The 57671-nt window shown below is 51.5% G+C and carries 50 protein-coding genes (2 of these 50 running past the window's edge); 30 read left to right on the top strand and 20 right to left on the bottom strand.

What is annotated here, in order from left to right:
- Both ACTJI9_RS02825 and mmsB read left to right on the top strand, forming a co-directional pair.
- Nucleotides 1-505, top strand: the 3' end of a protein-coding gene (locus ACTJI9_RS02825) for an isobutyryl-CoA dehydrogenase (RefSeq protein WP_115052670.1). Its footprint begins 662 nt before the window's first position; 505 of the gene's 1167 nt are visible here — the last part of the coding sequence; the start codon falls outside the window, past its left edge; its stop codon occupies nt 503-505.
- A gap of 27 nt (nt 506-532) precedes the next feature.
- Complete coding sequence (gene mmsB / locus ACTJI9_RS02820; protein ID WP_115052669.1) at nt 533-1423, top strand: 3-hydroxyisobutyrate dehydrogenase; 891 nt, start codon at nt 533-535, stop codon at nt 1421-1423.
- 311 nt (nt 1424-1734) lie between these two features.
- Here mmsB and ACTJI9_RS02815 read toward each other — a convergent pair whose 3' ends face one another.
- Entirely contained in the window at nt 1735-1872 is a 138-nt protein-coding gene (locus ACTJI9_RS02815; protein ID WP_163025467.1) for a hypothetical protein, read from the bottom strand.
- A gap of 572 nt (nt 1873-2444) precedes the next feature.
- Between ACTJI9_RS02815 and ACTJI9_RS02810 the strand changes: the two genes are divergently transcribed.
- From ACTJI9_RS02810 to ACTJI9_RS02790, 5 genes are all read left to right on the top strand, one after another.
- Nucleotides 2445-3449: an ABC transporter substrate-binding protein gene (locus ACTJI9_RS02810; protein ID WP_115052666.1), complete on the top strand. Its 1005-nt coding sequence runs from the start codon at nt 2445-2447 to the stop codon at nt 3447-3449.
- 124 nt (nt 3450-3573) lie between these two features.
- Entirely contained in the window at nt 3574-4461 is an 888-nt protein-coding gene (locus ACTJI9_RS02805; protein ID WP_115052665.1) for an ABC transporter permease, read from the top strand.
- 7 nt (nt 4462-4468) lie between these two features.
- Nucleotides 4469-5524: a quaternary amine ABC transporter ATP-binding protein gene (locus ACTJI9_RS02800; protein ID WP_370878870.1), complete on the top strand. Its 1056-nt coding sequence runs from the start codon at nt 4469-4471 to the stop codon at nt 5522-5524.
- A 159-nt stretch (nt 5525-5683) separates the two neighbouring features.
- Nucleotides 5684-7264 (top strand): trimethylamine methyltransferase family protein, encoded by a 1581-nt coding sequence (locus tag ACTJI9_RS02795; protein ID WP_440805851.1) that lies wholly within the window; start codon nt 5684-5686, stop codon nt 7262-7264.
- 59 nt (nt 7265-7323) lie between these two features.
- The gene (locus tag ACTJI9_RS02790; protein WP_440805849.1) at nt 7324-9900 is read left to right on the top strand and encodes a GcvT family protein; all 2577 of its coding nucleotides are present in this window, start codon (nt 7324-7326) and stop codon (nt 9898-9900) included.
- On the opposite strand, the gene ACTJI9_RS02785 is transcribed toward ACTJI9_RS02790, so the two are convergent.
- The gene (locus tag ACTJI9_RS02785; RefSeq protein WP_440805846.1) at nt 9877-10644 is read right to left on the bottom strand and encodes a phosphate/phosphite/phosphonate ABC transporter substrate-binding protein; all 768 of its coding nucleotides are present in this window, start codon (nt 10642-10644) and stop codon (nt 9877-9879) included. The genes ACTJI9_RS02790 and ACTJI9_RS02785 overlap by 24 nt on opposite strands.
- A gap of 9 nt (nt 10645-10653) precedes the next feature.
- Nucleotides 10654-11679 carry a fatty acid desaturase gene (locus ACTJI9_RS02780; RefSeq protein ID WP_115052660.1) on the bottom strand — a complete coding sequence of 342 codons (1026 nt, stop codon included), beginning with the start codon at nt 11677-11679 and terminating at the stop codon, nt 10654-10656.
- Between the two features lie 117 nt (nt 11680-11796).
- Here ACTJI9_RS02780 and ACTJI9_RS02775 point away from each other — a divergent pair, with 117 nt between their 5' ends.
- Together ACTJI9_RS02775 and bmt are read left to right on the top strand one after the other, a co-directional pair.
- The gene (locus tag ACTJI9_RS02775) at nt 11797-12633 is read left to right on the top strand and encodes a helix-turn-helix domain-containing protein (RefSeq protein ID WP_115052659.1); all 837 of its coding nucleotides are present in this window, start codon (nt 11797-11799) and stop codon (nt 12631-12633) included.
- A 90-nt stretch (nt 12634-12723) separates the two neighbouring features.
- Nucleotides 12724-13737 (top strand): betaine--homocysteine S-methyltransferase, encoded by a 1014-nt coding sequence (bmt, locus tag ACTJI9_RS02770; protein ID WP_115052658.1) that lies wholly within the window; start codon nt 12724-12726, stop codon nt 13735-13737.
- A gap of 3 nt (nt 13738-13740) precedes the next feature.
- Here bmt and ACTJI9_RS02765 read toward each other — a convergent pair whose 3' ends face one another.
- Together ACTJI9_RS02765 and ACTJI9_RS02760 are read right to left on the bottom strand one after the other, a co-directional pair.
- Nucleotides 13741-14340 (bottom strand): hypothetical protein, encoded by a 600-nt coding sequence (locus ACTJI9_RS02765; protein WP_440805842.1) that lies wholly within the window; start codon nt 14338-14340, stop codon nt 13741-13743.
- 164 nt (nt 14341-14504) lie between these two features.
- Entirely contained in the window at nt 14505-16094 is a 1590-nt protein-coding gene (locus ACTJI9_RS02760) for a trimethylamine methyltransferase family protein (protein ID WP_440805839.1), read from the bottom strand.
- 245 nt (nt 16095-16339) lie between these two features.
- On the opposite strand from ACTJI9_RS02760, the gene ACTJI9_RS02755 reads away from it, so the two are divergent.
- On the top strand, nt 16340-17038 hold the full coding sequence (locus ACTJI9_RS02755; RefSeq protein ID WP_336439836.1) for a corrinoid protein: 699 nt from the start codon (nt 16340-16342) through the stop codon (nt 17036-17038).
- A gap of 75 nt (nt 17039-17113) precedes the next feature.
- Here ACTJI9_RS02755 and ACTJI9_RS02750 read toward each other — a convergent pair whose 3' ends face one another.
- Nucleotides 17114-17269, bottom strand: coding sequence for an entericidin (locus ACTJI9_RS02750; RefSeq protein ID WP_115052654.1), 156 nt, complete (start codon nt 17267-17269; stop codon nt 17114-17116).
- A gap of 68 nt (nt 17270-17337) precedes the next feature.
- Between ACTJI9_RS02750 and ACTJI9_RS02745 the strand changes: the two genes are divergently transcribed.
- From ACTJI9_RS02745 to ACTJI9_RS02705, 9 genes are all read left to right on the top strand, one after another.
- Nucleotides 17338-17961, top strand: a complete 624-nt coding sequence (locus tag ACTJI9_RS02745) for a DUF1638 domain-containing protein (protein ID WP_440805836.1) — start codon at nt 17338-17340, stop codon at nt 17959-17961.
- Nucleotides 17962-18030: 69 nt separating this feature from the next.
- On the top strand, nt 18031-18606 hold the full coding sequence (locus ACTJI9_RS02740; protein WP_307285970.1) for a DUF4893 domain-containing protein: 576 nt from the start codon (nt 18031-18033) through the stop codon (nt 18604-18606).
- A 68-nt stretch (nt 18607-18674) separates the two neighbouring features.
- A complete protein-coding gene (locus ACTJI9_RS02735) occupies nt 18675-19346 on the top strand; it encodes an exopolysaccharide biosynthesis protein (RefSeq protein ID WP_307285973.1) in 672 nt (223 codons plus the stop codon).
- A gap of 119 nt (nt 19347-19465) precedes the next feature.
- Nucleotides 19466-19768, top strand: a complete 303-nt coding sequence (locus tag ACTJI9_RS02730; RefSeq protein WP_115052651.1) for a virulence factor — start codon at nt 19466-19468, stop codon at nt 19766-19768.
- Nucleotides 19769-19784: 16 nt separating this feature from the next.
- On the top strand, nt 19785-20657 hold the full coding sequence (locus ACTJI9_RS02725) for a methylenetetrahydrofolate reductase (protein ID WP_440805832.1): 873 nt from the start codon (nt 19785-19787) through the stop codon (nt 20655-20657).
- 10 nt (nt 20658-20667) lie between these two features.
- Complete coding sequence (locus ACTJI9_RS02720) at nt 20668-21630, top strand: methyltetrahydrofolate cobalamin methyltransferase (RefSeq protein WP_337354567.1); 963 nt, start codon at nt 20668-20670, stop codon at nt 21628-21630.
- A 141-nt stretch (nt 21631-21771) separates the two neighbouring features.
- Nucleotides 21772-23799, top strand: coding sequence for an ASKHA domain-containing protein (locus ACTJI9_RS02715; RefSeq protein WP_440806213.1), 2028 nt, complete (start codon nt 21772-21774; stop codon nt 23797-23799).
- Nucleotides 23800-23865: 66 nt separating this feature from the next.
- On the top strand, nt 23866-24780 hold the full coding sequence (locus tag ACTJI9_RS02710) for an ROK family protein (protein ID WP_440805829.1): 915 nt from the start codon (nt 23866-23868) through the stop codon (nt 24778-24780).
- Nucleotides 24777-25499: a copper homeostasis protein CutC gene (locus ACTJI9_RS02705; RefSeq protein ID WP_440805826.1), complete on the top strand. Its 723-nt coding sequence runs from the start codon at nt 24777-24779 to the stop codon at nt 25497-25499. The genes ACTJI9_RS02710 and ACTJI9_RS02705 overlap by 4 nt, the downstream gene beginning before the upstream one ends.
- On the opposite strand, the gene ACTJI9_RS02700 is transcribed toward ACTJI9_RS02705, so the two are convergent.
- Nucleotides 25489-26397, bottom strand: coding sequence for a LysR family transcriptional regulator (locus ACTJI9_RS02700; RefSeq protein WP_115052646.1), 909 nt, complete (start codon nt 26395-26397; stop codon nt 25489-25491). The genes ACTJI9_RS02705 and ACTJI9_RS02700 overlap by 11 nt on opposite strands.
- Nucleotides 26398-26534: 137 nt before the next feature.
- Here ACTJI9_RS02700 and ACTJI9_RS02695 point away from each other — a divergent pair, with 137 nt between their 5' ends.
- Nucleotides 26535-26795 carry a hypothetical protein gene (locus ACTJI9_RS02695; protein WP_115052645.1) on the top strand — a complete coding sequence of 87 codons (261 nt, stop codon included), beginning with the start codon at nt 26535-26537 and terminating at the stop codon, nt 26793-26795.
- A gap of 218 nt (nt 26796-27013) precedes the next feature.
- The gene (locus ACTJI9_RS02690; protein ID WP_115052644.1) at nt 27014-28012 is read left to right on the top strand and encodes a GlxA family transcriptional regulator; all 999 of its coding nucleotides are present in this window, start codon (nt 27014-27016) and stop codon (nt 28010-28012) included.
- Nucleotides 28013-28017: 5 nt separating this feature from the next.
- Here ACTJI9_RS02690 and ACTJI9_RS02685 read toward each other — a convergent pair whose 3' ends face one another.
- Nucleotides 28018-28869 carry a DUF1194 domain-containing protein gene (locus tag ACTJI9_RS02685; protein WP_115053258.1) on the bottom strand — a complete coding sequence of 284 codons (852 nt, stop codon included), beginning with the start codon at nt 28867-28869 and terminating at the stop codon, nt 28018-28020.
- Between the two features lie 123 nt (nt 28870-28992).
- Entirely contained in the window at nt 28993-31506 is a 2514-nt protein-coding gene (locus ACTJI9_RS02680; protein ID WP_440805822.1) for a GcvT family protein, read from the bottom strand.
- A 378-nt stretch (nt 31507-31884) separates the two neighbouring features.
- Between ACTJI9_RS02680 and ACTJI9_RS02675 the strand changes: the two genes are divergently transcribed.
- Nucleotides 31885-33588 carry a hypothetical protein gene (locus ACTJI9_RS02675; protein WP_440805819.1) on the top strand — a complete coding sequence of 568 codons (1704 nt, stop codon included), beginning with the start codon at nt 31885-31887 and terminating at the stop codon, nt 33586-33588.
- 45 nt (nt 33589-33633) lie between these two features.
- On the opposite strand, the gene ACTJI9_RS02670 is transcribed toward ACTJI9_RS02675, so the two are convergent.
- From ACTJI9_RS02670 to ACTJI9_RS02640, 7 genes are all read right to left on the bottom strand, one after another.
- Nucleotides 33634-35070, bottom strand: a complete 1437-nt coding sequence (locus ACTJI9_RS02670) for an aspartate aminotransferase family protein (RefSeq protein WP_336439832.1) — start codon at nt 35068-35070, stop codon at nt 33634-33636.
- A gap of 12 nt (nt 35071-35082) precedes the next feature.
- Entirely contained in the window at nt 35083-36078 is a 996-nt protein-coding gene (locus ACTJI9_RS02665; protein WP_337354561.1) for an NAD-dependent epimerase/dehydratase family protein, read from the bottom strand.
- Nucleotides 36079-36091: 13 nt separating this feature from the next.
- Nucleotides 36092-36520, bottom strand: coding sequence for an EamA family transporter (locus tag ACTJI9_RS02660; RefSeq protein WP_115052641.1), 429 nt, complete (start codon nt 36518-36520; stop codon nt 36092-36094).
- Nucleotides 36521-36604: 84 nt separating this feature from the next.
- The gene (locus ACTJI9_RS02655; protein WP_440805815.1) at nt 36605-37927 is read right to left on the bottom strand and encodes an FAD-binding protein; all 1323 of its coding nucleotides are present in this window, start codon (nt 37925-37927) and stop codon (nt 36605-36607) included.
- Nucleotides 37924-39360 carry a UbiA family prenyltransferase gene (locus ACTJI9_RS02650; RefSeq protein WP_440806210.1) on the bottom strand — a complete coding sequence of 479 codons (1437 nt, stop codon included), beginning with the start codon at nt 39358-39360 and terminating at the stop codon, nt 37924-37926. Before ACTJI9_RS02650 ends, ACTJI9_RS02655 begins: the two co-directional genes overlap by 4 nt.
- A gap of 206 nt (nt 39361-39566) precedes the next feature.
- Nucleotides 39567-39830 (bottom strand): hypothetical protein, encoded by a 264-nt coding sequence (locus tag ACTJI9_RS02645; RefSeq protein WP_115052638.1) that lies wholly within the window; start codon nt 39828-39830, stop codon nt 39567-39569.
- A gap of 127 nt (nt 39831-39957) precedes the next feature.
- Nucleotides 39958-42447, bottom strand: coding sequence for a mechanosensitive ion channel family protein (locus ACTJI9_RS02640; RefSeq protein WP_440805812.1), 2490 nt, complete (start codon nt 42445-42447; stop codon nt 39958-39960).
- A gap of 234 nt (nt 42448-42681) precedes the next feature.
- Between ACTJI9_RS02640 and ACTJI9_RS02635 the strand changes: the two genes are divergently transcribed.
- Genes ACTJI9_RS02635 through ACTJI9_RS02625 form a run of 3 tightly spaced genes read left to right on the top strand, consistent with a single transcriptional unit; the run spans nt 42682 to nt 46524 of the window.
- Nucleotides 42682-42957 (top strand): sarcosine oxidase subunit delta, encoded by a 276-nt coding sequence (locus ACTJI9_RS02635; RefSeq protein WP_115052637.1) that lies wholly within the window; start codon nt 42682-42684, stop codon nt 42955-42957.
- Nucleotides 42957-45944, top strand: a complete 2988-nt coding sequence (locus tag ACTJI9_RS02630) for a sarcosine oxidase subunit alpha family protein (protein WP_440805808.1) — start codon at nt 42957-42959, stop codon at nt 45942-45944. The genes ACTJI9_RS02635 and ACTJI9_RS02630 overlap by 1 nt, the downstream gene beginning before the upstream one ends.
- Nucleotides 45937-46524: a sarcosine oxidase subunit gamma gene (locus ACTJI9_RS02625; protein WP_440805806.1), complete on the top strand. Its 588-nt coding sequence runs from the start codon at nt 45937-45939 to the stop codon at nt 46522-46524. The genes ACTJI9_RS02630 and ACTJI9_RS02625 overlap by 8 nt, the downstream gene beginning before the upstream one ends.
- Nucleotides 46525-46526: 2 nt before the next feature.
- Here ACTJI9_RS02625 and ACTJI9_RS02620 read toward each other — a convergent pair whose 3' ends face one another.
- The 4 genes from ACTJI9_RS02620 to ACTJI9_RS02605 form a co-directional block, all read right to left on the bottom strand.
- A complete protein-coding gene (locus ACTJI9_RS02620) occupies nt 46527-47738 on the bottom strand; it encodes an NAD(P)/FAD-dependent oxidoreductase (RefSeq protein ID WP_440805803.1) in 1212 nt (403 codons plus the stop codon).
- 56 nt (nt 47739-47794) lie between these two features.
- Nucleotides 47795-49102, bottom strand: a complete 1308-nt coding sequence (guaD, locus tag ACTJI9_RS02615) for a guanine deaminase (RefSeq protein ID WP_337354554.1) — start codon at nt 49100-49102, stop codon at nt 47795-47797.
- Complete coding sequence (locus ACTJI9_RS02610; RefSeq protein ID WP_440805800.1) at nt 49095-50327, bottom strand: urate hydroxylase PuuD; 1233 nt, start codon at nt 50325-50327, stop codon at nt 49095-49097. Before ACTJI9_RS02610 ends, guaD begins: the two co-directional genes overlap by 8 nt.
- Before the next feature lie 66 nt (nt 50328-50393).
- Complete coding sequence (locus tag ACTJI9_RS02605) at nt 50394-51089, bottom strand: 2OG-Fe(II) oxygenase (protein ID WP_354344065.1); 696 nt, start codon at nt 51087-51089, stop codon at nt 50394-50396.
- Between the two features lie 207 nt (nt 51090-51296).
- Between ACTJI9_RS02605 and ACTJI9_RS02600 the strand changes: the two genes are divergently transcribed.
- From ACTJI9_RS02600 to ACTJI9_RS02580, 5 genes are all read left to right on the top strand, one after another.
- Nucleotides 51297-51722, top strand: coding sequence for a hypothetical protein (locus tag ACTJI9_RS02600; RefSeq protein ID WP_307286033.1), 426 nt, complete (start codon nt 51297-51299; stop codon nt 51720-51722).
- Between the two features lie 92 nt (nt 51723-51814).
- A complete protein-coding gene (gene secD / locus ACTJI9_RS02595) occupies nt 51815-54349 on the top strand; it encodes a protein translocase subunit SecD (RefSeq protein WP_115052629.1) in 2535 nt (844 codons plus the stop codon).
- A 186-nt stretch (nt 54350-54535) separates the two neighbouring features.
- On the top strand, nt 54536-56299 hold the full coding sequence (gene ybaL, locus ACTJI9_RS02590) for a YbaL family putative K(+) efflux transporter (protein ID WP_115052628.1): 1764 nt from the start codon (nt 54536-54538) through the stop codon (nt 56297-56299).
- Nucleotides 56300-56341: 42 nt separating this feature from the next.
- Nucleotides 56342-57286 carry a lysylphosphatidylglycerol synthase domain-containing protein gene (locus ACTJI9_RS02585; protein ID WP_115052627.1) on the top strand — a complete coding sequence of 315 codons (945 nt, stop codon included), beginning with the start codon at nt 56342-56344 and terminating at the stop codon, nt 57284-57286.
- Nucleotides 57287-57422: 136 nt separating this feature from the next.
- On the top strand, nt 57423-57671 hold the start of the coding sequence (locus ACTJI9_RS02580) for an RBBP9/YdeN family alpha/beta hydrolase (RefSeq protein WP_115052626.1). Its footprint extends 312 nt past the window's final position; 249 of the gene's 561 nt are visible here — the first part of the coding sequence; the start codon lies at nt 57423-57425; its stop codon lies beyond the right edge, outside the window.

Genomic DNA, 57671 nt, shown 5'->3' with positions numbered 1-57671 from the left:
CGATAATTGCCGGGTTCCTGTAGCAAATCGGCTTGGTGCTGAGGGTGATGGATTTAAAATAGCCATGGGAGGGCTTGATGGTGGCCGTCTGAATATCGCGGCATGCTCCTTGGGTGGAGCTCAATCGGCACTCGACAAAGCGGTTGCTTATGCTTCCGAGCGCAAAGCATTCGGTAAGGCCATCAATCAGTTTCAGGCATTGCAGTTCAAGCTTGCCGACATGGAGACGGATCTTTCAGCCGCGCGAATGCTGCTCTACACAGCTGCCTCAAAACTCGATGCGAAGGCCCATGACGCGTCCAAGTGGTCAGCCATGGCAAAGCGTTTTGTAACCGATAAAGGCTTTGATATCGCCAATGACGCGCTTCAAATCCATGGTGGCTACGGCTATTTGCATGATTACGGCGTTGAAAAAATCGTTCGTGACCTGCGCGTCCATCAGATATTGGAAGGCACCAATGAGATTATGCGGGTGATCATCGCGCGGCATATGATCAAAAACTAAAACAAGATATTCAGGGAGAGTGCTGCGATGACAATAATCGCCTTTATCGGCCTAGGACATATGGGCAACCCCATGGCCGCCAATCTGGTCAAAGCTGGACATACAGTTCTCGGTTTTGATCTTTTGCCAGACAATTTGGCTGTTGCCACGGCCAACGGCGTGACAGTAGCCTCAAGCGCAGAGTTCGCTGTTGCTGATGCAGATGTGGTCATCACCATGCTGCCAGCCGGGAAACACGTTCTCTCAGTCTACGAATCCGTGACAAAAGCAGCAAAACAGAATGCGCTGTTTATCGATTCATCGACGATTGACGTCGATTCTGCGCGCAAAGCACATGAGATCGCCCACAAGAATGGGCTGCTTTCCGTTGACGCGCCTGTTTCCGGCGGTATCGGCGGCGCGGCGGCTGGCACTTTGACTTTTATGGTTGGAGGTAGTGCCGAAGCATTTTCCAAAGCCGAGTCAGTCTTGAAACACATGGGCGCAAAAATTGTCCATTGCGGTGATGCCGGGAACGGTCAAGCGGCAAAAATCTGTAACAATATGATCCTCGGCATTTCCATGATCGGCGTTAGCGAGGCTTTCACATTGGCGGAAAAGCTAGGACTTTCCCATCAGGCGCTTTTCGATGTCGCCTCCACCTCCTCCGGTCAATGCTGGTCGCTAACGACCTACTGTCCCGTTCCAGGACCGGTTGCCACATCCCCCGCCAATAATGATTACAAACCGGGATTTGCCGCTGCGTTGATGCTAAAGGATTTGAAGCTTGCACAGGACGCTGCGAAAAGTGTAGGCGCTGCGACACCACTTGGCTCGCATGCTGAAGCCATCTATGCGGAATTTGGTGCCGCGGGAAATGAAGGCTCGGACTTTTCAGCCATCATCAATCATCTTCGCACAACTCAGCGCAAAGATTGACCTCATATATGCGGAAATTCGCAAAATTTAGGTTTAATTAAGTTCTCGATAACCTCGCGGTAAGGATGTCCGGTTAAAACTTTAGGGGTGAGTAGATCAAGACCCTGCTCACCGCTCCGGATCAGGTATTGCGTACCGGGGTTGGATCTCCTGCCGAATTTATCAATCGACAGATACCACATCTATTTTGGCAAAAACCGCGCTGCTTTGTAATGAGCAGAGCGGTTTTTTGTTATTCGCACCAAAGTCTAATTCGAATGACAAAAAGCCGTCACCTGGCGAGGCAACGGCTTCATGCAAGCCAATGACAATTAGCCTGCCGAACGTGTCCAGATGAATGACAGAGCTGACACAACGCCGCTCTTGGCATTGGTGCGCGGTGTATCGCGCTTTTCAGTTGCATTCCACGCTATGTGGACGCCGTTATTCCGATTGAAAATGTAAAGCATTTCTGCACCTCGAAGAGAAACTGTTGTTGCACTCCAAATGCGCTTATTGCTTAAAGTTTGATCACGGTAATTCGTCATACCTTGTCGCATTTACGTTAGTAGCCACGTCAAAAATGCATGGCACCCATGAAAGTTCGCGTTAACTGCGCTTCCCTGCGGGCGTTTTCAACAGAAAAACCTCCGGACGGCGCATGGCGCTAACAGGAAAGTCGAGAACTGCCCACAGTGTCTGCATTTAGCGCGCCATGTCGTTGCAGCTAAAAAACCGTAACGGGATGATATCGGCACGTACCGACATCAACTTTTGAAAGAAAATCACTGAAAGCGTTGATCTTTCATCTATTGGTTTGTTACGATGCCATTATGAGCATTGTTGTTTTGGCACCTCATTCATTTTTCCGGCGTCGTTTTATCGATAGGCCTTGTCGCGATACACCGCATTTATTCAATCAAAGCATTGCATTCTGTCGGGATAACGATGCCAAATGGCACATAAGCGAATGACTGGTAATGGCAGTACCGGGTAAATTCGCATTCGGGTGAACTGTCAAAAAGAGTGGGAGACTAAGAACATGAAGAAGCTACTTGCTTCAACTATATTGGCAGCTGGATTATTCGGTTATGCCGGATCAGCTTCAGCAGCCGAAGATTGCGGTACGGTTACAATCGCAAACATGAACTGGCAGTCAGCTGAAGCCTTGGCCAACCTCGACAAGATAATCTTGACCGAAGGTTATGGCTGCGATGCAGAGCTTGTTGCAGGCGACACTGTGCCGACCTTTACCTCCATGATCGAGAAAGGGCAGCCTGATATCGCACCGGAAGGCTGGTTGAATGCTGTTCGCGAGCCGCTTGAAAAAGCTGTCAAAGAGAACAAGCTGGTCTATGCAGCGCCGGCCATCACTGAAGGCGGCACTGAAAGCTGGTGGGTACCCAAATATTTTGCTGATGCTCATCCGGATATCAAGACCATTGCCGACGCGATGAAGCATCCGGAATTGTTCCCCTCGCCTGAAGACCCTAAAAAGGGAGCCGTCTATAATTGCCCATCAGGCTGGGCATGCCAGATCACGACCGCTAACTTTTATAAGGCTTATGAGGGCGACAAGAATGGTTTCACACTTGTCGACACAGGCTCAGCAGCCGGTCTTGATGGCTCGATAGCGAAAGCTTACGAACGCAAAGAGCCTTGGCTTGGCTACTACTGGGGTCCGACAGCCATTCTCGGCAAATATCCGATGGTAAAGTTGGACAATGGCGTTCCATGGGATGAAAAGGAATGGAACCGCTGCAATTCCATCGCAGATTGCCCGGATCCAAAACCAAATGGTTGGCCGATTGCTGACATTTACACGATCGTCACCAAAAAATTCTCTGAACGTGCTGGACCAGCCTTTGAGTACCTGAAAAAGCGTCAGATTTCGACCGAAGAAACAAACAAGCTTCTCGCGTGGATGGTCGACAATCAAGCCACTGGCGAAGACGGTGCTAAATATTACCTGCAGAACAACGAGGCAACCTGGACGAAGTGGGTTTCCCCTGAAGCTGCCGAGAAAATCAAGGCTGCAGTTAAATAGTTGAATTGCGGCGGAGCAAGCTCCGCCGCAAGCAATCTTAATCAGGTTGGATGCCTCAGCATTCAGCCAGCAAGGTCGTATGAAAAAGCCAGGCTTTTTTTGACTTTAGAAGGGGTACCAACGCATGGATTGGTTCTACTCATTCCCGAACATGAATGATGAGACGCTGCGTAATTTGAAAAAAACGATGGATGAGGGCTTTAAGGCTTTCACGCGCGAATATGGCGACATCATTGAATCATTCTTTGAGCCCCTGCAGTACTTTCTGATTCAAGCAGAACGTTTCATGACAGGCACGCCTTGGCCCATCATGGTACTGCTCATTGCAGGCATAGCCTGGCTTGCCAGCCGCAACTGGAAGATCGTGGCCGGAACAATCCTTACACTGCTTCTGATCGGCTATTTCGATATGTGGAGCGATGCGATGAAAACCATCGCAATGATCTTTGTTGGAACAGTCGTATCCATCGTCGTTGGCATCCCTATCGGCATTATCATGGCGCGATCCGACAGTTTCCAGAGAATCGTTAATCCAATACTTGACGTGATGCAGACAATGCCGAGCTTCGTATACCTGATACCGGTGGTCATGCTGCTCGGTATTGGCAAAGTTCCCGGACTTATCGCTGTGGTGATTTACGCCATCCCGCCAATGATCCGCCTGACTAATCTGGGTATCCGGCTTGTGGATAAGGACGTGTTGGAAGCTGCCGATGCATTCGGTTCATCGAGCTGGCAGCGCCTGAAAAACGTACAGATCCCCCTCGCCCTTCCAACCATCATGGCTGGCATTAATCAAACGATCATGATGGCGCTCGCCATGGTGGTCATTGCTTCAATGATTGGCGTGCAGGGACTTGGGCAACCGGTGCTGCGTTCTGTCAATGGACAGTTCTTCTCCCTTGGTCTTTTCAACGGCCTTGCCATTGTCGGCATTGCCATCATCTTCGACCGCGTTAGTCAGGCCTATGGCAAGCGTCTTCAAAAACATCAGGAGGTCGTCCATGGCTGATCAAACAATTCAAGGCGCGGGAATCAAGATCAAGAATCTTTACAAGATTTTTGGCTCGCGCGGATCTGCATATGTCGAGGCCGTAAAAAACGGCATGACCAAAACAGAGCTCAACGAGAAGCATCACCACGTGCTTGGCCTCCGCGATATCAATATCGATATGCCCGCGGGTGGAATTCAGGTCGTTATGGGTCTATCCGGCTCTGGCAAATCCACTCTCATTCGCCACATCAACCGCCTGATTGATCCAACTGCCGGTGAAGTTATCATCGATGGTACGGACGTCTGCCAGATGAACGAAAGCGATTTGCGCCAATTTCGCCGGCACAAGACTGCGATGGTTTTCCAGAAGTTCGCACTGTTGCCCCACCGCACAGTTCTTGACAACACCGTCTACGGCTTGGAAATCCAAGGCATTTCCCGCGATAAACAGGAAGAACAGGCGCGCCGTTGGATTGAACGGGTCGGCCTCAAAGGCTTTGAGGACAACTACCCGAACCAACTTTCCGGTGGTATGCAGCAACGTGTCGGGCTTGCACGTGCGCTGACAAACGATGCGCCAATCCTGCTTATGGACGAAGCATTTTCAGCACTTGATCCGCTGATCCGCATGGACATGCAGTCTGTCCTTCTGGATCTCCAAAAGGAAATCAAGAAGACCATCGTTTTCATCACGCATGATCTTGATGAAGCGCTTCGCCTGGGTGACCGTATTGCCATTTTGAGAGATGGCGAGGTTATTCAACAAGGGACAGGACAGGACATCGTTCTTCAGCCTGCCGATGAATATATCTCCAGCTTCGTCAAGGAAGTTAATCGCGGACGCGTGATCATGGTAGACACCATAGCGACAACTACCGGCGGTCCCGCAGATGCGGGCCATGTCTCGGTTGCCAGCGGCACTACCCTGGAAGAAGCCGCCAAAACAATGACCGACGCAAACCAACAATACGCTACCGTGGTTGACGAAAATGGTAAGTCGTTGGGCGTTCTGAGCATGAATAGTCTTATTCAGGCAATGGTTACACCGATCAGTCATCTGACCGCCGCTGCTGCCGAATAATAAGCTTACATAAGGATCGCTCTGTTACGCACAGCGCTCCTTATCAGCATCGAATGTCGTTTACTTTGCCCAAGGGGTCGCTCACGCCACGCATCCTTTTTTCACCTCTGGCGATAGTGATCCTATCGCCCTTCAAGGGTGTCATAGAGGGCATGCATTATGAGCGAACCTGCGATTGAAATCGAAAACACTGGTTCATCGCGAGATCATGGTAGACGCGGAGGCCGATCCCGCCCACGCAGCATTGAAAGCGGCGCTTTCGACCAGCCGCCCCCTCGTCAGCTTAGAATTCCTCTGACACCGACCAAAGTGGTCTCCGATGATGAACTGGAATCGATACACAATGCTTCGCTGAGAGTCTTGCAAGAGATTGGCGTTGACGTTCTGCATGATGGTGCCCGGGAAATCATGAAGCAGGCCGGTGCTGACGTGCGCCCCGGCACTGCACGCGTCCATTTCGACAAGGATATGATCCTTGAATATGTGGGACATGCGCCATCCGAATTCACACTTCACGCGCGCAATCCGGCGCATAATGTCCGTTTTGGCGGCAATAACCTTATTTTTGCACAAATGGGTTCAGCACCAAATTGTTCTGATACAGACAATGGCAGGCGCTCGGGCAATCAAGCGGATTTCCGCAATTTCCTCAAACTGGCGCAGATGCATAATATCATCAATGCGACGGGTGGTTATCCGGTCGAACCCATTGATATCCATCCGTCTGTGCGACACCTGGAATGCATCCGCGATCTTGCGACGCTCACAGATAAACCATTCCATATTTATTCGCTCGGTAAGGAACGCAATGAAGACGGAATAGAGATTGCACGGATCGCTCGTGGCATCAGCCGTGAACAACTACAGGAGGAAGCCTCCTGCTACACGATTATCAATACCAACTCCCCGCTTAAACTGGATATCCCGATGATGGAAGGCATCATCCAGATGTCTGGTAACGGTCAGATCGTTATTGTAACACCGTTCACACTTGCCGGAGCAATGGCCCCGGTTACCATTGCCGGCGCATTGGTGCAGCAAAATGCAGAAGCATTAGCGGGAATTTCTTTCACTCAAATGGTCAAGAAGGGCGCTCCTGTCGGCTATGGAGGATTTACCTCCAATGTCGATATGAAATCCGGAGCCCCTGCCTTCGGTACACCTGAATACATGAAAGCGCAGATGGTCGGCGGCCAACTGGCCCGCCGCTACGGCATTCCTTATCGCACCTCCAATGTTTGCGCGGCCAATACGGTCGATGCACAGGCCGCCTATGAGTCGGTTTTTTCGCTTTGGGGAGCCATTCAAGGCGGCGCGAATTTCATGCTGCATTCAGCAGGCTGGCTCGAGGGCGGGTTGTGCTGCTCCTACGAAAAAATGATCCTGGATTTCGACCTCTTGCAAATGGTGGCGGAATTTCTGACCCCGCTTGATCTGTCTGAAGATGCGCTTGGCGTCGAAGCTATGCGCGACGTTGGACCCGGTGGACATTTCTTTGGCACGGCGCACACGCAATCGCGCTACAAAACAGCCTTCTATGCTCCAATCATCTCTGATTGGCGCAATTACGAGAGTTGGCAGGAAGCTGGATCCCCCACAGCGATCGAGCGCGCAAACCGGGTCTGGAAAGAGCGGCTCGCAACCTATGTCAAACCTACGATCAACCCGGCTATCGAAGAAGAAATCGATGCTTTCGTGGCCAAACGAAAGTCTGAAGGCGGCGCTCCAACCGACTTCTAATTGGCCGACTCAGTTTCTCAACATCTTGAATCATATTTATACCCAAGAGGCTTAATTGCATGAAATCGCACGTTAAAGCAGTTGTCATCGGCGGCGGCGTTGTCGGATGTTCAGTCCTTTACCATCTTGCTCGTGCTGGCTGGACTGATGTCTTGCTGATCGAGCGCTCAGAGTTAACATCGGGTTCCTCATGGCATGCTGCCGGCGGCTTTCACACACTTAATGGCGATCCAAATGTAGCCAAGCTGCAGGCTTATACGGTCAGCCTTTACAAGGAAATTGAAGAGCTTTCCGGTCAATCATGCGGCTTGCATTTAACTGGCGGCGTCATGATGGCCGACAGCCCGGAACGCATGGACTTTTTGCGGCTAGCGCATGCACGAGGACGCTACCTTGGCATGGATACCGAACTGATCACACCGTCCGAAGCCAAAGCCATGTTCCCGTTAATGGACGAAAGCAACTTTGTCGGCGCCATGTGGGATCCGGTCGAGGGTCATCTTGATCCATCTGGAACAACACACGCCTATGCCAAGGCTGCACGCAAACTCGGAGCTGAAATATCGCTGCGTAATCGCGTCGTCGAATTAACGCAGGAGGTTGATGGCACATGGAATGTGATTACCGAGCACGGAACGGTGAAAGCCGAACATGTCGTTAATTGCGGCGGCCTTTGGGCCCGTGAAGTGGGGCGTATGGTCGGACTGGAACTGCCCGTTCTCGCCATGGAACATATGTATCTCCTGACCGAAGATGTTCCGGAGGTCATCGAATTCAACCAGAGTACCGGTCGCGAACTCATTGGCGTCATGGATTTCAAAGGTGAAATCTATACGCGGCAGGAACGCAATGGCATTCTGCTTGGCACCTATGAAAAGGCCGCGCAGCCATGGTCCCCGGTCAATACGCCTTGGGATTTTGGTCACGAACTGCTTGCGCCGGATATTGATCGTATCGCCCCTTCCTTGGAAGTCGGGTTCAAGCATTTTCCAGGCATTGAAAAGGCTGGAATAAAACAAATTATCAATGGGCCGTTCACTTTTGCACCAGACGGCAATCCCCTGGTGGGGCCTGTCCCTGGACTGACCAATTATTGGACCGCATGTGCTGTCATGGCCGGTTTCAGTCAGGGCGGTGGCGTTGGTCTGGCACTCTCCAACTGGATGGTGCATGGCGAGCCCGGATTTGATGTTTGGGGTATGGATGTCGCTCGCTTCGGTGAATGGGCAACCTTGCGCTATACCAACGCCAAGGTTCGCGAGAATTATTCTCGCCGTTTTTCCATACGATTTCCCAACGAAGAGCTACCAGCCGCGCGGCCTCAACAAACCACACCGCTCTATGAAACGATGCTCTCGCAAAATGCCGTGATGGGTGATTCCTGGGGGCTGGAAACACCGCTCTGGTTTGCACCCAAAGGCACAGAAGCGAAGGACATCGTTTCCTACCACCGCTCCAACGATTTCGAGCATATTGGCAAAGAGGTGCGGGCAACGCGTGAGCGTGTAGGCGTTACCGAAATTGCCAACTTCGCTAAGTACGAGGTTACAGGCATCGGAGCGGAAGCCTTTCTTTCCCGGTTGATGACCAACACAATGCCGAAAAAGGGACGCCTTGTCCTGACACCGATGCTCAATCACGAAGGCAAGCTTATCGGCGACTTTACGATTGCAAAGGCAGATGACGAGCGCTTTGTTATATGGGGTTCATCAGCGGCCCAGCGTTATCACATGCGCTGGTTCCAAAAGCAGCAGCCAAAAGACGGTTCCGTTACTATTCATCGTTTTGATCAAACATTGGTCGGCTTGTCGATTGCAGGGCCGAAAGCACGCGATGTTCTCGCCAAACTTGTTGATGAAGATGTGTCCAATGCTGCGTTTCGCTTTATGGATTATCGGGAGATGGCCGTTGGGGGCGCGCCATGCAGGGTAAACCGCATTTCCTATACGGGCGATCTTGGCTACGAAATATGGATGGAACCAGCCTATCAAAGGCTGGTCTACAAGGCGATCAAGGATGCTGGCGCTGAATATGATATTGTCGATTTCGGTATGCGCGCCCTGCTCTCCATGCGGCTCGAAAAGAATTTCCCGACATGGTATCGCGAACTGCGGCCGATCTACGGTCCCTATGAGGGTTCAATGGATCGCTTCGTCAAGCTCTCCAAGAATGATTTCATTGGCAGGGAAATGGCAATGCGAGAAAAAGCAGACTTCGATGCTGGTACCAGCACGAAGTTACGCCGTGTCTCGCTTATCATTGATGTACCATCAAGTGATGATGCAGCAGATGTCATGGGCGATGAACCCATTTGGGCAAAAGTCTCCAAGGATTACGGTGTCGTTCAGGCCAGCCATGGCGTCGGTGCTCCGCGCTTCAATAAGGAAGGTGAAGTTGTCGCCAATGCTGGAGACATTGGTGCCGTACAAGGCGAATGGCGTGTGGTTGGCTGGGTAACATCCGGCGGCTATGCCCACTATGTAGGGCATTCCATGGCACAGGGATATGTGCCTGCAGAACTTGCTGCAAATGAGGACCAGGGCTTGTTCGAAGTGGAAATCCTTGGACGCCGGAGAGCCGCCCGGATCAATATCGAGCCACCATTCGACCCATCAGGTGAAAAGATGCGCGGGTAATTCCCGCGATGAAATGAAAGGCAGGCCTTTGCGCCTGCCTGTCCAACCAACAACGACAAGAGCACTGGCCGCCTCGTCATAGCGCTGGGCCAACTCCCATGATTTGCAATCTATGGCAGCAACGTCCGCACGACCGGTTGCTACGGCCTTAATAGATTTCCGGTGCCCACCCGTTTCGGAATGACTAATGAAGAGACCTAGTGTCTCGCCTAAAGCCTCAAGGTCGCGCTTCAGAGAAAGATATCCAGACATGGAATCGGGGCTGTTAAACGCGAGACGTTTTTGCCTGATTGTATCCAAAGGCAGATGGGGCTTTCCGTCGGGGGGAGCAGCTATGGCAACACCCTCACCGCGCCTCATTACAATCGGACTGGAATAAAACGCTTCCTTGCCGCCTTCTGTGCCGGAGTAGTCGTCCTGTCCCACAAGCCGGACATGTGGTTGCAGCCCTAGCTCCATCGGTCCCCAACAGGTCTGCGCCAATAAAAGAGCGGGATGACGCCAAAGCGTGGGAAGATCGAGTTCATCTGGCGGCAACGTCGCCGGGTCTGGGGCGATAATATTGCCTGCAGCATCTCTAATGCTCCCGGGAACCGCAGGCAGGTCGGCGTTGCGTCTTGTCAGGTGATCCGGTGCATCAAAGCCTTCTGCGCGAAGAATGTCACGCAAGAGGGACCATTGCGCATCCACTTCCACGCGTCGTTCCGGCCAATCATACATCGGCAAAGCCGCCACCAAAGTCATGCGCTATACTTAATCTTTCGGTGGCTCTGCGGGAATAGGTAAAGTTGAACCGCCCTGCATACTGATGCCATGACGCCGGGGACGAAAAGCCCGTGCTGTCGCAGGCTCACGTCTTAGCACGGGATGGACAACCTCTTGCTTCTTGCGGAATGCATAGGCGCGCAGAATTTCAAAATAGTTACGAAATACGTAGCCGCCATTCATCCGCTGCCATTCATCTCGTTGTTCATCATAGATTTGCGGCAGATCATACCAAGGTGCGGTGGGGCGCTTATGATGAACAAAATGCAGATTATTATTGAGAAAAAGCAGCGCCAATGGAGATTTCTCGACAATTATCGTCCGCCCATCAGGGCGCTCTGACCATTGATGTTCGCAATAGGTACGGATGGCGATGATTGATAATCCCCAATAAGCCGCGGTGAGCGTATAAATCCAGAGGGGAATATCAAACAAAGCCCAGACGACAACAAGCATGGGAATGAGACCAAGCAAGTGCAAAACCCATGCATTGCGTGTCTTACGTTCCCCGCCAGAGACGAGCTTGAACTCGCTTATAAGGAACCCGGCAACCATTAATGCAGGGCCAATTATAACCCGGCCGACAAGCGTATTGTTCCAGTTCAGCAAGATTTTCAAAGGCTTTGGCAGTTTGTTCCAATCACCCAGCGCGCGAAAATAGCTTTCCGGGTCATCATAAGGGTCGGTCAAGCGCTCATCAGCATGGTGTTTGAGATGCAGGTGCTTATAGCGCCTGAACGGGTAGAACATTCCAAGTGGTACGGAGACGAGCAGCTCGTTAATTGTCCCATTGCGTGTTGGATGACCGTGCAAGGCTTCATGTTGCAGTGACGAATGAAACGCGACTGCTAGGGCCATCAGCAAAAGCGCCAAAATCGGCATTGAGGGATAAAGATAAAGCCCTGCAAAAATCCAAAGCCCGTAACACAACACCATCAAACCAATAGTCGGCCATTCAATACGGTGCCGTTTGTGATTTGCGGATGAATGAGAGGTATGTCGTTCTGATTCCATGTTTTTCATGGTCTCACTGTCAGGAACTGTCAGCAATGATACAATTGTGACTAGGTGTTGATTTTGCGCACCAAATAATGCATTTGTTGTACATTATAAACAAATAGTGATGGCCAGATGGATAAGCGAGATCTTTCGCGCCTGTTTCAAACGCGGATAAAAAGCCTTCTCAATCGTAGCGGCGAGAATCAATCGGCATTCGCTCAATCGGTTGGAATTGACCGTTCTGCGCTGTCACAGCTCTTATCTGGCCAGTCAACGCGGCTCCCCAGGGTTGAAACCTTGCTCAATATTGCTGAGCGACATTCGGTTTCCCTGGATTGGCTGCTGGGCCTTAGTCAAGATGAAGGGATTACCGGCGAGCTACGCCCAAGCATGGAGATTGAGGAAGGGCCGGATAATTTCGAGCGCACTCTTCTGGTCCGCTGGCATGCTGAAGCAACCGGTAGCAAGATTCGCTATGTGCCAGCGCGTATTCCGGATTTGCTGCGTACCCCTGCCGTCATCGCCTATGAAACATCCATGGTTCATCGCGATCCGGCGGCGCAAATGATCGAAACGGCCTTTCGTCTCGATTATAACCGCCAACCCGGTACAGACATGGAAGTCTGCATGCCGTTCCAAACTTTGAATGATTTTGCGTCCGGCAACGGAATCTGGAGCGAATTGACCAAGGACGTTCGCGCTGAGCAACTTGGACATATGTCGTCGTTGCTGGAAGAACTTTACCCCTCCTTCCGTCTCTATCTGTTCGATGGGCGCGAGAAATTTTCCGTACCTTACACGGTTTTTGGACCTTACAGAGTCGCCCTGTTCGTTGGCGGTATGTACCTCGTCCTCAACACAACAGAATCTGTATTGACGATGCAGCGTCACTTTGACGGTCTGATACGCGTAGCGAAGGTCAACGCACACGAAGTCGCCGACTATGTTTCGTCCCTGATAATAAAATAGCCAGAGCGTCGGGCCTTGTCGCATATGGGAATTGACCACATATAAAGATTTCTTTATATCAGCATATCATACAATTAAAGGACAACTTCGATGAACCGTGCGAACCCGCTTGCCGAACTGATTGCTGAAAAGGGTGTGCTATTGGCTGACGGCGCTACCGGCACCAATCTTTTTGCTGCAGGTCTTGAAGCAGGTGAAGCACCGGAGCTTTGGAACGAAGCGCAACCTGAAAAAATAATCGCATTACACCAGGGCTTCGTGGATGCGGGTGCCGATATTATCTTGACCAACTCGTTTGGCGGCACGCGCCACCGCCTTAAACTGCACCATGCTCAAGATCGCGTTTTCGAGTTGAATAAGGCAGCGGCCGAATTGGCTCGAGGCGTTGCCGACAAGGCAAATCGGAAAGTTATTGTTGCAGGCTCAGTAGGCCCTACAGGTGAGTTGCTGGTTCCGCTTGGCGCTCTCACCGAAGAAGATGCGGTTGCTGCGTTCACAGAACAATTGGAAGGCTTGAAGGCTGGTGGCGTCGATGTTGCCTGGATCGAGACAATGTCTGCGCCCGGTGAAATTCGCGCAGCAGCGGAGGCAGCAGTCAAAGTCGGTCTTCCTTATGTCTATACGGGCTCCTTTGATACGGCCGGCAAGACTATGATGGGCCTGCCACCCAAGGAAATTCATGGCGTAGTAGACGGTTTGGCAGAACGTCCAGTCGCGGTTGGCGCCAATTGCGGCGTCGGTGCCTCGGATATATTGGCATCCCTGCTCGATATGAGCGAGGCCGATCCGTCAGCCACTATTGTAATCAAGGGAAATTGCGGCATTCCGGAATTTCGCGGCGCCGAGATTTATTATTCCGGCACACCTGAACTCATGTCCGACTATGCCCATATGGCAATTAACGGCGGTGCGAAAATCATCGGTGGGTGCTGCGGTACGTCATTCGAACATCTGGCAGCCATGCGCAAAGCGCTCGATAGCCATACACATGGACCACGGCCAACGGTGGAAGAAATTGTTGAAGTCATAGGGCCGATGCGCAACAAGCTCGCTGCCCATGCCGACAACACCCCCAAACGCGAGCGTCGTGGGCGGCGCGGTTAGAGCCTACGCAAACGCGGCCATGTGAAAGCGCTGCTGATCGGATACATATACGTGTTCCCGTCCAACGGGGCATGCCAGCCTCGCTTTGCATCCTCTATCCATGCATTCGAAACCCTCAGTCCAAAGGTGGTCCCGGCAGCGATCCACCGCAAAGCCGATCCCGTCAAAAGCTTGAACAGGACAGGCTGATAGACACGGTTTATTCAAACAGACATCACATGGATGAATGGTTGGAGACAGTTGCGAAGGCTCGAGAGCGCTATCAAACAGTAACGCACCTCTAAACGCCTGCCACAGTCCATATTGGGGATGAATCAGCAACCCGAGCGGAGAAGCGGAAAGCCCTTCAGCGCGCTTTGCCCACTCCTGGAATGGCTGATACGGCTGGTCGGAAGGGAAAACGGCAAAGGCCCCCACACGCGTGGCGACTTTGTTTAGTATTTCCTTTGACCAACTATCCAGCGGATCAGCCATATTTGACTGCAACTGCCGCCATTGACCGAAGTGCGGCCATATGGTCGAGCCGAAATGCCCGATCATTACCGCACTTTTGAAATCGGTATGTTCACCAAGGCTCGGCGCCGGTGTCTTGGCATCAAACATAAAACTACCGCGCGGAACAAGGCCAAAAGGCCTTAGTTCCGCAGCAATCCAATCCAACTTCATGTCAGCAGTCATTGCCAGACAACCTACCCCTTCACTGCCGAGGCCCAGACGTCTTTATGGATAAAATCGGCCACTTTAGCCCGGCCGTCTTCGGGCTTCTTTCAGGTGAATGCGTCGGGCATCGATGCCTTTTTCTTGGCAATAAACTCTTTGAGCGATTCATCGATTGCCGGATCAAGATACGGCGCCTCGTAAGTCTCCAGCCAACGGCGGGCAAGTTCGTTGGCGCGCTGGTCGGCACGCTTTTCACCCTCAGCAAGCCATTGCTCATAGGAATTGTTGTCAGCAATGTTCGAACGATAAAAGGCTGTTTGGAAATTGGCCTGTGTATGGTCGCAGCCGAGATAGTGGCTGCCGGGCCCAACCTGCCTGATGGCATCCATAGCTTGGCCGTTTTCGGAAAGATCGACGCCTTCGGCGATTTTCTGGGCCATGCCGAGCTGGTCAATATCCATCATAAACTTCTCGTAAGAGGATACTAATCCGCCTTCGAGCCAACCAGCGGCGTGCAGCACAAAGTTTGTACCCGCCAGCAGCGTCGAATTCAAAGTGTTTGCACTTTCATAGGCCGCCTGAGCATCGGAAACCTTTGATGCGCAAAGCGAACCACCCGTGCGGAACGGCAATCCGAGCCGGCGTGCAAGTTGCGCAGCGCCGTATGACACAAGCGATGGCTCAGGAGTGCCAAATGTCGGTGCTCCCGATTGCATGGAGATAGATGAAGCAAAAGTACCGAAAATGACCGGAGCGCCTGGACGAATCAACTGAGTAAACGCCGCCCCCGCCAGAACCTCGGCCAGAACCTGCGTCAGCGTCCCAGCCACGGTAACCGGGCTCATTGCGCCCGCAAGAATGAATGGCGTGACGATGCAGGCCTGATTGTTGCGTGCATATACTTTCAATGCGCCCAACATCGTCTCATCGAAAACCATCGGTGAATTTGCGTTGATAAGGCTGGTCAGCACTGTGTTCTGGTCAAGATAATCTTCACCAAACACAAGTTTGCACATGGAAATTGTATCTTCAGCCCGCTCGGGTGCAGTGACAGATCCCATAAATGGTTTGTCGGAATATTTGATATGAGCATAGATCATATCAAGATGGCGCTTGTTTACAGGCACATCCACTGGCTCACAGACTGTACCGCCCGAGTGATGGATCGAGGGAGCCATATAGGCAAGCTTCACGAAATTCTGAAAGTCGGCAATGGTCGCATAGCGACGATTGCCATCGAGGTCGCGAACGAAAGGCGGACCGTATACAGGGGCAAAAACTGTCGCTTTCCCACCAATCTGGACCGACCGCTCCGGATTGCGCGCATTTTGCGTATAAACTGAAGGCGCTGTTTTCAAAAGTGAGCGTGGCAAACCTTTTGGAAAATGAACCCGCTCGCCTTTGACATCAGCGCCAGCCTCTTTCCACAGTGCGAGGGCCTCTGCGTCATCGCGAAACTCAATACCGATCTCTTCCAGCACTGTGTCGGCATTGGCTTCGATAATCGCCAAGCCTTCCTCGTCCAGTACCTCATAGGTATTTATCTTGCGGGTAATATAAGTCAGTGATTTTCCAGGCCCGCCACCGGACCGTGCGGCACGGCGCGCGGCAGCTCCAGCTCCTGCGCCACGACCGCGGCGAACACCACCGCCTGTTTCCGCCTCAGCGGAAGCATCAACTGACGTATCCTCACTCATTTTCTTATCTCCTCAGCGCTTCGTGAGCGCAGGCTTTTCCTTCAACAGACCAAATCCTAACGGCATAGCCTGCAAGAGCGTTTCCGTGTGCGGCACCCAGTGGCGCATCGGAGACAACCAACAGTCGTTTTCGTCATTTACGAGGTCGCATTTAAGCAATGTGTTTTCAGCAACTTGCCCGATATGATAGAGAAACGCCAGAACCCTTGTTCACATCTGCATGAGGCGCGAAAGGAAGCATAGAAATGGCCGACGATGAAATCATTCTTTCGGAGCTTTCAGACGAAGAACTCGTCGAGCAAATGCACGATGATCTGTATGACGGCCTCAAGGAAGAGATCGAAGAAGGCACAAACATTCTGCTTGAACGCGGTTGGGTGCCCTATAGGGTCCTGACTGAAGCGCTAGTGGAGGGAATGCGTATCGTCGGCGAAGATTTCCGCGATGGTATCCTCTTCGTGCCGGAAGTTTTGCTGTCAGCCAATGCGATGAAAGCAGGCATGTTCATCCTCCGCCCTCTCCTTGCAGCAACCGGCGCGCCCAAGCAGGGCAAGCTGGTAATTGGCACTGTTAAGGGTGACATTCATGACATTGGCAAGAATCTCGTTGGCATGATGATGGAAGGCGCAGGGTTTGATGTGATTGACCTGGGCATCAATAATCCCGTTGAAAATTATCTGGCGGCCATTGAAGAGCACAAACCCGATATCCTTGGCATGTCGGCGCTTTTGACCACGACAATGCCGTATATGAAGGTCGTCATCGACACGATGAAGGAAAAAGGCATTCGGGACGACTATGTGGTACTCGTCGGCGGCGCACCGCTTAATGAAGAGTTCGGCAAAGCAGTCGGCGCGGATGCCTATTGCCGCGATGCGGCGGTTGCCGTTGAAACTGCAAAATCCTACATGAAGCGCAAACATAATCAGATGTCGGGCGCATAATTACGAAACGGCCGCATGATAATGCAGCCGCTCGTTCTCAGTAAAATGGGAGAAAGCGCCATATTGGCGCTTTAATTATTGAGCAGAATTTGCAACGCGGTGGCCTGCGTTCTGAGTTGCATTTACAGTATTTGCGGCATCGGCACCCACGCCCCGAATGGTATTTGCGCAGCCCGCTAGTGTAACTACAGCAAGAATAGCTGCAATCGGAGCAAAGTGTGATAGTTTCATGGAAATGTCTCCCGTTCTGATAAATTAAATCCAACGTTCGCATAACGCGATGGAGCAACATCGGTTCCATGAATGTTAGCCGAAACCACACAATTCAACCGGAGCCTGTACGGGTCATTGCTTGCGGAATGATTGCACGCGAAGTGCTTGCCATTCGCGAACAGTTTGGCCTCGATCATTTACAGTTGATATGCCTGCCGGCGGAGTATCACCACTACCCTGACAAAATAGCGCCATCTGTTGATCAAGCTATTCAAAAAGCCAAGGCCGAAGGTATAACAAACATCTTCATCGGTTATGCTGACTGCGGAACGGGCGGTTTGCTGGATCGGGTATGCGAAAAGCACGGTGTGGAACGAATTGCTGGCCCTCACTGCTTTTCATTCTATGCGGGTAACGACCTCTTTGCCGCACAATGGGATGATGACATGACATCATTTTTCATGACAGATTTTCTTGCCCGCCATTTTGACGCCTTCATGGTCAAACCCTTGGGATTGGATCGCCATCCGGAATTGCGGGACATCTATTTCGGCAACTACAAGAAGATGGTCTATATGGCACAAACAGACAATCCGGAACTGAGCGTAAAAGCTGAAAAAGCCGCAGAGTTCTTAGGATTGGCTTACGAGCGTCGGCTTACTGGCTATGGCGACCTGGTACCTGCACTGAAGGCGGCAGCCGGTCACTGAACGGCTTGCCTCCCCTAATGTCAGCGAGTTTAATTTCTCTTTGTTTTTTGATTCCAACAGGAATTTTCCATGCGATTTCCCATTTTGACAGTTCTTCTGATCTGCATCGCACATTCTGCTTTTGCGGATGGGACCATCAACAAAATCATCACGGCTTCAGACAAAGTTCGTCTCGCCTCGCATGAAACAACCAAAGCGCAGGCGTTGAGCGAAGCAAGAAAAGGCGGAGAACCGGCAGATATAGCCAAACTCAACGATATTCTTGCCGCGCCCACTCTCGGATTTGGTGAGAATTTTGACATGACCGGCAACTGGCAATGCCGCACAATAAAGCTTGGGAAAACCACGCCGCTGGTAATTTACAGCTGGTTCAAATGTCGTGTCACCGATGATGGATCCGGTTGGATGCTGGAAAAGATAAGCGGATCGCAGCGTACCAAAGGTCGCTTCTTCACTGATAGTGACACAAGGCTGATCTATTTGGGAAGTGGCTTTATTGCTGGTGAAAAGCCGAAAAAATATGGTTCTGGCGCTGATACTGACGAGGTAGGTTATGCCTACCGAATGTCAACGAACTCGTTCCGGATTGAGTTTCCCTCACCAGCGCTCGAGTCAATTTTGGATGTTCTGGAATTAAAACGTTAAGCCCTTTCGTCATTGCAATGTCACCAAGCTCACGCCATATGCGTCGAAAGCACAAGCAAGACGAGAACATGACTGCTACTCAAGCAAACCATAAACCAAGTCCTGAGGACCACATAGAAGAGATGCAAGCGGACAACGATCCGCGGCCTCTCTCTCAGGTTTTCAAGGATTTATCTCTTTCCGTTACCGCTCCTGTTTCATTCACCGAACTGGAGGACGCATTTACAGATCGCAGTTTTGCTGCGCTGTTGACGTTCTTTGCCATCTTGAACCTGCTGCCACTGCCCCCTGGCACTGGAATAGTCACAGGTATCCCCCTTGTGCTTGTGTCGGTTCAAATGGTCATGGGACGGGATTCCGTTTGGCTGCCCTCTTTTCTGCGCACAAAGTCAATTTCGCCTGAACGTTTCAGGCAGGTTTCCGACAAGATTGTGCCCAGGCTCCAATGGCTCGAGCGCTTTATAAAACCACGCAACTGGCCGTTTGGTCGGAAACAAGGCGACCGCTTGCTCGGTGCTTTTACTACTATTCTCGGCATGTCAGTCGTATTGCCGATGCCGCTTTCAAACTGGCTCCCAGCGCTCGCAACTGCAATTATCGGAATTGCCTTATGTGAACGCGATGGGCGACTATTGTTTGCAGGGCTTACAATAGGTGTTGTCTCAATTGCGATTGTCGCTGGTTTTGCCTTTGTCGCTGCCAGCGTTATTACCTATGCAGCAAGTTTTTGGCCCTTCTAAAATAAGTTGTCGCAAAAATAGCACCACGGTACGTCGCATTTGAGTGCCCGTGCGTCGTGAGATAGCTAGCTTAGCCCAATATTTTCCGGCACAAGGAACGTTGTCGGAGGACCTTTTGCATGGCTGATCTCATTGTCGTTTATTGGCGGGATATACCCGCCCAAGTGACCGTCAAAAAAGGCCGCCAGGCAGCAAAGCGTGAACTCCCCATTCGTTTTACTGAAGCTATCGACATGTGCGCGATGCGCATAGGTGCCAAAGATTCTGACGCTTATCTGGCCGAATGGCGTCGCGGCACGCCGGTGCCTGTCAGTGACGATCTTGAAACTGAGGCTGATACGGCCCTCGCCCGTATTGACAATGATTATGACCGGGAACGCCTTGTGGCGCTTGTAAAGGCAGGTGGACATGACAATTCATGAATTGAGAGCGAAGCCAATGACAAAAATCGCAGCATCAATCGAAGTCGCAGCGCGCCAGGCTATCGAATCCCAAGATCTTCCGGGCCTTTTTCCGGCCGGTACGCGTGTTTATATCACTGACATGGGTAGCGATAGCGTTGATACGCTCACAGCGGCTGCAAAGCGCATTCATGATCTTGGATATAAGCCTGTTCCACATTTCGCTTCGCGTCGCCTTTCGACAAAAGCTGCCTTGGAAACCCGCATTCAACGCGCTGCGCAGGAAGCTGGCGTCACAGATGTCCTCGTCATTGGCGGTGGTCTTGAGCGTCAGGCCGGTGAATTTTCTTCCACAATGCAGGTTCTTGAAACCGGTTTTTTTGATAAGTATGGCATTACGGAAATGGGTGTTGCCGGTCATCCGGAAGGAAGCCCTGAGTTTTCCGAAGCTGTTGCTTTGGAGGCGCTTCGCCTCAAGAAGAATTTCGGTGAACGCACCGGTGCTCGTATTCGGGTAGTCACCCAGTTCGGTTTTGATGCTGATCGCTTTATCCGTTATTCGGAATCGCTGCGCGAGCATGGCGTGGATTTGCCAGTCCATCTGGGCGTCGCAGGCCCCGCAAAAATCACAACGCTGATTAAATATGCTGCAATGTGTGGTGTAGGTAATTCAATCAGCTTCTTGAAGAAGAATGCGCTTTCGCTAACTGCGCTCGCGACAAGCCATTCTCCGGAGGGTGTAGTTGGCCCAATCGAGCAGCACGCGATTGCCAATCCGGCATCCGCGATCAAGCAGATACACGTGTTTCCGTTTGGTGGCCTGAAGAAATCATCCGAATGGCTGGTTGATCGTGGTTCATGGAACTTGAACGCTACACCCTACCTAGCAGTCAACTCAGCGGCCAATTAAGGATTTCTGCATGACCCGTACGATCGTTGCCTCGGCAACCAGAGAGATCATCATAGGTTTCGATCAGCCTTTTTGCGTAATCGGCGAGCGGATCAACCCTACCGGGCGCAAGAAGCTTGCCGCAGAGATGGTGGCTGGAAACTTCGATACTGTCATCAGGGATGCACTGGAACAGGTAGCCGCTGGCGCAACCATGTTGGATGTGAATGCCGGGGTAACAGCGGTGGATCCGAATGCTACGGAGCCTGATCTTCTGGTCAAGACACTTGAGATCGTACAGAATCTGGTTGACGTGCCGCTTTCCATAGACAGTTCGGTTACGGCAGCTATCGAAGCTGCACTGCGTGTTGCCAAAGGTCGTCCATTGGTGAATTCAGTAACCGGTGAAGAGGAAAAACTAGAAGCAATTCTTCCGCTTATAAAGAAATATAATGTCCCGGTCGTAGCCATCTCGAACGACGAGACCGGCATTTCCATGGATCCGGACGTTCGCTTTGCGGTTGCCAAGAAGATCGTTCAACGTGCCGCTGATTTCGGCATTCCCGCCCACGACATTGTTGTCGATCCGCTGGTCATGCCCATCGGAGCTCTCGGCGATGCGGGACGTCAGGTATTTGCCCTGCTTCGCCGCCTGCGGGAAGAACTCAAGGTAAATACCACTTGCGGCCTGTCAAACATTTCGTTCGGTTTACCGCATCGTCATGGCATCAATGCCGGTTTCATTCCAATGGTCATCGGCGCTGGAATGACGTCGGCCATTATGAATCCCTGCCGCCCACAGGAGATGGAAGCGGTGCACGCTGCCAATGTTCTCAACGGCACTGATGCCAATTGCACCTATTGGATCAAAAAATACCGTGACCACCAGCCAGCAGGGGCAGGTGCAACTGCGGGAATTTCTGTCCCTGCCGATTCATCCGGTGGTGGTCGTCGCCGTGGTGGACGAGATGCGCGACGCGGCGTCGCAAGCTAGCCGTTTGCGTCAGACGCTCGGCCCGGCATAGATAGGTGGAGGCTACACCCTGCCCTCCACCTAATGAGTTTTGGAGTACCGATCTTGAACGCACCCGTTAAAACACCTGAAAGCTCCGCCAGAGAAGCACTCGTGCTTTTCATGCCTTCAGGAAAGCGTGGTCGCTTTGCAGTTGGCACTCCTATCCTCGATGCAGCGCGTACTCTCGGCGTATATGTCGAAAGTGTTTGCGGCGGTCGCGGTATTTGCGGCCGTTGTCAGGTCGAAGTACAGGAGGGTCGCTTTGCCAAACATGGCATTACCTCCTCCAACGATCATATTTCGGAATTTGGCGCCAAAGAGCAACGATACGCGGAAAAGCGGGACCTCAAACAAGGCAGGCGCCTGTCCTGTTCGGCGACGATCCTTGGCGATCTTGTTGTCGACGTTCCGCAAGACGTTCAAGTCAACGCACAGGTCGTACGCAAAGAGGTCGATACACGCGTGATCGAGCGTAATCCCGCTATCCGCATGTGCTATGTCGAGGTTGAAGAGCCCGACATGCACAAACCGCTTGGCGATCTGGACCGACTGAAGGCTGCGCTCGAAAAGGAATGGGGCTTTCACAATATAGACGTCGACACCTATCTTCTCGCCGATGTTCAGAAGATACTTCGCAAGGGCGAATGGGGCGTCACTGCCGCTATCCACCATGATGAAGAGACATCCCGCCCAACCATGATCGGCTTGTGGCCTGGCCTCAAGAATGAAGCCTATGGCATTGCTTGTGATATAGGCTCCACGACGATTGCCATGCATCTGTCGTCGCTTCTTTCAGTTCGTACCATCGCATCGGCGGGCACGTCCAATCCGCAAATCCGCTTCGGCGAAGACCTGATGAGCCGCGTCTCATATGTCATGATGAATCCGGACGGACGCGAAGGCATGACCACCGCCGTTCGTGGGGCGATAAATGAACTGATCGACAGGGTCTGCGCCGAAGGCGGAGTTGCCCGCGAAGATATTCTCGATGCAGTTTTCGTCGGTAATCCGATCATGCACCATCTTTTCCTCGGCATTGATCCGACCGAGCTAGGTGGAGCGCCATTTGCGCTGGCGGTTTCAGGCGCTGTGCATCTCAAATCATCTGACATTGGCCTTCCGATGAATCCCGGAACCCGTGTTTACATGCTGCCATGTATTGCTGGGCACGTTGGCGCTGATGCTGCAGCCGCCACTCTGGCGGAAGGCCCGCATCGCCAAGAAGAGATGATGTTGCTGGTTGATGTTGGCACCAATGCCGAGATCGTTCTGGGAAATCGTCATCGTACAGTTGCCGCCTCATCGCCGACTGGTCCGGCCTTTGAAGGTGCAGAAATTTCTGGTGGTCAGCGTGCAGCACCCGGCGCCATTGAGAGGGTTCGCATAGATCCTGTAACTCTGGAGCCTCGCTTCCGGGTGATCGGCACAGAACAATGGTCCGACGAGCCGGGCTTTGATGACGCTGTGGCGGCAAGCGGTATTACCGGCATTTGCGGCTCGGCCATTATTGAAGTCGTTGCGGAGATGTATCTGTCTGGAATAATTTCCGAAGATGGCGTGATCGACGGTAGCCTTGCTGCCAAATCACCACGCGTTATGGCAACTGGCCGCACGTTTTCCTACCTTTTGCATGAAGGTATGCCGACAATTACCATTACCCAGACAGATGTCCGAGCCATTCAGCTGGCAAAAGCGGCACTTTATGCCGGGGTCAAGTTGCTGATGGACAAGTTGGGCATTGATCACGTCGATCAAATACGGTTTGCCGGTGCCTTTGGCTCGTTTATCGATCCGAAATACGCCATGGTTCTCGGTCTGATCCCTGATTGCGATTTGGACAAGGTTCAAGCCGTGGGTAACGCGGCGGGTACCGGCGCACGCATGGCTCTGCTAAACCGTAACTATCGCCGCGAAATCGAGGACACTGTTACTCGCATCGAGAAAATTGAAACTGCTCTTGAACCGAAGTTCCAAGAACATTTCGTTTATGCAATGGCGATGCCGAATAAGGTCGATCCTTTCCCAAAACTGTCCAAAGCCGTTACCTTGCCTCCACGCAAAAATGTCAGCGAGGATGGCATTGCAGGTGACGCCACGCCGCGTCGCCGTTCACGTGAGGATCGCGCTGCCCGCCGATCACGTGATTAGCTTTGTTACTTTCGTAATTTCCGCTATCAAACAACCTCATATGAGTGATTCCGGAAATTACCACCTATGATAGCGTGTTTTGATATTGGTGGCTCAGCCATCAAGGGTGCGATAGCCTATTCGCCAGAAGATATTCGCCCTTTGCCCAAGGTTGCTACTCCCCTGCACGACTTCGATCTATTTGCCATGGCAATAGAAAAAATTGCGGCTGATGGCGGCGTGACTCCGACAAGTCTGATATCTATATCAATCGCGGGAGTTGTCGACTCTGACACTGGCGTGATCACTTGTGCCAATATCCCATGTATAAATGGCCGCCGGTTGGTTGCGGACCTTAGTGAGAAACTGAAACGGCCAGTGCTTGTGGCAAACGATGCTGACTGTTTTGCATTGTCCGAAGCTGTCGTCGGTGCTGGACGCAATCATCGGGTTGTCTTCGGCATCATTCTGGGAACAGGCGTTGGCGGTGGCCTGGTTATAAACGGCAAAATTCACGAGGGGACTGGAGGTTTTGCAGGCGAATGGGGCCATGGTCCTGTTTCGGCGACACTTGCAGGCAACCCGCCCATTGCCATACCTCGTTATGCGTGCGGTTGCGGTCAGATTGGCTGCGTTGATGCAGTAGGAGCGGCTCGCGGCATGGAACGGCTCCATGCACATATTCACGGTGTTTCGCTTGCCAGCACAGAGATTATTGCAGCTTGGGATGCTGGTGACGGGGCAGCAGCTCGAACGATTGACGTTTATGTTGATATTGTAAGCGCACCATTGGCAATGACACTCAACATAGTCGGAGCCTCTATTGTACCAGTTGGCGGAGGACTCGCTAATTCCCGCTCCCTGATCGGCAAACTGGACGAAGCAGTTCGCCGCCGCATCTTAAGACGGACTGACAGGCCGCTGGTAATTCCGGCAGAACTTAAGATTGAACCCGGCTTGATCGGCGCTGGAGTTCTAGGATTGATGGAACTGCCTAAATGACTGTTTTACTTGAAGTTTGCGTGGATAGTCCTGAAGGGTTGGCAGCGGCAATAAAGGGTGGCGCTGACCGCGTGGAACTCTGTTCCGCACTCGAGCTCGGTGGCTTGACGCCAACTCCCGGCCTGATCGGTCAAGCTGCTGCCTCATCAATACTTATCTACGCGATGATCCGGCCCCGTCCAGGAAACTTCGTTTTCAACGAAACTGATGTCGATGCAATGCTTCGCGAAATCGATGTTATTCGTGCGAGCGGTCTTTCAGGTGTTGTTTTTGGCGCAAACCTGATCAGCGGCGAGTTGGATCACAAGACGCTTGAACGTCTAATCCGGCAATGCAGCGGACTGGGTGTTACGTTGCATCGTGCATTTGACCTCGTGCCAGACCTTGAAGATGCCATTAATATGGTAGTCGATCTCGGATTCGAAAGAATCCTCACCTCTGGACGCGCGCCAACTTCTCGCGAAGGTATTGATGATCTGCAGCAGACGTTTGAGCTTGCTGACGGACGGATAAAAATCATGCCCGGATCGGGCGTCAACATCGACAATGCCGAGATGCTCCTTGATCGCATTCCCTTTGCAGAAATACATTCATCTTGCTCGGTTTCCTGCCCCATTGTCAGTGAATCGGCAAGGCGGCTTGGTTTTGAAACCGCCTCGCAAAAGCAGACTTGCCCGGATCTCGTTAGAGCTTTGAAAAACTATTGCCTCAGCAGGTAAGTTTGCCAGTACGTTCATACCCTTCGAAATAGACGCGAAGATGTTGAGCTACTGCTTTAATGTGGGCACCGGCATTCTTGGTGACGAGCATACCAAGCTTTGATTCACCAAGCTCGGGCAATCCGTGCTCTGGTCCAAGTTGAACCATATTGTCATCCAGAAGAAACTTCGAGAATGGTGCGACCGCTAAATCGGCAACGATGGCTGCGCGCTGGCCCATCGTATGTGCGCTCATATAAGCGACGCGATAATCGCGGCCCATGCTCTCCAATGCCTCAATGGCGTTGGCACGCCAGATGCAGCCCTCCTCCCACATCGACAACGGCAGTGGACTGCGTTCGTGGGCATTACCGCACTTGGCTCCGGCCCAGATAATCTTTTCAGTCATGAGAACTTCAATTTCATCATGCTTCGCCAATGTCTCATTGACATTGACCAAGGTCACGTCGAGACGCTGCTCATCAAGGCGCTTCCGTAGGTTGTTGCTCTGATCGATAACCACGTCGACTGTTACATCCGGGTGCGACTCAGCAAACCTCTTTAAGACAAACGGGAGCACCCTTTCTCCTACATCGTCCGGTGCTCCCAGCCGCACAACACCAGAAACTGTCGGAGCAATAAATTTTGCAACTGTTTCGCGGTTCAGTGAGAGCATGCGCTTGGCATAACCCAGCAATATCTCGCCACTTGGTGTTAACTTTACTGATCGTGCGTCACGTTCCAACAGAACATGACCGAGCACCTCTTCCAGCTTCTTGATTTGCATCGAAACTGCGGAAGGGGTGCGGAAGACTGCATTGGCAGCGCTGGAAAAGCTGCCAGTTTCGGCAATCATTGCAAATGTGCGCAATACGTCCAGATCCAGGATCGGAATCGGGTGATGCATTGGTGCTGACATGTCACATCCTCACAGATCAATTTTTCTTAATTATACCATTCTCTAATTTCGTTTGATTGAACATCAATTAGCGCCGATAGTCAAGTGTATCGAAAGGTAAGCATGAAGCACCTTTCTTTTCAAAAAGGAGAACGAAGATGAGTATTTGTGACGAAGGCTATAATAAGGGCGAGATTGGATTTTCCGAGCGTATTGCAGCTTCCATTAACGAGCACGTACACGGCTTGGCGCGAGCTGTTTTAAATGCACGCGATTCCGTTATTCGCAACCGCAGATTTCACGCTACGGAAAGTGCACTTGATTCACTGCCCGAAGGTATTCGGCAAGATATTGGCTGGCCTGATCTGTACGAGCGTCAGGTGCAGGAATGCAATGAAATGAAACGCCGGCCAAATTAAATGCGAAGCCAATTCAAAAAAGGGAGCAGATAACGAACTATCTGCTCCCTTTAATATTAGTTACACCTGCGCTTTTGCGACACAGGGCCAAGCCCTTCCATTTAGAATAGTTCTATGGTTGTATCTGAAAAAAAGCTCTAAAGACCACGCCCGCCGCCGGAACATGCTGGTTCAGGTGCGACATGGCCTTAAAGCCAGATACGGGAACATAGGTCAACATGGATCAAGTCGGTCTCACCAAGCGCTCTTTCGTATTTTTTCTGGTTCCGAATTTCTCTATGATCGCATTTGCGACTGCGATTGAGCCTTTGCGTATTGCCAATCGCATGTTGGGATATGAGGCATATCGTTGGCGCCTCGCATCGGTGGATGCAAAGCCGGTAACAGCATCAAATGGCGTTGAATGCGCCGCCAATTCCTCGCTTGAAGATGAGCGGCGTTACTTGACCGGCGAAGACCGTCCATCAATGGTCTTTGTTTGCTCGGGCGTTCACGTTGAAAAGTTCCAGAACAAGTCCGTTTTTGCCTGGCTTCGCGAGGAATTCAACCGCGGCGTCGCGGTCGGTGGACTATGTACAGGTGCGCATATACTGGCTGCGGCTGGCCTGCTCTCAGGCAAGCGCTGTGCCATTCACTGGGAAAACCTGCCCGGCTTTGCGGAAGCCTTTCCTAAAGCTGATGTTTATGCCGATCTTTTTGAGGTCGATGGCAATATTTACACCTGTGCCGGGGGCACTGCTGCGCTCGACATGATGCTCAAACTTATTGGTGATGATTTTGGCGATAATATCGTCAACCGCGTTTGCGAGCAGGCTCTAACCGATCGAGTCCGCAGTCCGCATGACCGCCAACGTCTGCCTCTCCGTGCGCGGCTAGGTGTACAGAATTCAAAAGTGCTTACGATTATCGAGCTGATGGAAGCGCGACTTTCCGAGCCACTTTCATTGATAGAAATTGCCGATCATGTCGGCCTGTCTCGCCGCCAGATTGAACGCTTGTTCCGCCAGGAAATGGGGCGTTCCCCTGCTCGCTACTATCTGGAAATCCGGCTTGATCGTGCACGCCATCTGTTGATCCAATCGTCAATGCCCATTGTTGAAGTCGCGGTAGCTTGCGGATTTGTTTCCGCCTCACACTTTTCAAAATGCTATCGCGAACTATATGGGCGCTCGCCACAACAGGAGCGCGCTGATCGCAAGCAGCTTATGGCTGCCTAGTCAGGTTAGCGGGACTCCCAGTCCTGCATCCGCTTTTGCCATATTCGCTCTCCGGACAAACAGTCGTATTCCCGCTTGTTCTGTACAACCGAGATAGGAGGCATATCTGATGAGCGATAATCCACCTTGTGCACATCGAATGCACCTCCCGCTAATTCGAGGACAAGCTTGCGTCTTACCGCCTCAGGAAATTGATCCCACGAATTGACGGGAATCATGAATGCACCGGGCCCGCCAATGACACAGTTTGTGTAATAGACATCCAAATCCTCGACGGCCCAATCGGAGTAAAAATCGCCCCGGGTCATAAGGGGCAATCCATTTATCGTTACACCCTTTGCGGTCGCATCATTTCTGGCTTCAAGTACGGGGCGTCCATTATTGTTTGCACCATCTCCAGAAACATCGATGACACGGCGCAACCCTTTAAAACCGTTATCATCGAAAAGGGTGGCGCCAAAGTCGATGACGCCTGAGATAGACGTCCTGCTTTGTGTTGTTGGGATAGGCGCTGCAAGTAGGGATGCGAACTTTTCAGCAGATTCTGTACTGTCCACCACCATCCATGGAACGATGACCCGTTGCATTGTCGAGCCTGCCCATTCGACATAGGTAATCGCAACCTTGCCATGAACGCCCTCCTGAATGGCGCGAACCACGTCTCTTTGCCGAAAAGCCGCAACGTAACCATCTCTCTGAATTTTTTGCTCAAAACTTTGCATCGAGCGCGATGCGTCAACCGCAAGAACAAGCTCTACATCCACATCAATTTCGTTTGATTGTGAGCGCGCCAAGGAACTGGCCAAGAGCGCCGCCAGTATCAGAAAACCGCAAAGAGCTTTCTTTTGTGATGACATATGGAAAGTGTACCGCAAAATGAAATAACGCAAAGCGGGTTTGTACTCGTTCACGCGCAGTTGAATGAACACAAAAGAAAAATGGCGCCAAACGGCGCCATTTTTATTTTCCAACGAAGGTTACTAAGCCTTCAGTCGTTCATTTTCAGTGTCGAAAGGTGATTCCGGAATGACCGTAGCCTTGTGAGTCTTACCGAGAATCTTGATTTCGAGTTCTGTACCCAAAGCCGAATATTCCGGCTTTACCATTGCCAGCGCAAGACTTTTACCTAAGCGCCAGCCGTAGGTACCGTGAGTTGCACGTCCAACGAGTTCGCCTTTGGAGTAAATTGGTTCACTGCCCCTTGCGTCGACATCGGATACGCCAGGTACATGCACCTCCAAGGTAACGAAGTTCCATTTCAAGCCGTCTTCACGTGCCTTCACGACAGCGTCGCGACCAATAAAGTCACCCTTGTTCGGATGAACAAACCGGTCAAGTCCACTTTCAAAGGCATTATACTCAATGGATAGTTCGCGTGGGATGAGACGGTAGGACTTCTCAACGGCCATTGCAGTCATGGCACGGATGCCAAATGGCTTGATGCCAAACTCTGCGCCGGCTTCAAGCAACATTTCGTATATGGCGCTCTGCTGTTCGATGGGGTGATGCAATTCCCATCCCAGCTCGCCGACGAAATTAACTCGGAGGGCATGAGCAGTCGCAGTGCCTACGCTTATTTCTTTACCGGACAGCCAAGGGAATGCTTCATTGGAAAGATCTGCACGTGTCAGCTTCTCAAGCACCTTGCGGCTGTTTGGTCCAGCAAGAACCAAAACCCCGTAGGTCGACGTGATGGGACGTAGCGATACTGAGCCATCGGTCGGCAATAGCTTATAGAGATAATCATGATCGTGGTTCTCATATGCCCCGGCAGAGACCAAATAGAATTTGCCAGGCACCCACTCATAGACCGTGAACTCAGAGCGAACGCCACCCTGCTTCGTCAGAAGATGGCAAAGTGCGATGCGTCCCTGTTTTTTGGGGATGCGGTTCGCCAGAATTGAATCAAGCCATTGGCGTGCACCAGGACCCGACACTTCCATTTTAGAGAACGCCGACATATCGAGCAGGCCGACATTGCTGGTAACGTTCTTGATCTCGAGGCCAACATGTTCGAAGTAATTCGAACGGCGAAATGACCACAATTCCTTTACTTTGCCGTTTACCGGCTTGGGATGATTGTGATTCATCAGGACGTCCGGCTTGTCCAGCTTTGCGACGTCCAGTTCATATTCTATCGGTGCAAACCAGTTGGCGCGTTCCCAACCATAGACAGTCCCGAACACAGCACCCAATTCCTTCTGGCGCTCATATGTTGGCGAGCGCTTCAAGGGGCGCGCTGCACCGCGTTCTTCATCCGGATAATGAACCGAGAAGACTTCCGCATAGGCCTCTTCGTTCTTTTCTTTGAGGTAACCCTCAGTTGCGTAGGGTCCAAAGCGTCTTGGATCGACGCCCATCATATCGATCGAGGGTTCGCCTTCCACAATCCATTCTGCCAACTGCCAGCCAGCGCCGCCAGCCGCAGTCACGCCAAAGGAATGACCTTCATTGAGCCAGAAATTTTTCAGGCGAGGCGCAGGTCCAATGATCGGCGAACCATCTGGCGTATAAGCAATAGCACCATTATAGACCTTCTTGATGCCAACTTCGCCAAAGGCGGGAACCCGCGCAATGGCTGTTTCAATGTAAGGCTCGAGCCTGTCCAAATCTTCCTGGAAAAGCTCGTATTCGCTGCCATCTGAAGGTCCATCGACATAGCAGACCGGAGCGCCGCGCTCATATGGCCCAAGCAAAAGCCCGCCATTTTCTTCGCGCATATACCAGGAACTATCACTTTCGCGCAGAACGCCCATCTCCGGCAAGCCTTTTGCTTTGCGTTCAACGATAGCGGGATGAGGCTCTGTAACAATGTATTGGTGCTCGACCGGAATAACCGGCACGTCGAGCCCCACCATTTTGCCGGTCTTTCGAGCAAAATTACCGGTGGCGGACACAACGTGATCCGCGGTAATATCGCCTTTATCGGTCTTTACCAGCCATTTATCGGACGGCAACTGTTCGATGCCAAGCACAGTTGTATAACGATAGATCGTTGCACCGCGATCGCGTGCGCCTTTGGCAAGCGCCTGTGTCAGATCAGCCGGTTGAATATATCCATCTTCGGGATGCTGAATCGCGCCCAAAATTCCGTCCATCTCCGCGAGAGGCCAAATTTCCTTTACCTGATCCGGTGTCAGTAGCTTCACCGGTACTCCGATCGTCTCAGCGACACCGGCATAATACATGTACTCGTCCCAGCGATCCTTGGTACGGGCAAGACGAATATTGCTGCAATTGGTAAAACCGACATTCATACCGGTTTCTTCCTGCAGCTCCTGATAGAATTTTACTGAGTACTTGTGGATTTGGCCTACTGAATAGCTCATGTTAAAAAGCGGAAGCAGGCCAGCCGCATGCCAGGTGGACCCGGAAGTCAGTTCTTTCCGTTCGATCAGGACAACGTCGCTCCAGCCTTTTTTGGCCAAGTGATAAAGTGTTGAAACACCCACCACACCTCCGCCGATAACGACAACACGCGCCTCAGTTTTCATTTCTAAACATCCTTTGGTATCGATCGAGGGGTTCGAACGGCATCTATGATTTTTTGCACTATGCCGTTCTGCGTGTCCATTGCTAAGGCCTGTTTGCGACATGCCCAAAACATGGCGCGACGCATAGTAAACACTGCCTGCCTTAACTAAAAAACTTGAAGATCAGCCATACAATTTAACGCAATATGGAGAACTGAAGGGTAGGGTCATAAGCTGTTAATCCCGGTGAAATGGTACAACGCTTTTTCGTTTGGACAAGATGAGCAAAGGCGAAGGGACCGTGATCCAATTTCAAGCCTTTGCGACAAAGCTGCCAGGCGAAACTGACGCGACCCTGATCATCAATTGTAAAAAGTGAACGAGCTGAAGCGAAAGCAAATGGTGGATTTGACAACGGGCAGGAAACAATCGGTTACGTGGTTTTTTTCGCCATTGAGTTTGCTGTTTCTAACTGCACTGGTTCTTTGCGTTCTACTGAGCTTACCGCTCATTATTCCCATCGGCCCGATGTACTGGGATACCTACATATATCTGGACGCAGCACAGCGGTTGAAGCTCGGACAAATTCCCGCCGTCGATTTTCAAGCCCCCGTCGGCGCTATGGAATATTATCAGTTTTATTGGTTGCAAACGCTTTTTCCCTCTGGGCAACCGACATTGCTGGCGCAATGGTCTGTCCTGATATCAGCAATGCCGCTGATGGCGGCAGTTATTGCCGTGGTAGATAAAGACAATCGCAAATTGGCGATGGCTATCCTAATACCTTTTCTGATTTTTGCGCTTTGTCCTATGAATACCCAAGCCTTTCATTCCTATCCAGGCGTGAGTGGGTTTGGCATCTACAATCGCCACACGTCTTTATTTCTCTACATCTTAACAAGCGCGCTTATATTTTTGCCGAGAGGTCGCACCTTAGCAATTATTGCGGCGCTGGCGATGCTTGCGCTTTTTTTCACGAAGATCACGGGATTTCTTGCGGGGGGAATGATTGGCCTTTTTGCCGTACTTACAGGCCGTTTCCTGCTACGCCATGTAATTCTGGCACTCGCGGTTTTCATGATTGTCTTAGCGGGACTTGAGCTCAATAACGGAATGGTCTCATCCTATATCGCAAACATCATTGCGCTGGTCAGTTTGAACGAAGGACTATTGATTTCACGTTTTCTGACGGTCTTTTCGAATAAACTCGACGTTATAATTGCTGCAGCCGGTCTGATCATCTTTTTGTTTTGGCTTGATTGGCGCGGCCATTCCCAAACAACAATGTCGCAGAAAAGCAGGTCTTTTCTCGACCGGGATTGGCTATGGGTCAGCGTCTTAATGGTTGCAGGGACATTCCTTGAGACGCAAAACACGGGCAGCCAGGAGTTTATCTTCCTTTGGCCGGTTTTGCTGGCGATAATTTACAAGTCGACGGCATTTGACGAAAAAAAACGGCTAATCATCTTTTGCCTTATCGCCTTCACTGCCATTCCCACGGTAACGAAGGTCATCCACGGCACTTTGCGTTTTGTCGCCGTTGCCCCCAATTATATCCCTGCCCCAGTATCCGAATTAAAAACAATGGGGCTGGTTTCGACGCGTGCAGATATAATGGACCGAGCTCTACTGCTGGAAGACCATTATACGCAAAACGTGAAGTCCTATCAGCAGCTAGCTGATGAAGGGCAATTGCCCAGCTGGCGGTTCTATGCCGAGCTTGACTATCAGATGTACTGGCTTTTATCGGTCGACCATGCGGTTAAAGCCATCAAGCAATTTGAGACTACAAACAATATACGTCTCAATAGCTTGATGAACCTTGATTTCACTGATCCATTTCCCTGGATATTGGATCGGGATGCCACGCGGCATATTCAAATTGGTGCAGATCCATTCCGCACAGTCGGGACGCTCACGCCGTTGGTAGAAGCTTCTGTGCGCGCCACAGACGGTGTACTACGGCCGACTTGCCCGACAACAACAGCGCGGCGTCATCTACAAGACATCTACGCCAAAGCGCTGGACGATCGGACAATCATCAAACTCAACGAGTGTTGGGATCTCTTGCTCAGATCAGGAATGAGGTTACCAACCCAATAGAAAAAGCCGGACAAAGCCGGCTTCCCTAAAGAATTATCGCGGCGGCTATTTCACTTGGGCTTTCACGAAATCCTTCACAATCCGCACAATCCCACGCGAAAGAACCTCATCCAGTGCCTTGATGAATTCATCGACATGTTCGCGCTCACAGATCAATGGAGGTTCCAGTCGGACAACATTGCGATTGTACTCGGTGAAGGCAACCAGCACGCCATGGTCGCGAAGTAAATGACTTCCGATAAAGCCAGGAAGCGAACCTTTAAGCTTATCATCGAGTACGGCCAATACCGGACGCAACACCATGGGAACGGTTTTGGAGAAGTCATGGAACTCCAGGCCAACCATAAGGCCCTTGCCGCGCACATCCTTGATCATAGCCGGATGCTTTGCTTTCAACTCTTCAAGCTTACTCAGGAGATAAGCGCCCGTCGCTGCTGAATTGGCGATCAGATTATCATCGTAGAGAATGTTTATCGCTTCGATCGAAGTTACGCATGCTTCCCCGATACCTCCGAAAGTGGCCATGGCATGGATCATAGCGGTCTTCGGCGTGCCATAGGCTTTCATATAGACATCGCGCCGGGCGATCATCGCCCCGACCGCCGCCTTGCCTCCACCCAGCGACTTGGCCAATGCGGTGACATCCGGAACCACGCCGGCATGTTCAAAAGCATAGAATTTGCCGGATCGGCCAAAACCACACTGAACTTCGTCGGCAACCCAAAGTACACCATATTGATCGCAAAGCGCTCGTAGTTTTTGCCAATATTCGTTCGGAGCCTGAATAATGCCGCCGCCGCCCTGAATCGTCTCCAGAACAATGACGCCAATCTCCGGATCCGACTTGAAAGCATTTTCTACGGCATTTATATCGCCGAAGGGCACGCGGATCGTATTGTCAACCAGCTTGAATTCGCCACGGTAAAGCGAACCGTCCGTAATAGACAGAACGCCCTTGGTCTTGCCGTGAAACGAGTTTTCGGCATAAACAATCTTGGGTTTCTTTGGGCCTGCCGCACGCTCGGCAACCTTGATGGCCGCTTCCATCGCTTCAGAGCCAGACGAGCCCAGAAATACCATATCCAGATCGCCGGGCGAACATGCTGCCAGATTATGAGCGAGCGCGCTGGCATATTGCGACATGAAGGCGATTGCAATTTCCTGCCGCTTCTCATCTTGAAATTTTTTGCGTGCTTCCACGATCTTCGGGTGGTTGTGACCGAATGCAAGCGATCCGAATCCTCCGAAAAAATCGAGGATCGCTCGCCCGTTCTGATCGTAATAATACATCCCCTCAGCCCGTTCGATCTTGATCTTGTGAAAGCCAAGCAACTTCATGAAGTGAAGTTGTCCCGGATTGAGATGCTTTGTGAAGATTTCTGTCATGCGTGGCAAAGTCATTGCCTTGGCATCATCGACTGACAACAGGTTCGGCCGGATAACCGACGTATCGGCTTTTGTCATTTCTTGAACGTTACTCATCGCCATTCCCCGTTAATGCGCTGCCATTGGCGCTTTGCCTTCTTTGACCAGCCGGTATTCTTTATAGGCCGCAATCAGCATGTCCTCGTCCCGATGCTTTGGAATCCAACCCAATTGTCTTTCCGCCTTCGAAACATCAAGCACGCACATTTCATCAGCGATCAGATATTGCTCGGGATCCATGATGGGCATGTTGATCATGTCGAAAAAATCCAGCGTGCGTTTCACTGCCCAAGCCGGTGTCGGCACAAGCAATGATTTAGAATCAGCGAACCTCACAAGATCGCCCAGAAGCTTGCGAACCGGTGGCGGGTTGAGTGAACCAAGATTATAAGCTTCGTTTGGAACACCTGCCTTCCAACCTGCATAGGCCGCATCCGCGCAATCAAACACGGAAATGAACTGATAAGGGTTTTTGCCAGAACCGATCATTGGGACAGGCAGATTGTAATCCACCAGCTTGAAGAGCTTTTCCAGGATACCAAGCCGCCCGGGACCGATAATCAAGCGGGGCCGAAACAAGGAGATGTTCATCCCACGCTTGCGCCACTCGGTCGCCAGTTCCTCTGTCTTCCACTTTGACAATCCGTATTCACCAAGTGGAGCAGCCGGATGTTCCTCGGTTTGTGGCCAAACATATGTATGGCCGTAAATCATATCCGTCGTGTAGTGCACCAGCTTGTTGGCGCCAGCCTTATCCAAAGCCTTGATGATATTTTCGGTCCCGTAATAGTTTACAGGGAAAAAGAAATCATGTCGCTTTGCCCTGACCTGTAACGGCGACAGCATTTTCGCTGACAGGTTGTACACCATGTCATCAGCTTTAATTCCGACGTTGGCAATTGCACTGGTGTCTGTGACATCGCATTGCACGAACTGGACGTCGCCGTAATGTGGCAGGCTGCTCTTAACGATATCGGCGACAAGCACCTCTTCGCCTTCTGCCGCAAGCTTTGGTGCGAGATGCCGCCCGACAAACCCGTCACCACCAAAAATAATATGTCTCATGCCTCGGTTCCACTTATGATGGTGTGTTTAGCGTTGACGATTTCTCAGCATCCAGTGCCGATCCGCTCTCGTGCCCGCCTTGTGCGATAAGGATTGTGCCCACCATAATGAATGCAATTCCCGCAAGCTTGTATGCTCCAAGCTCTTCCTTGAACAGCGCCCAGGCGATGACCGCCACGACGACGTAAGCAAGGCTTAGAAATGGATAAGCGTAGGAAAGATCAACCTTTGAAAGCACAAAGAGATGGGACGCCATGGAAATGACAAACATGAAAAGCCCGGCAAATACCCACGGATTGAATACAATCTGAAAGACGCGTTGGATAATCGTGTCGGCACTGAAGCTGATTGGTCCCAAGCTTATCATTCCATATTTTAGCAGGACCTGGGCAGCCGCGTTTGTCATCACCGTAAACAGAATGAACGGGATATACTTAGTCATTGAAATGTCCCCTTATGTCCCCCGATCGATAACAATCCTGTCTTGAGAACACACCAAGCACATTGTTAAAGTTTGATGCTTTCATCACATTGCTCCAGCCAAGGCAGTTCGCTGCCAAAAGTTCGAATTGATTTCTGGGTCCCGCTCCTGATCAAGTTCCTTCCAGCGCGGAAAGCCGGCTTTGAAAACCGCAGCGCTCATGCGTTGGTCCTTATAAGGATTGACCCGCCCCCCACTGGCAATTGTCATCCGGTCAAGTTCAGCCAGCAAGCCAAGCGTGCGGCGACCGCGATTGGGGAAATCCACGGTAAGAGTGTAGCCCGCTTGAGGAAAGGAAAGCATTCCAGGAGATTGAATATCACCGAACCTTTTCAGCACCGTGAGAAAAGAGCTTTGCCCGGCATCGCGCGTGGCTTTTAGCATATTTGGTATTACGGATGGTGCCGCGGCTTCAGGAATGACACTTTGATGCTGAAAGAGACCGGCTTTGCCGTACAGCCTATTCCAATTTAAAACCTGATCAAGCGGATAAAAGAAGTTTTGATAACCGCTCAGATGTGACTTCTGTTGACGGCCCTTCAGATTATAATAAGCGGCATTGAACAGCTTTAGGCTGGGGTAATTCAACGCGGAAATCGGGAGGTCGAATGGTACATTCAACCGGCCGGGTTTTGTACTCACCGCGAAATTGCCATTGTCAGCATGATTACCACTTATGAGTACGCCTCTGCCAGCATCAGCACCAGAGGCCAGCTGATCAACCCAGGCTACAGAATATTCATTGTCCGCATCGGCCTGAACGGCAAGGCTGAAATATTCTCCCAAACTCCTAAAGGGACGGATACGCTCAAGGACATCCAGAGACCCGACCTTCATAAGCTGAACCGTCGCAGCAAGAATGACGCCGGTCAGACCCAGACCACCGATTGTGGCGTCGAAAAGCCGGGAATTCGTTTCGGGCGCGCATGTGATCGTGGAACCATCTGACCTGAGAAGCTCAAAGCGCTCAACATGACAGCCAAACGTTCCACGCCGGTGATGATTTTTGCCGTGGACGTCGTTGGCTATCGCACCGCCCAATGTTACAAAGCGCGTGCCCGGCGTAACCGGCAGGAAATAACCGTGCTTTGCTCCGATGGTTATGATGCTGGAAAGCGTTATTCCGGCTTGCGCCGTCAGACGACCAGTGTTGGCGTCAAACTCAATGAGTTGATCGCTGGCACGCATATCGATCAGCGTTCCTTGATCATTATGGCAGGAGTCGCCGTAAGACTTTCCATTGCCAAACGCCAGAAAACCGCCCGGGTCATAACGCTGGTTTTCAAAAAGCTCTCGAGCTTGCTCAAGCGGAATAGCCACACGTTGACGTCTGTCGATCAACCCAAAACTGTTATAATTTCCAGTCACGAGCGCATACCGCCATAAAGAAGGAGAGCAGCTCCGATAGCTATTACAACCTGGCTGCGCCAATCCGATATGATAAACACAACCGGGTCGTCATGCATTTCACCTCTATATGCCAATATCCAGATGCGAATGTTGAGGTAGAGTACGATTGGGCACAGCGGCCAGATCATCCATGGATAAGCGTAAAGACTTACGACGGCGTCACTGTCCACATACAGCGCCAGAACGAGGGCCGCAGCGAATGCCGAAGCGATTCCGCATTGAGCAATAACTTCACGATCAGCGCGCCGGTATCCCCTGCCCGCAATGCGATTATTTTCCTCAACGACAGAATTTTTTAGTTCCACATATCGCTTCACCAGTGCCAGCGACAAAAAGAAGAATGATGAAAATGCCAACAACCAGAACGAGCCTTCAGTCTGATTGGCCGCTGCACCCGCAAGAATACGCAAGGTATAGAGCCCTGCGAGGGTGAAAACATCCACCAGCAACATTCGTTTTATTGAGATTGAATAGGCCGTGGTCGTGATCAGATAACCTGCTAGCACGGCACCAAAAGTCCAGTGCAGTTGCGATGAGAGCAAACCCGCTATCAGGAGAAGCGACGCAGCAACAACAAGGCCGAAACGAATAGAAAAAGCACCGCTGGCGAAAGCACGGTTCTTCTTGCGGGCATGCTGTCGGTCAAGCGGAAGATCGAACAAGTCATTGATAATGTAGATTGCCGAGGCTGCTGCGGAAAACGCAAAGAACGCAAAGACGGAATTTACGATTACCTGCCATTCCATCAACATATGGTCTAAAATGGCTGGAACAAATATCAGCGTGTTCTTCATCCATTGGTGGACCCGAAGCATCTTCAGGAATGTTTTGAAGTTGGTTTTGGGTGCTTCGAAGAGCCGGGTAGAATGCATTTGTTGCCATTTGCGCGCTGCCCGATCCGGGGCGACCACGATGACCTCGCTCGCTGCATCGAACACCGGCAGGTCAGCACGACTGTTTCCGGCATAAGCGAACTTCACATTATCGTAGGTTTCCAACAAAAACGCTGCTTTGTGTGCCGTCAGGTTGCGGTTTTCATCGGTCGCATAAACCGCATCGAATATCCCAAGATGCCCGGCGATACTGTCTGCGAAGCTGCGTGCCGAACCGGTGGCGAGCACCAGTCTGCGGCCTTGATCGCGTTCCTGCCTTAGATATTCAACAAACTCAGATCGATAAGGCAATGTTGAGGGATCAATAGTAACGCGCTGCGATATCTGATGTTTTAGATTTGCTTTCCCTTTGAGTAACCAAACCGGCAAAAGAAAAACGTAGAGCATATTCTTCTTCAGTAACTGAAACACACTTTCCCAAAGAAGATCGGTCGCTATCAGCGTGCCATCAAGGTCTACGACCAAGTCCAAAACTTTGTTACTCGAAGGAGAATCTATCACGACAAATCCCTGGAGTCCTGCACGTGCGGGACATTTACATTATTCATTGGTGCAGTGCTTACCGTAAAAGATAAAATGAACAATGAACTTATCTAGCAGGGGCGAGTTCTTCGGGGAAAGTAATAGCGACAGTAAATCAACAATTAAAAAAACCGGCTGAAGGACTCAGCCGGCCTATAAAATAGTTATCTGATTTGTAGAATCTACTTGATGGTGGCTTTGCCGCCTTTGATCTCGACGGTTTCACCGCCGGTCAATGCCTCACGGTCGCCATTGGAAAATGTAACAAAGCAACCATTGCTGCAAAAATCGACAGTCTCGCCAGCTCCCACCTGAAGCTCGGTCTTGCTCGAACCTTCCGTGACAACAATTGTCTGAGCAGATGAATCGCCATTTGTGATACTGGCGGCAAAAGCCGACCCGGCAGAGATGGCACTCATAAGAATAGCAATAGCAACCTTGTTCATATCCATTCCAGTGTTACCACCGTCCCTGTTACCAAGAGTCAAACTTACTCTTTCACAAACAGTTATAGCGGCAACAAACTGAACGGCAACTGAACACTCCGTTATTTTGCCTTCATTCTGCCAAGGTCTAAACAGGTTTGGGTTTCGGCTTCTTGGCCTCAGACGTGATCTCGGCCTTGATCCTGCTGGTCAATGCTTCAATCAGAACATCTGCCTCTTCCAGATTGAGCTTCACGTCCCGTGCCGGGTAGGGAATTTCTATCCCCTCCTCGGCAAAACGATCAATCATCGCGAACCGGATATCGTTCTGAACGGTGCCGGAGTTTGACAGATCGGCAAGATGAACGCGCAGTTCAAAATCCATCGTAGAAGATGTTAATGCCTTGAAGGCTACGAACGGTTCGGGGTTTTTGAGCACGAGAGGTTGTGCCCGTGCGATTTCCATCAACACATCATAAACGCGTTTAGGGTCCGACTTGTAGGAAACGCCAACCGCAATTTCGACACGGCCCAATTTGTTGCGATGGGTCCAGTTGCCGACATTGCCATTAATAAACGAAGAGTTCGGGATAATTATTGACTGGCGCTGGAAGGTTTCCACCTCGGTTGCGCGCACGCTGATCTTCTTCACAATACCGCCAACGCCGGCCGTTTCGATCCAGTCTCCTACTTTGAACGGACGCTCGGCCAGAAGGATAAGACCGGAAACGAAGTTGGACACGATCGCCTGCATACCAAAACCGATACCCAGTGATAGACCACCAGCAACCAGAGCGAGACTTGATAGATTGATACCAGCGGCTGAAATACCAATTACACCTGCTATACCCAGGCCCAGATAACCAACTGCGGTGCGGATGGAATTGCGCACGCCGGAATCGAGCTTGCCACGCGCCATGACTTTTGTATCGAGCCATCCCTGAAACCAACGCGTGAAGGCATAGAACATTGCAAACAGCAAAATGCCTATGGCAATCGCCACAAGCGAGATGTTGACTGATCCGATCTGAAAGCCAGTGGCGACATTGAGGAACCAGGCCGTCATTTCGCTCCACTGGAAGCCCCACAACAGCAATATAACCGGTATGCCCAACAGGAGGACAAACACATAAATAACAATACTGGCTGCAAGCCCAAGCTGGTCCAGCGTTGTTTCATCCATACCAAAACGGGTTTGAATAGCCCTACCAAACACTGTGCTTGACAGAGCATTTTCGTCTGACACGGCCCGAGCGGTCAGAAAACCGAGATACATTGTAACAACGACTGCACCATTTATAACGACTTGTTGCGAAACAAAGCGCGCAAGCCCGATATAACCAAGCAGGGCAGCAACAACCGGCAATAATGCGATAATGTATAGAGAGTAGCTTATGGTCTTAGGCCATGGCTTGACCTTACCCGTTTCCTGATCTTCCAGCGGTTTTAGCAAGGCGATCGAAAAGATGAGAAGACCAACCAATATTGTGGCAAAGAGGCTTTTGGCCACTGTCAGTGACAAAGGCGATGTTGCGATCTGGTTAATTGTGTCCGCCAGATAATCCAAGCCCGTGATGGTGGCGGTTGCCGTAATGAGAACCATCAATATGCGGCCGGGCCGAGGAGCAACCCGCACAAGCCGCCAATTGGGCGCGCCCGGACAGATAACCGCCTGAGCCAAGGCATGAACAAAATAGACGATCCCGATAACGCTGAATAAAGTGTAGAAAAGAGAAGCAATATCTTCTCTGAGGACATTGAAATAGTCGAGAAAGAAATAGGTGGTGGCAAGGAAAACCACAACGGTTAGCGAGCGCATAAGGGTTGACCAGAATGCCACTGCCAACCGGCTAAGATATGAGGGAGCCTCAACCGTTGCATCGCGCAAATAAAGATGACCCAAGACTCGCTGTCCGCCAATCAACAGCACCAATGCTGTTACGGCAGCCATTGCTGCGGCCGCCAGCATGGATTGCCATTTGAATGCGATAACAAAACGCCACCATGATGATATGCGCTGGTTCATCGTTTGCAGTTCGCGGCCGTAAGCTTCCGCCACTTCACTCCCCAGCGAATAATTTATATCGACGCGTTGAGACAGTGTGTTCGCAAACAGCTCCCGCCTGGCATCGCTGATAGCATCAACCATTTTGTTAACGGCGATCAACTGATCCTCGGTTTCTCCAAGAACAGCATTGATTTCCGCTTTTTCGGTTGTCAGTCTTGTCCGCTCGTCAGTGACAATCTGCGCCTCGGCCGGTTGCCCTTGTGCGGGAGGCTGACCCAATTGTTCCAAACGCGAGTTGATTTCAGTCAATCGAGGACGAAATGATACGCCGATCTCGAGAAGCTTTTTTGCCGTCGCTTCCAAGTCAAGACGTAGATCGGCCAGTGCAGCATCTGCATCCGCTTTGTCCTTGAACTTCTGCTGATAACCGGAGATCTGCTTTTTTAGATCATCGATGAGGGGACGCTGTTCGGCAACAATGCCAGAACTAGCAGCGGCGACTGGCTGCTCAGCAGTCTGGGCCCAGGTCGAATGTGTTTGTAAGGCGACGGCCAGAAACATTGCGAAGGCGAGAATAATTTGCCGAAATGAAGAAATCACAGGTTCAAATCCATGCAGGGAGAGTTTCATTGTCGACTTGCCCCCTCTTCTCGGCACAATCAAGGCGTGATCAAGAAAAACGGGGTCGGTTCCATGACAGTCATCGCCGCTATACTGATGATTGTACCCGGCTGACAATAGCATATTGTTAAAACCGCGGTTCGCGTCTTTGCAAAAGCCTACATATCCTGTCTTCTGTTTGTACGCGATTCACGCCACCATCATAATAATAACTCCAGCGATTCGCTTATCGGACATGAAACAATGATTATCAAATGCCCCTATTGTGGTCCGCGCGACGTTATTGAGTTTACCTATCAGGGCGACGCGACCCGCAAGAGGCCTGATCCAAGTTCGACAGACCAGAACCTATGGAATGCTTATATTTACGATCGTTCCAATCCGGCAAAATCCCATCGCGAATTCTGGCTGCATACGGGCGGTTGCCGTCAGCATCTGGTCGTTACCCGCGATATGTCGACCCATTCGATTTCATCGGTTGGCTTTGCACGCGACAGTAAACACGCGGGAGACCAGTGATGACAAGTTCGCGACTTCCAAATGGCGGGCAGATTGAGCGCGCTAAATCCGTTGGATTTACATTCGACGGCAGGGCCTATAGCGGCCATCCAGGTGACACGCTCGCTTCGGCATTGCTTGCCAATGGCGTCACGCTTTTCGGACGCTCTTTCAAATATCACCGTCCGCGCGGCCTACTTGCAGCAGGCAGTGATGAACCTAATGCGCTGGTCACAATCATTTCAGGCGATGTTCGCGAGCCTAATGTGCGAGCCACCGAGCTGGAAATTTTTGATGGCCTTGCCGTTCAAAGCCAGAACCGTTTTCCGTCGCTTGAACATGATCTGATGGCCGTCAACCAGCTGGCAGGCCCGCTTCTCTCAGCAGGTTTCTACTATAAAACCTTTATGGGCCCGGCGATTGGCCCGTTGAAAAGCACTCGCTTCTGGATGTTTTGCGAACGGTTTATCCGGCGCGCGGCGGGGCTTGGAAAAGCAGGCATCGCCGCTGATCCAGACCGCTACGAGCGAATGAATGCATTTTGCGATGTGCTTGTAGTAGGGAGCGGCCCCGCAGGCCTTATCGCCGCTGAAGCCGCAGCCGCAACCGGAGCACGGGTTATTATTGCGGAAGAGCGACCTGTCGCTGGTGGCTCTCTATTAGCTTCCGGCGAAATCATTGACGGACGTAATCCGGCAGTTTGGGCACGCGAAAAAGCCGAGGCCCTTGCAAATCTCCCGAACGTTCGCTTTCTGACCCGCACCTCTGTCTGGGGATATTATGACGGAAACGTTTTAACTGCTGTCCAGCGCGTTTCTGATCACAAGCCAAACCGAACCAAGGGACAACCGCGCCAACGTCATTGGGTAATTCGCGCGGGTAAAACCATTCTCGCAACAGGCGCGTTTGAACGTCCAATCGTTTTCCCCGGCAATGATTGTCCCGGAGTCATGCTGGCCGACGCTGTACGCCGCTTTGCTGTCGAGTATGGCGTGGCGGCGGGAAAGAACGTTGCCTTCTTCACCAATAATGACAGCGCCTATGACGCAGCGCGAACATTGTCACTGGCTGGCATTGCAGTAACCACTATTGTCGACGTCCGTCCCGACATATCTGGCGCTTGCAGGGATATTGCCAATATTCTCGGTGCTGAATTGCTACTCGGATCGGCCGTCACCGGCACCCATGCTGGAAAATCCTTAAGCGCTATAACTGTCCAGCATTTCAATATGACGACAGGACGGATATCTGGTGCTCCACGGGAGATAAAAACTGACTGTCTGGGTGTATCCGGTGGGTGGTCGCCGGTCATTCACCTTGCTAGCCAAGCCGGTGGAAAACCCGAGTGGGATGAGGATTTACAAGCTTTCCTCGCGCCAGAACCCAACCAGAACTGGGTCGTCACCGGGTCAGCTGCTGGCTACATGGATACAATCAGCGTTCTTTCAGATGCGGCCACCAAGGGCTCGGCCAAAAGCAGACTTGTTCTGCCGAGTGTGGAGGCACCCATGCTGGATAGTTCTCCTGCACCAGTCTTTGAGATCGAACCAGCCGGAAAATCGCAGAAAGCTTTTGTCGATTTTCAGCATGACGTAACCGCAAGTGATATTCGCCTCGCCTATCGCGAAGGTTTTCATTCGGTCGAGCATCTCAAACGCTATACCACTCTTGGCATGGCAACAGATCAGGGCAAGACTTCAAATGTCCCCGGCCTTGCCATCATGGCCGACATTCGCGGCATCTCAATTCCTGATGCTGGCACTACGAGATTTCGTGCGCCATTTACGCCTGTGTCCATGGGCGCCATCGCTGGAGAGCGCTATGGTGATCTGCGCCCCCATCGGCTGACTCCAATGCATGATTGGCACATCTCGATTGGCGCCAAGACCTACGAAGCCGGCCTTTGGCATCGTCCCATGATCTATGGTAGCCACGGCGAAACCATTGAGCAGGCATATACGCGCGAAGCCCGCGCCGTGCGTGAGGGCGTTGGCATTGTCGATGTATCTACATTGGGCAAGATCGATATTCAGGGGCCCGACGCGGCGGAATTTCTCGACCGTGTTTATACCAATATGTTCTCGACGCTTCCTGTCGGAAAGGCGCGCTACGGTCTCATGCTGCGTGAGGATGGTATCGTTTTTGATGACGGCACCACATGGCGTCTTGGCGAAACCCAATTTTTGATGACAACCACGACGGCCAATGCCGGTCCGGTCATGCAACATCTGGAATATTATCTCGACTGCGTATGGCCGGAACTGCGTGTCCATGTCACATCCGTAACCGACGTTTGGGCTGGAGCCGCTATTTCAGGCCCCAAATCGCGTTCCGTGCTCGAAACATGCGTTACCGGAACCAAAGTGGACAATACGGCCTTGCCATTTATGGGTATTGTTCATGGTCGCATTGCCGATATTCCGGTGATGATCTGCCGTCTGTCGTTCTCTGGGGAACTGGCTTACGAAGTCTATTCTGGCGCTGGGCATGGAACGCGTATTTGGGAGGCGCTTATAGCTGCGGGTAAACAATTCGACATTGTCCCCTATGGATTGGAAGCACTTGGAACATTGCGTATCGAAAAGGGTCACGTGACGGGCGCGGAGATCGATGGGCGAACCACAGCACATGATCTTCATCTTGGCTGGATGCTCTCAAAGAAAAAAACCTATATTGGCTCGGCCATGATTAATCGACCCGGCCTGAAAGACGAGCATCGGTTATCACTTGTCGGTCTTATTTCGCTCGATAATCAATCAATCAACGGGGGTAGTCACATTGTGTCAGATAAGACACCCCGCGAACCCGCCGACAGCTTCGGTCACGTAACGGCTGCGTGTTATTCGCCGGCATTGGGCAAATACATCGCATTAGCACTGGTCAAACATGGAACATCGATGATCGGAAAACGAGCCTTCGCTACCGATCTCCTGCGCGACAAGCACGGCGCGGTCGAGATCGTGAGCCACCACATGTTCGACAAGGATGGGAGCCGGATGCATGGTTGATCTTCAATCACCGCTTGGGGCCACGTTTATCCCGGGAGATCATGGCAATGCTGCTGGCGGCGTTGGCATAACATTGCATGAGCGGACCAACATTTCTCTCATTCAGGTGACCGCCTGGAACAACACCATTCCAACGGTTTTAACGGCAATTGGCAGTGCGACCGGTGTTATCGTTCAAAATAAGCCCGGGCATGGCCGGGTTGCTGGCGAAAAATCTGTTTTTGGTTTTGCGCCAGGACGTTTCATGGTTACGGGAGCAACTCCAGATCTCGAGCAGCGCTTGCGCGCTGCCATTTCGACCGATCTTGGAACAATCGTTGCGTTAACGCATGGGCGTACGGTTATTCGTATAAGCGGATCGCGCGTGGAATGGGTGCTAGCCAAGCTGTTTGCACTGGATTTCTCCGAACATGCTTTTCCTGTTGGAACCGGCCGGGCAACATTACATCACGACATTCATACTCTGATCCAACGTATAGACGAAAATAGTTTTGATCTTTACGTTTTCCGCTCTTTTGCGCGTTCCTTCTGGTTAACCCTTGGGCACGCAGCCGAAGAGGTCGGCTATCGTGTGGAATAGTCTTATTTGAATGCAAAGACATCTTCGTCGGGGTGACCATCTCCGCTTATCAGCCCGCGGATGACCTGTGATGCAACCATGGAAAATGTGATGCCGTTACCGCCATATCCGAGAACTGCATAGCATCGATCCATTCCGGGAATTGCGCCAATAAAGGGCAATCCGGTAGTGCTTGAGCCAAAACTTCCTGTCCAAGCGTAATCGGCTTCGGCTATTGATTTGGGGAACATCTTTTTGAGTTTAGTCAATAGAGTATGAGTTTTGGATGAGAGCTTGGCATCACGTTTTCTCTCGTCTTCGAATTCCTCATCTTCACCCCCAACTATAACTCGCCCGTCCTGCGTCGTCCGCATGTAAAGATAGGGATCGGAAGCCTCCCAAATGAGGCAGCGTTCTGGCCATAGCCTTTCAGGTTGCGGCACAGTCGCAAGTGCCCATGTCGAAATAATACGGTGTCCTTTTTTTGGTATGTGCGCGGGTAGTTCATAGCCGGTCGCTGATACAAGATATTTGCAGCGGATTTTCCGACCTTCAACGGTTGTCGCCAGAACATCGCGCGATCTTGGCTCAACATTTGCCACTTCAACAGGAGCATAAATGTGAGCTCCCCTATCAATTGCCTTTTTCAAGTAGCCAAGGGCAAGCTTACGGGGGTTAGCCTCGATATTATCAAAGCTCATAAGTGCTGCCTCACGGTCTATTCCAAATCTTGTCTGAAGGTCAGCTTGGGGGAGGAATGTCGTCTCAATACCTGCTCGCTGGCGGGCAAGAAATTCCCGATGCAGCCCCTTCGCATCCAGCACATCACCAGCGATGTAAAGCGAATCCCTATTCTTCATTTCACACGAAATGCCCAAATTTCGAGTTCGCTCTCGCATCGCATCGACCGCCAGTTTCGAGCATCGCCATGCGCGTTCGGCGTTATTTAGGCCGATGCGCTTTGCCAATTTATGCAACGGCATATCAATCTCGAATTGTAACAAGGCTGTGCTCGCCGGTGTCGAACCCATCACTGGTTTGCGACGATCGAAAATTGCCACACTATAGCCAGCCTCCGTAAGATTCTCGGCTATAAGTGCACCGCTTATCCCCGCACCGACAACGGCGATATCGACACTGATATCATCCATTAAAGCATCAAATTTCACGCCTGTTGCGGGTTTACCCAACCAGATTGGCTGGCCGGTTCTCAAACGCCGATGCTGTGTTGTCATGAAAATTCCCGAACAATGCAGTGCTCGTTCGAAACGTCCGACACCAAGCTTCGTTCCTAGGTCAACGTGCTTTTGGATGCTTTTCCTGTTACGTAGACTTCTGCAACACTTCTGTCGTCACCCATCGTTTGCAACAACATCAGCTCTTCGACCAACGTCTCTATCGTCTCCATCCGCACGCGCATGGCGGATGTGGCGCGTGCGTCAAGAACAACGCAATCAGCCTCCGCACCAGGTTTGAATGATCCGATAACACCGTCCAAAGATAAAGCACGAGCGTTGCCAAGCGTCGCCTGATAGAAGGATCTGAGCGGATGGTACCGCTGCCCTTGGATGTTTAGTATCTTATAGCCCTCATCCATTGTGCGTAGCATCGAATAGGATGTACCTCCTCCAACGTCCGTGGCGAGTGCATTCCGGACATTTGATTTTTTCAATCGGCCAAGATCGAAAAGCCCGCTACCAATAAAGAGATTTGAGGTTGGGCAGAAGACTGCAACTGATTTGCTATTGGCGATGGCACCAATCTCGGCATCGGTCAGGTGAATGCAGTGACCAAGCAATGTCTTGGGACCAAGCAACCCGTAATGTTCGTAAACATTGGTATAATCACGGCTCCAGGGGAAGAGCTCTGCAACGAAAGCGATCTCAGCCATATTTTCGCACAAATGCGTCTGCACGTGCAGTTGCGGAAATTCACGCACCAGCGCGCCACTCATCTCGAGCTGTTCGGGTGTCGATGTCGGTGCGAACCGTGGCGTTATAGCGTAAAGCTGACGACCCTTCCCATGCCACTCATTGATCAGAGCCTTGGTCTCGTCATAACCCGACTGCGGCGTATCCAGCAGACCTGATGGCGCATTGCGATCCATCATCACCTTGCCCGCGACCATACGCATATTGCGCTTATGCGCCTCAGTAAAGAAGGCTTGGACGGACGCTTTATGCACAGAACAATAGGCGGCGGCAGTCGTCGTCCCATGCCGGATTAGCTCATCAAAAAAAGCGGAGGCTATTCGTTCCGGATGTCCTTGATTTGCAAATTTTTGCTCCTCGACAAAGGTATATTTATCGAGCCATTCTAATAATGCCCCGGCATAGGATCCTATCACCTGCATCTGGGGATAATGAATATGGCAATCAATAAAACCTGGCACGATAAGATGCGGGTGATGGTCTACGACTTCGACATTTCGTCCCTCGCCTGCCCGCAAAGCTGAATAGTCGTCCAGTGCAACTATTTTGCCATTTCGTATCAGCAGACCACCGTCTTCTATATATGCGTACGTATCCGTGCTGGCTTCGCCTTCCAAAGGTTCATCGTGGAAAGTCAGGACCCGTCCGCGGAGCAATATTTCAGTCATTTGCCGGTTTTCTCAATGTTCCATCACGATACCACGCAACGATTTGCGCACGTTCATCATCGGTTATCCAGGTCAGATTACCGGGAGGCATTGCATGGCTCACCCCGGCCTGAATGTAAATCTCGTTGGCATGGGTCGCGATCAGTTCGGCTGTGTCGAGGCGCACGCCCTTTGGGGGCAGCACAATACCTTCCCAAGACGGCTCTGCGGCATGGCACATTGAACAACGTCCCATGACAGTATCCCGAACGTGCTCGAAATTACGTGCTGCAAGAAATGGTTGAGCAGCGCGAGAAACCTTTTCCTCTCCAGTCAGCACTTTGGGCACAGTCGACAGCCAGATGACAATTATGAAAAGAATGGTTGTTGCAAGCCACGTCCAATGCGGATTGCCCTTTCCCGCATGTTTGGAATTGAAATAGTGCCGGATAAGAACACCCATGATGAAGATCAGCGCGGCAATAACCCAATTAAACTGCGTGGAATGCGCAAGGGGGTAGTGATTGGACAGCATCAGGAAAATGACTGGAAGCGTCAGGTAATTATTGTGTGTTGATCGCTGTTTTGCTTGTTTCCCAAGCTTTGGATCAGGTGTCTTTCCAGCGATGAGATCAGCAACAACGATTTTCTGATTAGGGATAATCAACAGGAAAACATTGCCTGACATAATTGTCGCGGTGAAAGCGCCGAGATGCAGAAAAGCAGCCCGTCCGGTAAAGAGATGCGTGTAACCCCAAGCCATAAAAACGATCACCCCATAAAGAACGATCATCAGTGCGGTATCGTTGGAGGCAAGCGGAGAACGGCACAGCAGATCATAAATCAGCCAGCCGATAAAAAGCGAAACAAGGGATATTAAAATCGCGACGGGCGTCGACACATCCAAGACATTGGGATCTATCAAATAAAGATCGGCACCCGCATAATAAACGATGCAAAGCAATGTAAATCCGGAGAGCCAAGTGGCATAGGATTCCCATTTGAACCAGATCAGATGCTCAGGCATATTGGGCGGCGCGACCATGTACTTTTGAATGTGATAGAAGCCACCGCCATGGACCTGCCATTCTTCACCATTTACCCCTTGGGGCAGATTGACGTGGCGTCGCAGACCAAGATCAAGAGCAATGAAATAGAATGACGACCCTATCCACGCAATGGCTGTGATCACATGTAGCCAACGGGCAGCAAAACTGAGCCATTCCCAGAAAATCAGATAATCCATCGACACCCCACACGTCCCATACCGCGCTACAATGCGGTCGTTCGCGAGCCGATGCAACTGGTCCGGCTATCGGGAATCGTGGAAAATAATCCCTAACGTATTCCGCTGTCCCCAACGCAAACGGCTTACGCCGTGACGCATATTCACGCGGTAATATCCTCGCGAGCCTTTCACCGGGCGTTGACTGACCGGAAAGATCACCGCATCGCCCTGTTTAAGAGAAACGACTTCAGCACGCGATTGCATCCGTGGGCGCTGCTCGGTCAGAACGAACTCGCCTCCGCTGAAATCATCCCAAGGTTGTGACAATAGAATCGCAACCTGTAGCGGAAAAGTGTGTTCACCATAAATATCCTGATGCATGCAATTATAGTCGCCTTCGCGATACTGCAGAAGAAGTGGCGTGGGGCGGTCTTGCCCAGCCGCATGGCATCTTTCAACAAAGGCCTTGTGCTGATCGGGATAGCGAATGTCGATGCCCATCCATTCGTTCCAACGATTTGCGATTTTTGCCAACGGTGGATAAAGCGTGGAGCGCAGTTCCTGGATGACATCCGGTAGCGGGTAGTTGTAATATTTATACTCGCCACGCCCAAAGCCATGTCGCGCCATGACAATGCGCTTCCGGAACTGGTTATCATCTTTATATGCGATTGCGATCTGTCGAGTTTCTGCTTGAGACAGCAGACCGGGGAGCAGCGCGCAGCCGAAATCATCGAGTTCAGTTTCGGCCGCGGCCCAGTTTATTTTGGAAGTATCCAATTTATGTAACACGTAAATCTCCTCAGTTCTTATCCGGGAGCAGCGTGCCGCATTGTGGATATTCTTCCACCCGTTTCCTGCTGAACGCCATATTTTGCTGGCATTTACACATTACACGACGATTTTAAGTGACTCGGGGAGTCAGACTTCATAAAGAAGGACGCAGCGAGGTGCTTTGCACCCCGCTCTGTTTTTACGGGATAAACCATGAATTTGTTTGGAAATAGGAAGACGGGAACACGCGGCACTGCTCCGCTCCTGATTTCTATTTTCTGGATTCTCTCCACTCTTAGCGCGACATTTGGTGCTGGCTGTGTGGTCGATCGCGATGCAAATATCTCATCAACGGATATTCGCACCCCCATAAAGAACACGACACGAATCGCTCGTGAAGTTGATAGCTCATCCGTGCCAGCCCAGCGACCGTTGCGGGTCGTTGCTCTCGAAACGCTGCATCTGAAGATAAAAAGCGGATTGCACGCTGACGCCGGATCACAAGACGGACTTTTGCCCGGAGAATCGCAACTCGTTATAGTTCAAAAAGTTGTGGCAGAGCCAGAACAGCTTGGGTCCAGTCGAATACTGGATTATCATTCATTTTTCAGCGCTAGAGCGCCGCCGCTCACCGCTTGATATCTCCGTTTCTCATCAGGGAAATGATGAACCAAATTCCGGCAGCCGTCAGTCAAGGCAGCGTGCCCCGCTTTTCGTAATGGAACACAGATATGCGCACTTCTAGATGGGTTCTTTGGACCTATATTTTTATTATCCTTGCGGGCATTGTTCTTGCCTTCCCTAATATGTTCACCAAGGCACAGCTTGATGCGATGCCGAACTGGCTTCCTAAAAAACAGGTTGCGCTCGGTCTCGATCTTCGCGGCGGCTCCTATCTTGTCCTGGAAGTCGACGCTGCCGCGCTGAAAAAGGATCGCATTCGTTCCATCCTGGATGATGCCCGCGGTCGTTTGCGCACAGCAAAAATTCAACCACAATCTGTTCGGATCGCTGGCGACAGCGTTGTCGTTACAATCACCGATCCTGCACAGCGTGATGCCGCGACGACAGCACTTCGCGAGCTGACGACACAGGTTGCGCAGATCGGATTTGCGGCGCCGGTTAGCGACATTGATATCGCAACCAATGACAACCAAATCCGCCTCACGCTTACTGATGCGGGCATGAAGGATAAGCTCGACAATGCGCTGACCCAGAGCTTGGAGATCGTTCGTCGACGTGTTGACCAGGTCGGCGTTGCCGAACCATCCATCCAGCGCGTCGGTTCAGACCGTATCGTTGTCCAGCTTCCAGGGCTACAGGATCCAAGCCAATTGCGCGCGCTGCTCGGCAGCACTGCCAAAATGACGTTCCATATGGTTGCCGACCGCAACACAGGGGAAGCACCTCCCCCGGGCGTTTCCATTCTTCCTGACGCTAAAGAGCCGGGCGTGACTTATCCCGTCGAAGATCGCGTTGCACTTAGCGGTGAACGCCTCACGGACGCACGCGCCGCTTTTGATCAGCAGACCAACCAGCCGATCATATCCTTTCGGTTTGACAATATTGGCGCCCGTCAATTTGCCGAGATAACAAGCCAGAATGTCGGCCGCCCCTTCGCGATTGTACTTGACGGGAAAGTCCTGACAGCGCCTGTCATTCAGGTACCGATCACCGGCGGTTCAGGCCAAATAACCGGCAATTTCACCGTTCAGGACACTGTTACTACTGCCGCTCTTCTTCGCGCCGGCGCTCTGCCTGCACCTCTGACCGTCATTGAAGAACGAACTGTTGGTCCGGATCTTGGCGGCGACGTCATCAAGATGGGCCTTTTGACCGGTTTGATTGGCTTTGCGCTTGTCGTCGGCTTTATCTTCATTCTTTATAGTGGCTGGGGTCTGATCGCCAATTTTGCTCTTGCACTGAATGTTATTCTGACATTCGGAATTCTGAGCTTGATCGGTGCAACGCTTACACTCCCCGGTATCGCCGCTATCATCCTTGGTATCGGCTTTGCGGTCGACGCAAACATCCTTATCAACGAGCGTATCCGTGAGGAGGCGCGCAAAGGCATAGGCGCGATGGCCGCAGTGGATCGTGGCTTTAAGCTTGCCTATTCGACCATTATTGATGCCAATGCCACGCATCTTATCGCAACCTTCCTCCTGTTCCTTTTCGGCACCGGGCCTGTACGCGGTTTTGCAATTACAATGATCATTGGCGCGCTCGTGTCCATGTTCACAGCGGTTACGGTGGTTCGCATCATCACGATGGCTATCGTTCGCCGCCGCAAGATGAAGACAATTCACATCGAGCACCTGTTCAAGCTTGTGCCAGAAAACACCAATATCTCTTTCATGAATGCTCGATTCTTCGGCATTGGTGTTTCTATCTTTCTCTCCATCGCATCCATCATTCTGTTTATCCATCCCGGCCTCAATTATGGTATCGACTTCAAGGGCGGTATCCAGGTCGAAGTCACCACATCCAAACCAGCGGAACTCGCTTCGATGCGCGAAAAGCTGGAAGGATTGGGACTCGGTGAAGTCGCATTGCAGCAAGCTGGCGGCGATAGCCAGGTCCTGATCCGCGTGCAGCGTCAGGAAGGTGGCGAAGAGGCGCAGACTGCAGCTGTAACAAAGGTCAAAGCTGCTGTTGAAGAGCTTGATCCGGGTGTAAAGATTGAGCGTTCCGAAGTTGTTGGACCGAAAGTCAGTGGAGAACTGGCGCGTTCAGGTATTATCGCGGTTGTTCTCGCCAGCCTTGCAATGCTGCTTTACATTTGGTGGCGTTTTGAATGGCACTTTGCCTTGGGCGCCATTGCGACCCTGATCCTCGACACAACGAAAACAGTCGGCTTCTTTGCCCTGTTGGGTCTCGATTTCAACCTAACAGCCATCGCGGCATTGTTGACGATTATCGGTTATTCCGTGAACGATAAGGTGGTCGTCTATGATCGAATGCGCGAAAATTTGCGAATCCACAAAAAGATGCCTCTGCGCCAGATCATTGATCTGTCGATCAACCAGACCTTGGCGCGTTGTATCTACACGTCCTTGACCGTCTTCCTCGCCATGCTGCCAATGGCAATCTGGGGCGGAAAAGCAGTAGAGAACTTCGCGCTCCCTATGTTGTTTGGCGTCATTATCGCAACGAGTTCATCGCTGTTTATCGCAGCGCCAATCTTGCTCCTTCTCGGGACATGGTGGGAAAAGAACCATGCCCATCGCATCGGTTCTACTGACAAGGCAGTCACCCAAGGCTGAAAGCGCGCAATTTAATATTTGTCGCTAAATATTTGCGGCGCATGGAAAAAATCGTCTTTCCTGCGCCGCAAAACAACGAAAACGGTTTGCAAGCCGGACCCGGTAGGCAATACTGTTACAAACAACGATCAATCAATTGATACGAGTGTCTTTCATTAACAAACCTCAAGGGGGAGAAGCCGACATATGCCTCATGAAACGCCGCTGATTGCGACCATCGTCATAGGCCTTGTACTAGCCTTTATTTTCGGTGCGATTGCCAACCGTCTGCGTATCCCTCCCCTTGTCGGTTACCTTGTTGCCGGTGTTCTCGCTGGTTCACACACTCCCGGTTTTGTTGCCGATCAAGATTTGGCAGCCGAACTCGCCGAAATCGGCGTTATTCTTTTGATGTTCGGTGTCGGGCTGCACTTCTCTCTTAAAGATCTTCTTTCCGTGCGAGCGATCGCCATTCCCGGTGCCATTGTCCAAATTCTGGCCGCAACGCTTCTCGGACTGGGACTTGCCTGGATTCTCGGATGGAGCCTTCAAGCCGGATTTGTTTTTGGTCTGGCCCTATCTGTTGCCAGTACTGTTGTTCTCCTTCGCGCAATGCAAGAGCGCCGGCTCATTGAGACAGAACGCGGTCGCATTGCTGTCGGCTGGCTTATCGTTGAAGATCTCGCCATGGTGTTGGCGCTTGTTCTGCTGCCTGCAATTGCTGGTGCACTTAATGGCGGCGACACGCCCAGCGGGCCAATTCACGCCAATAGCGATCCCATAGCAGCCTATTTCAATCTCGGTATTGGCGGCGTGATCGCTCTGACACTCGGTAAAGTTGCGGCGTTCGTTGCCGTTATGCTGATTGTGGGCCGTCGCGTTATTCCGTGGACCCTCCATGCCATTGCCCACACCGGCTCACGCGAACTTTTCCGGCTTGCAGTTTTAGCAATTGCGCTTGGCGTGGCTTTTGGCGCAGCAAAACTCTTTGGCGTATCGTTTGCACTGGGTGCGTTCTTCGCCGGCATGATCATGAGCGAGTCTGAATTGAGCCACCGGGCCGCTGAAGAATCGCTGCCGCTGCGCGATGCTTTCGCGGTTTTGTTCTTTGTTTCGGTCGGTATGCTGTTCGATCCGATGACAATTATAAACGACCCCCTGCCGCTTCTTGCAACGCTGGCGATCATTGTCATAGGCAAATCGCTGGCTGCCTTCTTCATCGTGCTTGCATTTGGCTATCCAACCGGAACTGCGCTTATCATCTCTGCCAGTCTCGCCCAGATTGGCGAATTCTCCTTTATTCTGGCGGAACTCGGTGTCGGTCTGGGCATGCTTCCAGAGGAAGGGCGCGACCTCATTCTTGGCGGCGCCATTCTTTCAATCCTCGTGAATCCGTTGGTTTTTGCAGGGGTAACCTATGTAAAACCTTGGTTAGAAAAGCGAGCGCCCGCAGCTACAGAACCGGCGGCGGAGGCGGATACTCCGAAAGCAGACGAAACGGATGTAGAGGAAATTCGTCCCACATTGCTTACCGACCACGCTGTGCTGGTTGGTTATGGGCGAGTTGGCAGTCTGGTCGGAGATGCGCTGAAAGAGGTCGGAAAGCCATTCCTTGTTATAGAAGACGCCGACAAGACAGTTGCCAAATTGCGGGACGATAACATTGAAACAATCGTCGGGAATGCTGCAAACGGTGATATTCTCGCTGCTGCCAATCTAGCCGGTGCACGGCAGCTTATTCTCGCTATCCCGAATGCGTTCGAGGCAGGACAAATCGTAGTCAAAGCCCGCGCCGCCAATCCAGTTATCAGCATACTTGCCCGCGCTCATTCCGATGCGGAGGTTCAGCATTTGCAGGATCTGGGTGCTGACGCCGTGATCATGGGAGAACGCGAGATAGCGCGAGGAATTGTTTCGCATATACTGAGTTTGGATGAGCCAAAGCCAGAGGGACCACTGACCGAAACCTAAAACTAAAAGAATGATGATTACGAAGGCCGGGCAGGAAAGACAATGAAACTTAAAGATTACATTTGGCCGGTCGTAGGGTTGGCCGCAGTCGGCATATCTGCATGGCTTCTTTACAAGGAGTTGCGTAGTATTTCGCTGGATGATGTGGTCGACAGCCTTAAAGCTATATCGATGCATCGTTGGGTACTGGCTGCTCTAGCGTCGCTAGTGGCTTATGCTGCCCTTGCTGGTTACGACCGCATCGCGCTTTTGCACCTTCGCCGCAAGATTTCATGGGTGTTTATAGCCCTTTGTTCGTTCACGACCTACGCCTTATCCCATAATATAGGTGCTTCCGTGCTTTCGGGCGCGGTCGTCCGGTACCGCGCTTATTCCTCGCAAGGAATGAGCGGGCCCGAAATAGCGCTCCTGATTGCCTTTTGCTCATTCACTTTTCTAGTTGGCGTTATGAGTTTGAGCGCCATCGTGCTTCTGATTGAGCCGGAAATTCTACAGCGGTTCAATTCGGAATTACCGCTTTCACTAAGTTATATTCTCGGTCTTGGTTCGCTGTCGCTTATCTTGCTTTACGCTTTCGGCAGCTGGCTGCACTTTAAGCCGCTACGCATTCGCCAGTTTACCCTTGAATATCCCCGGCTCACTGTTGTCGCGCAACAATTAATCGTAGGACCGCTGGAGCTCATCGGCGCGGCTGCAATTATTTATTTCACATTGCCAGAAGCCGGAAATCCCGGATTTATGATTATCCTTGGCATATTTCTTGTATCCTTTTCTGCCGCACTGATATCGCATGCACCGGGCGGATTAGGCGTGCTTGAACTCGTCTTTCTGACGGGCCTCCCGGACATGAATCAAGCCGACGTGCTTGCCGCTCTCATCATATTCCGTCTGTTCTACTTGTTGATTCCATTTGCTCTTTCGCTGGTGGTTGTGCTCGTCTTCGAACGTTCGCAATTGCTCCTGCGCTGGTATAAGAAAGAAGAATGAACATCGGACCATTTTCAGGTTGAGCGATTTCACGTAGGAAATATTTTCCAGATAAGCCACAAATTGGTGCGCAGTTTCTTCAAGAGCACAGCGCCCCACTCTATTTTGAAGGCAGGCTTCAACGTGGAGTGCCACAATGACAACATTGATTATTCCGGGATACCGCGGCTCCGAAAATGGCCATTGGCAACGCCAGTGGTTGCTTGAGGATGAGACATCGCAGCTCCTTGAACAGGATGACTGGGACAATCCGGATCTATCCCAATGGCTTCATGTATTGGAGGCCGCTCTTGCCGAAACGCCCGGTGCCATTCTTGTGGCCCATAGTCTAGGATCTATTTTGGTGGCTCACCTTGCGAGCAGGCCTTCAGCTGCGCATGTAGCG

The sequence above is a fragment of the Phyllobacterium sp. 22552 genome (genome assembly GCF_052044585.1).
Taxonomy (GTDB): domain Bacteria; phylum Pseudomonadota; class Alphaproteobacteria; order Rhizobiales; family Rhizobiaceae; genus Phyllobacterium; species Phyllobacterium ifriqiyense.
This window is presented reverse-complemented; position numbering and strand designations above follow the sequence as displayed.

Coding starts and splice junctions, on each gene's coding strand:
- ACTJI9_RS02685 (WP_115053258.1), bottom strand. CDS start 28,869: ATGTCATCACAAAAGAAAGCTCTTTGCGGTTTTCTGATACTGGCGGCG.
- ACTJI9_RS02810 (WP_115052666.1), top strand. CDS start 2,445: ATGAAGAAGCTACTTGCTTCAACTATATTGGCAGCTGGATTATTCGGT.
- ACTJI9_RS02745 (WP_440805836.1), top strand. CDS start 17,338: ATGAATGTTAGCCGAAACCACACAATTCAACCGGAGCCTGTACGGGTC.
- ACTJI9_RS02695 (WP_115052645.1), top strand. CDS start 26,535: ATGAGTATTTGTGACGAAGGCTATAATAAGGGCGAGATTGGATTTTCC.
- bmt (WP_115052658.1), top strand. CDS start 12,724: ATGAACCGTGCGAACCCGCTTGCCGAACTGATTGCTGAAAAGGGTGTG.
- ACTJI9_RS02705 (WP_440805826.1), top strand. CDS start 24,777: ATGACTGTTTTACTTGAAGTTTGCGTGGATAGTCCTGAAGGGTTGGCA.
- ACTJI9_RS02670 (WP_336439832.1), bottom strand. CDS start 35,070: ATGAGTAACGTTCAAGAAATGACAAAAGCCGATACGTCGGTTATCCGG.
- ybaL (WP_115052628.1), top strand. CDS start 54,536: ATGCCTCATGAAACGCCGCTGATTGCGACCATCGTCATAGGCCTTGTA.
- ACTJI9_RS02765 (WP_440805842.1), bottom strand. CDS start 14,340: ATGTTTGATGCCAAGACACCGGCGCCGAGCCTTGGTGAACATACCGAT.
- ACTJI9_RS02665 (WP_337354561.1), bottom strand. CDS start 36,078: ATGAGACATATTATTTTTGGTGGTGACGGGTTTGTCGGGCGGCATCTC.
- ACTJI9_RS02700 (WP_115052646.1), bottom strand. CDS start 26,397: ATGTCAGCACCAATGCATCACCCGATTCCGATCCTGGATCTGGACGTA.
- ACTJI9_RS02645 (WP_115052638.1), bottom strand. CDS start 39,830: ATGAACAAGGTTGCTATTGCTATTCTTATGAGTGCCATCTCTGCCGGG.
- ACTJI9_RS02675 (WP_440805819.1), top strand. CDS start 31,885: ATGGTGGATTTGACAACGGGCAGGAAACAATCGGTTACGTGGTTTTTT.
- ACTJI9_RS02660 (WP_115052641.1), bottom strand. CDS start 36,520: ATGACTAAGTATATCCCGTTCATTCTGTTTACGGTGATGACAAACGCG.
- ACTJI9_RS02815 (WP_163025467.1), bottom strand. CDS start 1,872: ATGCTTTACATTTTCAATCGGAATAACGGCGTCCACATAGCGTGGAAT.
- ACTJI9_RS02760 (WP_440805839.1), bottom strand. CDS start 16,094: ATGAGTGAGGATACGTCAGTTGATGCTTCCGCTGAGGCGGAAACAGGC.
- ACTJI9_RS02750 (WP_115052654.1), bottom strand. CDS start 17,269: ATGAAACTATCACACTTTGCTCCGATTGCAGCTATTCTTGCTGTAGTT.
- ACTJI9_RS02610 (WP_440805800.1), bottom strand. CDS start 50,327: ATGGATTATCTGATTTTCTGGGAATGGCTCAGTTTTGCTGCCCGTTGG.
- ACTJI9_RS02735 (WP_307285973.1), top strand. CDS start 18,675: ATGACTGCTACTCAAGCAAACCATAAACCAAGTCCTGAGGACCACATA.
- ACTJI9_RS02725 (WP_440805832.1), top strand. CDS start 19,785: ATGACAAAAATCGCAGCATCAATCGAAGTCGCAGCGCGCCAGGCTATC.
- ACTJI9_RS02630 (WP_440805808.1), top strand. CDS start 42,957: ATGACAAGTTCGCGACTTCCAAATGGCGGGCAGATTGAGCGCGCTAAA.
- ACTJI9_RS02640 (WP_440805812.1), bottom strand. CDS start 42,447: ATGAAACTCTCCCTGCATGGATTTGAACCTGTGATTTCTTCATTTCGG.
- ACTJI9_RS02805 (WP_115052665.1), top strand. CDS start 3,574: ATGGATTGGTTCTACTCATTCCCGAACATGAATGATGAGACGCTGCGT.
- ACTJI9_RS02785 (WP_440805846.1), bottom strand. CDS start 10,644: ATGACTTTGGTGGCGGCTTTGCCGATGTATGATTGGCCGGAACGACGC.
- ACTJI9_RS02755 (WP_336439836.1), top strand. CDS start 16,340: ATGGCCGACGATGAAATCATTCTTTCGGAGCTTTCAGACGAAGAACTC.
- secD (WP_115052629.1), top strand. CDS start 51,815: ATGCGCACTTCTAGATGGGTTCTTTGGACCTATATTTTTATTATCCTT.
- mmsB (WP_115052669.1), top strand. CDS start 533: ATGACAATAATCGCCTTTATCGGCCTAGGACATATGGGCAACCCCATG.
- ACTJI9_RS02775 (WP_115052659.1), top strand. CDS start 11,797: ATGGATAAGCGAGATCTTTCGCGCCTGTTTCAAACGCGGATAAAAAGC.
- ACTJI9_RS02600 (WP_307286033.1), top strand. CDS start 51,297: ATGAATTTGTTTGGAAATAGGAAGACGGGAACACGCGGCACTGCTCCG.
- ACTJI9_RS02585 (WP_115052627.1), top strand. CDS start 56,342: ATGAAACTTAAAGATTACATTTGGCCGGTCGTAGGGTTGGCCGCAGTC.
- ACTJI9_RS02635 (WP_115052637.1), top strand. CDS start 42,682: ATGATTATCAAATGCCCCTATTGTGGTCCGCGCGACGTTATTGAGTTT.
- ACTJI9_RS02710 (WP_440805829.1), top strand. CDS start 23,866: ATGATAGCGTGTTTTGATATTGGTGGCTCAGCCATCAAGGGTGCGATA.
- ACTJI9_RS02720 (WP_337354567.1), top strand. CDS start 20,668: ATGACCCGTACGATCGTTGCCTCGGCAACCAGAGAGATCATCATAGGT.
- guaD (WP_337354554.1), bottom strand. CDS start 49,102: ATGACTGAAATATTGCTCCGCGGACGGGTCCTGACTTTCCACGATGAA.
- ACTJI9_RS02790 (WP_440805849.1), top strand. CDS start 7,324: ATGAAATCGCACGTTAAAGCAGTTGTCATCGGCGGCGGCGTTGTCGGA.
- ACTJI9_RS02795 (WP_440805851.1), top strand. CDS start 5,684: ATGAGCGAACCTGCGATTGAAATCGAAAACACTGGTTCATCGCGAGAT.
- ACTJI9_RS02780 (WP_115052660.1), bottom strand. CDS start 11,679: ATGGAATCAGAACGACATACCTCTCATTCATCCGCAAATCACAAACGG.
- ACTJI9_RS02620 (WP_440805803.1), bottom strand. CDS start 47,738: ATGACAACACAGCATCGGCGTTTGAGAACCGGCCAGCCAATCTGGTTG.
- ACTJI9_RS02740 (WP_307285970.1), top strand. CDS start 18,031: ATGCGATTTCCCATTTTGACAGTTCTTCTGATCTGCATCGCACATTCT.
- ACTJI9_RS02715 (WP_440806213.1), top strand. CDS start 21,772: ATGCCTTCAGGAAAGCGTGGTCGCTTTGCAGTTGGCACTCCTATCCTC.
- ACTJI9_RS02680 (WP_440805822.1), bottom strand. CDS start 31,506: ATGAAAACTGAGGCGCGTGTTGTCGTTATCGGCGGAGGTGTGGTGGGT.
- ACTJI9_RS02625 (WP_440805806.1), top strand. CDS start 45,937: ATGGTTGATCTTCAATCACCGCTTGGGGCCACGTTTATCCCGGGAGAT.
- ACTJI9_RS02730 (WP_115052651.1), top strand. CDS start 19,466: ATGGCTGATCTCATTGTCGTTTATTGGCGGGATATACCCGCCCAAGTG.
- ACTJI9_RS02690 (WP_115052644.1), top strand. CDS start 27,014: ATGGATCAAGTCGGTCTCACCAAGCGCTCTTTCGTATTTTTTCTGGTT.